At 71.2% G+C, this 57,671-nt stretch carries 47 protein-coding genes (2 of these 47 running past the window's edge); 23 read left to right on the forward strand and 24 right to left on the reverse strand.

What is annotated here, in order from left to right; genetic code table 11:
- Positions 1-54, reverse strand: partial view of an MtrAB system response regulator MtrA gene (gene mtrA, locus ROT00_RS09075; protein WP_404774175.1) — the start only. The gene continues 627 nt to the left of window position 1, outside the view; the window shows 54 of its 681 coding nt (coding positions 1-54); it begins with the start codon at positions 52-54; the stop codon falls past the left edge of the window.
- Positions 55-228: 174 nt separating this feature from the next.
- On the opposite strand from mtrA, the gene ROT00_RS09080 reads away from it, so the two are divergent.
- The 6 genes from ROT00_RS09080 to ROT00_RS09105 all read left to right on the forward strand — a co-directional run bounded on the left by ROT00_RS09080 (position 229) and on the right by ROT00_RS09105 (position 6,761).
- Entirely contained in the window at positions 229-1,542 is a 1,314-nt protein-coding gene (locus ROT00_RS09080; protein ID WP_404774176.1) for a DUF7847 domain-containing protein, read from the forward strand.
- 4 nt (positions 1,543-1,546) lie between these two features.
- On the forward strand, positions 1,547-2,191 hold the full coding sequence (locus ROT00_RS09085) for a DUF4129 domain-containing protein (RefSeq protein WP_404774178.1): 645 nt from the start codon (positions 1,547-1,549) through the stop codon (positions 2,189-2,191).
- Positions 2,188-3,480: a DUF4350 domain-containing protein gene (locus ROT00_RS09090; protein ID WP_404774180.1), complete on the forward strand. Its 1,293-nt coding sequence runs from the start codon at positions 2,188-2,190 to the stop codon at positions 3,478-3,480. The genes ROT00_RS09085 and ROT00_RS09090 overlap by 4 nt, the downstream gene beginning before the upstream one ends.
- The gene (locus ROT00_RS09095) at positions 3,477-4,448 is read left to right on the forward strand and encodes an AAA family ATPase (RefSeq protein WP_404774181.1); all 972 of its coding nucleotides are present in this window, start codon (positions 3,477-3,479) and stop codon (positions 4,446-4,448) included. The genes ROT00_RS09090 and ROT00_RS09095 overlap by 4 nt, the downstream gene beginning before the upstream one ends.
- Before the next feature lies 1 nt (position 4,449).
- Positions 4,450-5,835, forward strand: a complete 1,386-nt coding sequence (locus ROT00_RS09100) for a DUF58 domain-containing protein (protein ID WP_404774183.1) — start codon at positions 4,450-4,452, stop codon at positions 5,833-5,835.
- A gap of 200 nt (positions 5,836-6,035) precedes the next feature.
- Positions 6,036-6,761, forward strand: coding sequence for an aquaporin (locus ROT00_RS09105; RefSeq protein ID WP_404774185.1), 726 nt, complete (start codon positions 6,036-6,038; stop codon positions 6,759-6,761).
- 132 nt (positions 6,762-6,893) lie between these two features.
- Here the strand turns inward: ROT00_RS09105 and ROT00_RS09110 are convergent, their stop codons facing one another.
- Positions 6,894-7,889, reverse strand: a complete 996-nt coding sequence (locus ROT00_RS09110; protein ID WP_404774187.1) for a stage II sporulation protein M — start codon at positions 7,887-7,889, stop codon at positions 6,894-6,896.
- A gap of 17 nt (positions 7,890-7,906) precedes the next feature.
- Here ROT00_RS09110 and ROT00_RS09115 point away from each other — a divergent pair, with 17 nt between their 5' ends.
- Positions 7,907-8,743: an RDD family protein gene (locus ROT00_RS09115; RefSeq protein WP_404774189.1), complete on the forward strand. Its 837-nt coding sequence runs from the start codon at positions 7,907-7,909 to the stop codon at positions 8,741-8,743.
- 76 nt (positions 8,744-8,819) lie between these two features.
- On the opposite strand, the gene ahcY is transcribed toward ROT00_RS09115, so the two are convergent.
- The 3 genes from ahcY to ROT00_RS09130 all read right to left on the reverse strand — a co-directional run bounded on the left by ahcY (position 8,820) and on the right by ROT00_RS09130 (position 12,025).
- Positions 8,820-10,295, reverse strand: a complete 1,476-nt coding sequence (gene ahcY, locus ROT00_RS09120; RefSeq protein ID WP_404774191.1) for an adenosylhomocysteinase — start codon at positions 10,293-10,295, stop codon at positions 8,820-8,822.
- Between the two features lie 78 nt (positions 10,296-10,373).
- Entirely contained in the window at positions 10,374-11,810 is a 1,437-nt protein-coding gene (locus ROT00_RS09125; protein ID WP_404774518.1) for a phosphomannomutase/phosphoglucomutase, read from the reverse strand.
- Positions 11,810-12,025, reverse strand: coding sequence for a DUF3499 family protein (locus ROT00_RS09130; RefSeq protein ID WP_472974909.1), 216 nt, complete (start codon positions 12,023-12,025; stop codon positions 11,810-11,812). The genes ROT00_RS09125 and ROT00_RS09130 overlap by 1 nt, the downstream gene beginning before the upstream one ends.
- Positions 12,026-12,070: 45 nt before the next feature.
- Here ROT00_RS09130 and ROT00_RS09135 point away from each other — a divergent pair, with 45 nt between their 5' ends.
- Positions 12,071-12,514 (forward strand): hypothetical protein, encoded by a 444-nt coding sequence (locus ROT00_RS09135; RefSeq protein ID WP_404774192.1) that lies wholly within the window; start codon positions 12,071-12,073, stop codon positions 12,512-12,514.
- Between the two features lie 67 nt (positions 12,515-12,581).
- On the opposite strand, the gene ROT00_RS09140 is transcribed toward ROT00_RS09135, so the two are convergent.
- From ROT00_RS09140 to ROT00_RS09160, 5 genes are all read right to left on the reverse strand, one after another.
- Positions 12,582-14,000 carry a DUF5719 family protein gene (locus tag ROT00_RS09140; protein WP_404774194.1) on the reverse strand — a complete coding sequence of 473 codons (1,419 nt, stop codon included), beginning with the start codon at positions 13,998-14,000 and terminating at the stop codon, positions 12,582-12,584.
- Positions 13,990-17,145: a glycosyltransferase gene (locus tag ROT00_RS09145; RefSeq protein WP_404774195.1), complete on the reverse strand. Its 3,156-nt coding sequence runs from the start codon at positions 17,143-17,145 to the stop codon at positions 13,990-13,992. Before ROT00_RS09145 ends, ROT00_RS09140 begins: the two co-directional genes overlap by 11 nt.
- Positions 17,146-17,284: 139 nt before the next feature.
- Positions 17,285-17,605 carry a WhiB family transcriptional regulator gene (locus ROT00_RS09150; protein ID WP_404774197.1) on the reverse strand — a complete coding sequence of 107 codons (321 nt, stop codon included), beginning with the start codon at positions 17,603-17,605 and terminating at the stop codon, positions 17,285-17,287.
- Positions 17,606-17,809: 204 nt separating this feature from the next.
- Positions 17,810-18,772, reverse strand: a complete 963-nt coding sequence (gene galE, locus ROT00_RS09155; protein WP_404774199.1) for a UDP-glucose 4-epimerase GalE — start codon at positions 18,770-18,772, stop codon at positions 17,810-17,812.
- Positions 18,773-18,829: 57 nt separating this feature from the next.
- Entirely contained in the window at positions 18,830-18,985 is a 156-nt protein-coding gene (locus ROT00_RS09160) for a hypothetical protein (RefSeq protein ID WP_404774201.1), read from the reverse strand.
- Between the two features lie 84 nt (positions 18,986-19,069).
- On the opposite strand from ROT00_RS09160, the gene ROT00_RS09165 reads away from it, so the two are divergent.
- Entirely contained in the window at positions 19,070-20,038 is a 969-nt protein-coding gene (locus ROT00_RS09165) for a GlxA family transcriptional regulator (protein WP_404774202.1), read from the forward strand.
- A 79-nt stretch (positions 20,039-20,117) separates the two neighbouring features.
- On the opposite strand, the gene manA is transcribed toward ROT00_RS09165, so the two are convergent.
- Complete coding sequence (gene manA, locus ROT00_RS09170) at positions 20,118-21,422, reverse strand: mannose-6-phosphate isomerase, class I (RefSeq protein WP_404774204.1); 1,305 nt, start codon at positions 21,420-21,422, stop codon at positions 20,118-20,120.
- A gap of 104 nt (positions 21,423-21,526) precedes the next feature.
- On the opposite strand from manA, the gene ROT00_RS09175 reads away from it, so the two are divergent.
- On the forward strand, positions 21,527-22,708 hold the full coding sequence (locus ROT00_RS09175) for an acyl-CoA dehydrogenase family protein (protein ID WP_404774206.1): 1,182 nt from the start codon (positions 21,527-21,529) through the stop codon (positions 22,706-22,708).
- A 19-nt stretch (positions 22,709-22,727) separates the two neighbouring features.
- Here ROT00_RS09175 and ROT00_RS09180 read toward each other — a convergent pair whose 3' ends face one another.
- Together ROT00_RS09180 and ROT00_RS09185 are read right to left on the reverse strand one after the other, a co-directional pair.
- Positions 22,728-24,263, reverse strand: a complete 1,536-nt coding sequence (locus ROT00_RS09180) for a polysaccharide pyruvyl transferase family protein (RefSeq protein ID WP_404774208.1) — start codon at positions 24,261-24,263, stop codon at positions 22,728-22,730.
- Between the two features lie 52 nt (positions 24,264-24,315).
- Entirely contained in the window at positions 24,316-26,745 is a 2,430-nt protein-coding gene (locus tag ROT00_RS09185; RefSeq protein WP_404774210.1) for an O-fucosyltransferase family protein, read from the reverse strand.
- 180 nt (positions 26,746-26,925) lie between these two features.
- On the opposite strand from ROT00_RS09185, the gene gmd reads away from it, so the two are divergent.
- The 10 genes from gmd to ROT00_RS09235 all read left to right on the forward strand — a co-directional run bounded on the left by gmd (position 26,926) and on the right by ROT00_RS09235 (position 41,811).
- Positions 26,926-27,963 carry a GDP-mannose 4,6-dehydratase gene (gene gmd, locus ROT00_RS09190; RefSeq protein WP_404774212.1) on the forward strand — a complete coding sequence of 346 codons (1,038 nt, stop codon included), beginning with the start codon at positions 26,926-26,928 and terminating at the stop codon, positions 27,961-27,963.
- The gene (locus ROT00_RS09195; protein ID WP_404774213.1) at positions 27,960-28,910 is read left to right on the forward strand and encodes a GDP-L-fucose synthase family protein; all 951 of its coding nucleotides are present in this window, start codon (positions 27,960-27,962) and stop codon (positions 28,908-28,910) included. The genes gmd and ROT00_RS09195 overlap by 4 nt, the downstream gene beginning before the upstream one ends.
- Positions 28,907-30,091, forward strand: a complete 1,185-nt coding sequence (locus ROT00_RS09200; protein ID WP_404774215.1) for a DegT/DnrJ/EryC1/StrS family aminotransferase — start codon at positions 28,907-28,909, stop codon at positions 30,089-30,091. Before ROT00_RS09195 ends, ROT00_RS09200 begins: the two co-directional genes overlap by 4 nt.
- Before the next feature lie 94 nt (positions 30,092-30,185).
- On the forward strand, positions 30,186-33,851 hold the full coding sequence (locus tag ROT00_RS09205; protein ID WP_404774217.1) for a bifunctional glycosyltransferase/CDP-glycerol:glycerophosphate glycerophosphotransferase: 3,666 nt from the start codon (positions 30,186-30,188) through the stop codon (positions 33,849-33,851).
- Complete coding sequence (locus tag ROT00_RS09210; RefSeq protein ID WP_404774219.1) at positions 33,848-36,013, forward strand: acyltransferase family protein; 2,166 nt, start codon at positions 33,848-33,850, stop codon at positions 36,011-36,013. The genes ROT00_RS09205 and ROT00_RS09210 overlap by 4 nt, the downstream gene beginning before the upstream one ends.
- 115 nt (positions 36,014-36,128) lie before the next feature.
- Positions 36,129-37,508, forward strand: a complete 1,380-nt coding sequence (locus ROT00_RS09215; RefSeq protein WP_404774221.1) for an SDR family NAD(P)-dependent oxidoreductase — start codon at positions 36,129-36,131, stop codon at positions 37,506-37,508.
- Between the two features lie 23 nt (positions 37,509-37,531).
- Positions 37,532-38,893, forward strand: a complete 1,362-nt coding sequence (locus ROT00_RS09220) for an O-antigen ligase family protein (protein ID WP_404774222.1) — start codon at positions 37,532-37,534, stop codon at positions 38,891-38,893.
- A 16-nt stretch (positions 38,894-38,909) separates the two neighbouring features.
- Entirely contained in the window at positions 38,910-40,184 is a 1,275-nt protein-coding gene (locus ROT00_RS09225; protein WP_404774224.1) for an O-antigen ligase family protein, read from the forward strand.
- A 24-nt stretch (positions 40,185-40,208) separates the two neighbouring features.
- Positions 40,209-41,081, forward strand: coding sequence for an ABC transporter permease (locus tag ROT00_RS09230; RefSeq protein ID WP_404774226.1), 873 nt, complete (start codon positions 40,209-40,211; stop codon positions 41,079-41,081).
- Positions 41,065-41,811, forward strand: coding sequence for an ABC transporter ATP-binding protein (locus ROT00_RS09235; protein WP_404774228.1), 747 nt, complete (start codon positions 41,065-41,067; stop codon positions 41,809-41,811). Before ROT00_RS09230 ends, ROT00_RS09235 begins: the two co-directional genes overlap by 17 nt.
- A gap of 40 nt (positions 41,812-41,851) precedes the next feature.
- On the opposite strand, the gene ROT00_RS09240 is transcribed toward ROT00_RS09235, so the two are convergent.
- Both ROT00_RS09240 and ROT00_RS09245 read right to left on the reverse strand, forming a co-directional pair.
- A complete protein-coding gene (locus tag ROT00_RS09240; protein ID WP_404774230.1) occupies positions 41,852-42,058 on the reverse strand; it encodes a hypothetical protein in 207 nt (68 codons plus the stop codon).
- A gap of 28 nt (positions 42,059-42,086) precedes the next feature.
- Positions 42,087-43,601 (reverse strand): hypothetical protein, encoded by a 1,515-nt coding sequence (locus tag ROT00_RS09245; RefSeq protein ID WP_404774232.1) that lies wholly within the window; start codon positions 43,599-43,601, stop codon positions 42,087-42,089.
- Between the two features lie 180 nt (positions 43,602-43,781).
- Here ROT00_RS09245 and ROT00_RS09250 point away from each other — a divergent pair, with 180 nt between their 5' ends.
- The gene (locus ROT00_RS09250) at positions 43,782-45,002 is read left to right on the forward strand and encodes a polysaccharide biosynthesis protein (RefSeq protein WP_404774234.1); all 1,221 of its coding nucleotides are present in this window, start codon (positions 43,782-43,784) and stop codon (positions 45,000-45,002) included.
- 56 nt (positions 45,003-45,058) lie between these two features.
- Complete coding sequence (locus tag ROT00_RS09255; protein ID WP_404774236.1) at positions 45,059-46,975, forward strand: glycosyltransferase; 1,917 nt, start codon at positions 45,059-45,061, stop codon at positions 46,973-46,975.
- A 64-nt stretch (positions 46,976-47,039) separates the two neighbouring features.
- Here ROT00_RS09255 and glf read toward each other — a convergent pair whose 3' ends face one another.
- From glf to ROT00_RS09275, 4 genes are all read right to left on the reverse strand, one after another.
- Positions 47,040-48,197: a UDP-galactopyranose mutase gene (glf, locus tag ROT00_RS09260; protein ID WP_404774238.1), complete on the reverse strand. Its 1,158-nt coding sequence runs from the start codon at positions 48,195-48,197 to the stop codon at positions 47,040-47,042.
- Positions 48,194-49,495: a nucleotide sugar dehydrogenase gene (locus ROT00_RS09265; RefSeq protein WP_404774240.1), complete on the reverse strand. Its 1,302-nt coding sequence runs from the start codon at positions 49,493-49,495 to the stop codon at positions 48,194-48,196. Before ROT00_RS09265 ends, glf begins: the two co-directional genes overlap by 4 nt.
- A gap of 87 nt (positions 49,496-49,582) precedes the next feature.
- Positions 49,583-50,647 (reverse strand): glycosyltransferase family 2 protein, encoded by a 1,065-nt coding sequence (locus ROT00_RS09270; protein WP_404774241.1) that lies wholly within the window; start codon positions 50,645-50,647, stop codon positions 49,583-49,585.
- Entirely contained in the window at positions 50,634-51,725 is a 1,092-nt protein-coding gene (locus tag ROT00_RS09275) for a glycosyltransferase family 4 protein (protein ID WP_404774243.1), read from the reverse strand. The genes ROT00_RS09270 and ROT00_RS09275 overlap by 14 nt, the downstream gene beginning before the upstream one ends.
- A gap of 58 nt (positions 51,726-51,783) precedes the next feature.
- Between ROT00_RS09275 and wecB the strand changes: the two genes are divergently transcribed.
- Complete coding sequence (gene wecB / locus ROT00_RS09280; protein WP_404774245.1) at positions 51,784-52,854, forward strand: non-hydrolyzing UDP-N-acetylglucosamine 2-epimerase; 1,071 nt, start codon at positions 51,784-51,786, stop codon at positions 52,852-52,854.
- Between the two features lie 12 nt (positions 52,855-52,866).
- On the opposite strand, the gene ROT00_RS09285 is transcribed toward wecB, so the two are convergent.
- The 5 genes in view from ROT00_RS09285 to ROT00_RS09305 are tightly spaced (each overlapping or abutting the next) and all read right to left on the reverse strand, a layout consistent with a single transcriptional unit that may run on beyond the window.
- A complete protein-coding gene (locus ROT00_RS09285; RefSeq protein ID WP_404774247.1) occupies positions 52,867-54,096 on the reverse strand; it encodes a glycosyltransferase in 1,230 nt (409 codons plus the stop codon).
- Positions 54,093-55,223, reverse strand: a complete 1,131-nt coding sequence (locus tag ROT00_RS09290; RefSeq protein ID WP_404774248.1) for a glycosyltransferase family protein — start codon at positions 55,221-55,223, stop codon at positions 54,093-54,095. The genes ROT00_RS09285 and ROT00_RS09290 overlap by 4 nt, the downstream gene beginning before the upstream one ends.
- Complete coding sequence (locus ROT00_RS09295; RefSeq protein ID WP_404774250.1) at positions 55,220-56,359, reverse strand: glycosyltransferase family protein; 1,140 nt, start codon at positions 56,357-56,359, stop codon at positions 55,220-55,222. Before ROT00_RS09295 ends, ROT00_RS09290 begins: the two co-directional genes overlap by 4 nt.
- Positions 56,356-57,456 (reverse strand): glycosyltransferase family 2 protein, encoded by a 1,101-nt coding sequence (locus ROT00_RS09300; RefSeq protein ID WP_404774252.1) that lies wholly within the window; start codon positions 57,454-57,456, stop codon positions 56,356-56,358. Before ROT00_RS09300 ends, ROT00_RS09295 begins: the two co-directional genes overlap by 4 nt.
- On the reverse strand, positions 57,453-57,671 hold the end of the coding sequence (locus ROT00_RS09305) for an ABC transporter ATP-binding protein (protein ID WP_404774254.1). It continues 1,566 nt past the right edge of the window; only the last 219 of its 1,785 coding nucleotides appear in the window; its start codon lies beyond the right edge, outside the window; it ends in the stop codon at positions 57,453-57,455. The genes ROT00_RS09300 and ROT00_RS09305 overlap by 4 nt, the downstream gene beginning before the upstream one ends.

Raw genomic sequence — 57,671 nt, forward strand, 5'->3', positions numbered from 1 at the left:
GATCATCTCGGCGAGGGCCGTGTCGTCGTCGACGACCAGGATGCGTTGGGACATCGATTCACATTTCCGCTCGGGCCGGGGCTTCTGCGACATGGCCGGTCGTCCAAGCGTAGCCGTTCGAGCGCGGTCGGACCGGATGCCGGCCACCGCGAGCCCTGCTGTGGACGGCGTCGTTCGTTCCTGCGTCGGATGTGAAAGCATGGGGAGACCGCCGGAAGGAGCCCGTTCGTGACCGATCCGCAGTGGCAAGCGCCCGGACAGGGCGCGTGGCCGCCGCCGGCGAACGGCGCCCCGCCTCCCGGCGGGTGGGCCCCGCCGGCAGCCGGCTCGGGAGACGGCTCGTCGCAGCCCGGGTACGGTGCGCCCCAGCCGGGGTCTGGCGCGCCCCAGTACGGCGCCCCGCAATACGGCGCCCCGCAATACGGCGCGCCCCAGTACGGCGCCCCGCAGTACGCGCCCCAGTACGGCGGACCGCAACCCGGGTGGACGCCTCCGCCGAAGCCGGGGCTGCTGCCGCTCCGCCCGCTCGGCTTCGGCACGCTGATGTGGGCGCCGTTCCGCACGCTGCGCAGGAACCCGGGGCCCGTCCTCGGCAGCGGCCTCATCGTCCAGCTCGCCATCGCACTCGCCACGGTCGGCGCGTTCGTCCCGTTCTTCTTCGCGATGGCCGGCCGCGTGGATTCCGCGAGCGCCGCCGACCAGGACGTGATCATGGCCGGGGCGATGGGCGGCTTCCTCCTCCTCATGCTCATCCCGCTCGCGCTCTCCGTCGTCGGCACCGCGTTCCTCCAGGGCATCATGGTCGTCGAGGTCGCGAGCAGCACCCTCGGCGAACGCCTGCGCTTCGGCGAGCTGTGGCGGCGCACCGCCCGGCGGATCTGGCCGCTCATCGGCTGGACGCTCCTCGTGGGGGTCGCCGCGATCATCGCGATCCTCGCCGTCGTCCTGCTCGGCGTCCTGGTCGGCGTGAGCTTCGCGGCGGCGACGTCCGGCGCGGTCGGCGGCATCGTCGCGACGGTGATCATCATCGGGTTCGTGGTGCTCGCGGTCGCTGCCCTGTTCGTGTGGCTGGCGGTGAAGCTGTCGCTCGTCCCGAGCGTCATCGTCATGGAGGGCGCCGGCGTCGGTCGCGCGATCGGGCGGTCGTGGCGGCTGACCAACGGCTTCTTCTGGCGCACCTTCGGCGTCGAGGCCCTCGTCGCCGTCATCCTGAATCTCGCCGCTCAGGTCGTGACCACCCCCGTCTCCCTCATCGGCGGCATCGTCATCGGGCTCGTCGACCCGACGGGCTCTGGGAGCGGGGTGGGCGCCATCATCGCGCTCTACGCGGTCTCGTTGGTACTCTCGCTCGTCATCGGGGCGATCACCGCCGTGGTGCAGTCGGCGGTCGTGGCGGTCGTCTACCTCGACCTCCGCATGCGCAAGGAGGGCCTCGACCTGCTCCTCCAGCGGCACGTCGAGCTCCGGGACGCCGGCCAGCCGGTCGGCGACCCGTTCGCACCGTCCGCGGCGCCCGCGGCCCCCGCTCCGGCCTGGACCTGACCGCGTGCGAATCGAGATCCCCGTCGACCCGGACGCCGAGGAGGCGCGCCGCTGGCTCGTCGACGAGCTCTCGAAGCCCGAGTACCGGGCGGCCGAACCGAGCTGGTTCGACCGGCTGATGCAGGCGATCGGCGACGCCGTCTCCGACCTCTTCTCCGGCGCCGGCGGCGTGCCGCAACCGCTCATCATCGGCATCGTGGTGGTCGCCGTCGTCGCCCTCGTCGTGATCGGACTCCTCGTCTTCGGCCTGCCGAGGCTCCGACGGCGGCGTGCCGGGTCCGTCCCCCTGTTCGACGACGCCGACGTGCGCGGGCTGGACGAGCTCCGCCGTGCCGCCGTGCTCGCGGCGCAGCAGGGCGACTGGCCGCTCGCGATCGAGGAGCGCTACCGAGCCCTCGTCCGAGGGCTCGCCGAACGGGAACTCGTCCGCATCCACCCGGGCACGACCGCGCACGCGATCGCGGTCGCGGCAGCGAGTCCCTTCCCCGGGCACGCGGCCGCGCTCCTGGAGGCGTCGCGCGCGTTCGACGACGTGCGGTACCTCGGCCATGGCGGCGGCGCCGCCGCGTACGAGCGGCTCACCGCCCTCGAAGCGGAACTCGCCGGCACGACGCCCGCGACCGCCGTCCGAGTGGGAGTCCCGACGTGAGCGCGCCGATCACCGGGCCCGACACGGCGGCGCCGACCCTGCCGGACGCCGCGCCGCCGGAGGCCGCCCCGCAGGCGACCGCGCTCACTCCGACCCTCCGCGGAGGACTGCGCCGCGCGCGCACCTGGATCGCGATCGCCGTCATCGCGATCCTCGGCGCCCTCGCGCTCCTCGTCATCCAGGGCGGGATGCGCACCGCGGGCCCGCCGCTCGGCGCCGCCAACCCGGCCCCCGCCGGTGCGAAGGCGGTCGTGGAGGTGCTGCGCGCCCAGGGCGTCGAGGTCCGCGAGGTGTCCTCCTTCGACGACGCAGACGCCGCGGCCCGCGCCGGCGCCGCCGTGCTCGTCGCCGATGCCGCGGGATTCCTCGATCCGGAACGCCTCGCCGAGCTGGCGGGCACGACCGAGCAGCTCGTCGTCGTCGATCCCGGGTTCGCGACGCTGTCCGAGCTCGCCGACGGCGTCCGCCTCGCCGGGGTCGCGAGCGGACCGCTCGACCATGCGGGCTGCGCGCTCCCCGCGGCCGAACGCGCGGAGCGCCTCTCCGACGGACAGCGCCTCTTCCGCCTCGACGACGCCGCGCGCGACGACGGCTGGGAAGGCTGTTTCGCCGACGGCGACTTCGGCTTCGCGCTCGTCGACGGGCCGAGCGACGGCGGCCGGCTCACGATCGTCGGCAGCTCGACCGTGTTCGCGAACGGCACCGTCGACGAGGCGGGCAACGCAGCCCTCGCCCTCGGCCTGCTCGGCGAGGCCGAGGAACTCGCCTGGTACGTCCCGGGCATCGAAGACGTCGACGCCGCCACCGCGCCGACCCTCGGCGAGCTCACCCCGGGGTGGGTGACCCCGGTGGCCGTGCTCGCGATGCTGCTCACCGTCGTCGCGGCCATCTGGCGGGGCCGCCGATTCGGTCCCCTCGTCGCGGAGGACCTCGTCGTCGACGTGCCGATCGCGGAGACCCGGGAGGGCCGCGCCCGGCTCTACGCGCGGAGCGCGGTGCGCACCCACGCGCTCGATCAGCTCCGCATCGGCGCGCTCGGCCGCCTCATCCGCCTGTTGAAGCTGCCCCGTTCCGCCGACGCCCGCGAGATCGCCATCGCCGCCGCGACCGCGACCGGACGCGAGCCGCACGCCACCGAGCGCCTGCTCATCGACGAGGAGCCGCTCGACGACCGCCGTCTCGTGGAGCTCGCGGCGGCGATCCACGAGCTCGAGGCCGAGGTCCGGCGAACGCTCCAGCCGGACACCGACCCCACGCAGACCACCGAACGACCAGGAAGGCCATCATGACCGACCCCATCCAGACGGATGCCGAGCTGCGCGATGCCCTGAACCGCGTGCGCACCGAAGTGGGCAAGGCCGTCGTCGGCCAGGACGGCGCCGTGACCGGCCTGATCATCGCGCTCCTCGCAGACGGGCATGTGCTCCTCGAAGGCGTGCCCGGCGTCGCGAAGACCCTCCTCGTCCGCACGCTGAGCCGCACGCTCCGGCTCGAGACGCGCCGGCTCCAGTTCACCCCGGATCTGATGCCGGGCGATGTCACGGGCTCGCTGGCGTACGATCCCCGTTCCGGCGAGTTCGCGTTCCGCGAGGGCCCGATCTTCACGAACCTCCTGCTCGCCGACGAGATCAACCGCACCCCGCCGAAGACCCAGTCCGCGCTGCTCGAGGCGATGGAGGAGCGCCAGGTCTCGGCCGACGGCGTCACCCGCCCGCTCCCCGACCCCTTCCTCGTCGCCGCGACGCAGAACCCGATCGAGTACGAGGGCACGTACTCGCTGCCGGAGGCGCAGCTCGACCGCTTCCTGATGAAGCTCGTGCTCGAGGTCCCCGAGCGGGATGCGGAGTTCGCGATGCTCCGTCGCCACGCCGACGGCTTCTCCCCGCACGACCTGGAGGCCGCGGGCGTGCAGCCCGTGCTCTCCGCCGGCGAACTCGCGGCGGCGAGGGCGGCCGCGCGACGCGTCGGCGCCTCGGACGACGTGCTCGCCTACCTCGTCGACCTCGCGCGGGCGACCCGGCGCGCGCCCTCGCTGCGGCTCGGCGTCAGCCCCCGCGCCGCGACCGGCCTGCTCGCCGCGGCCAAGGCCTGGGCCTGGCTCACGGGATACGAGCGACTGACGCCGGACCACCTGCAGGCCATGCTGCTCCCCGTGTGGCGCCACCGCGTCCAGCTGCGGCCGGAGGCCGAGCTCGAGGGCGTCGCAGTCGACCAGGTGCTGCGCGGGATCGTGCAGCAGGTCCGGGTGCCGCTCTGAGATGACGATCTCCGGGAGGTTCGTGCTGCTCCTCGCGCTCGGCATCGTGCCGACCGTCGCGCTGAGTATTCTGGCGAGCGTCGCCTCGGGCGCGCCGACGCCGGCCGCCGCCGCGGCCGCCGGCGGCCAGGCCGCGTGGCTGACGCTGCTCGCCTGGCTGGCGCTCTCGGTCGGGCTCGGGGCGATCGACCTCTCCCTGGCGGCGTCGCCGCGTCGCGTCGCACTGCACCGCGAGCTCCCGGGGCGGGTCCGGCTCGGCGAGCCGGCGCGCTCGGAGCTGCTGATCCAGAACCTCGGCAGCCGCGCGATGCGCGCGGTCGTGCGCGACGGCTGGCAGCCGTCCGCGGGAGTGGCCGGCCCGAACCGCACGCGGCTGCGCATCCCCGCCGGTGAGCGCCGGCGCGTCACCCTCACCCTGATCCCCGTGCGCCGCGGCGACCGCAGGGTCGAGCAGGTCACCATCCGCAGCGCCGGTCCGCTCGGCCTCTGGTCGCGGCAGGCGACCATCGCCGGCCCGGGCCGACTCCGCGTGCTGCCGCCGTTCGCGTCGCGGGTGCACCTCCCGTCGCGGCTCACCCGGCTCCGGGAGATCGACGGCCGCACCCCGCTCCTGATCCGCGGGCAGGGCACCGAGTTCGATTCGATCCGCGAGTACGTGCGCGGCGACGACGTCCGTTCCATCGATTGGCGGGCCACCGCCCGCCGCACCGATCCCGAGTCGCCCGGCGGGACCCGGCTCATGGTCCGCACCTGGCGGCCCGAGCGCGACCGCCGGATCGTCATCGTCACGGACACCTCGCGCACCGCCGCCGCGCGCATCGCCGACGAACCGCGGCTCGACACCGCCTTCGAGGCGTCGCTCCTCCTCTCCGCGCTCGCCTCCCATGCGGGCGACCGGGTCGACTGGCTCGCCTGGGACCGCCGCGTCCGCGGCCGCGTGCACGGCGCCAACGGCCCGGAGCTGCTCGCGCAACTCGTCGACGTCATGGCGACGATCGAGCCCGAGCTCATCGAGGCGGACTGGGCCGCGGTCCCGGCCCAGGTGCGGCGGCTCACGAGCCGTCGGGCGCTCGTCGTGCTGCTCACCGGCGTGGACTCCCCCGCGAACGCCGCCGGCCTGCTCGCCATGCTCCCGCAGCTCACCGCGCGCCACCTCGTCATCGTGGCCACCGTCGCCGATCCGGACGCCGTGGACGCCAGCCGGCGCACCGACGAGCTCGACGAGGTCTACCGCGCCGCCGCGGCCGAACGCGGGCTGCTCGACGGCTCGCGCGTCGCGGCCGCCATCCGCCGGCTCGGCGCCGAGACCGTGACCGCACCGCCGCACGAGCTCCCGCCGGCCCTCGCCGACCACTATCTCGCGCTGAAGGCCGCCGGCCGGCTCTGAGCCCGCGGGCGCCGCAGCGCCGCGGCACGCGCCCGGCGCTCCGTCGCCCGGCGTCATGCGACGTCGTGGCGCGACACACCGGCGCGCCTCGCCCCGCCGGCGATCGTCCTTCTCGATAGGCTCATGCCCGGCGCGGAGGGGTCCCGCGCCGTCGTCGCCTCCGCGGGAGGCGGCTCGCCTCCCTAGGAAAGGACACCAGCATGGCCGAAACGGCCGCACCCTCGACCGGGCAGAAGCTCACCGCCGAACTCCTCGGCACCTTCATCCTCGTCTTCGGCGTCATCGGCGCCGCGATCTTCTCCTCGGCGAACGCCACCCTGCTCGGTGTCGCCTTCGCGCTCGGCCTCAGCGTGCTCGTCGCCGCCTACGCCTTCGGCCCGATCTCGGGCGGGCACTTCAACCCGGCCGTGACGCTCGGCCTCGCCGTCGCCGGGCGCTTCGCGTGGAAGGACGTCGCCGGATACCTCGTCGCGCAGATCGTCGGCGGCATCCTCGGCGCCGTCGTGCTGCTCGGCATCGTCGCGAGCGCACCCGGTGCCGACGTGGTCGCCACCTTCCGCTCCGCCTCGACCGGCTACGACGAGCTCTCCCCCGCCGGCTTCGGGATCGGCGCGTTCTTCATCGCCGAGATCGTCGCGACGGCCGTGTTCCTGTTCGTCATCCTCGGCGTGACCTCGGCCGGGCGCTCCGCCGCGAACTTCGCCCCGCTCGCGATCGGCCTCACGTTGACCGTGCTCGTGCTCGTCGCCGGCCCGATCACGAACGGCTCGTTCAACCCCGCCCGCTCGATCGCGACGGCGATCTTCGGCGGCGGCGACGCGCTCGTCCAGCTCTGGGCGTCGATCGTCGCCCCGATCGTCGGCGGTGTCATCGCCGGTGTGATCTACAAGACGGTCTTCGACCGCGCGGTGAAGCTCTCCGCGTAGCACGGCACGTCGATGGCGGATGTCCCGGACGGGGCATCCGCCATCGCCGTCTCCAGCGGGGCACGACCCGAGCTGCTGCGAGGCGACGACCGCCAGGCGGATGCCTGGAGCGACCGGGCGACCCGCTGCGACTCAGCCCGCGACGATGCGGCGTTCGCCCGATTCGAAGGGGCTGAGATCGCCGGTCTCCCCGGCGCGAGCCGCGCGCCGGCCGAGCACGAGCATCGTGAACAGCAGCGCGGCGAGCGCGAGCGCGCCGATGCCGATCTTCACCGCCCAGGGCCAGGGCTGCGGGGTGACGAAACCCTCGATCAGCCCCGAGACGAAGAGCCAGAAGACGAGCCCGATCGCGATCGTGAACAGCGCACGCGCCTCGGCGGCGAGGGAGGAGCTCCGGCTGCGGGCCCCGGGGGCGATCCACGCCCAGAAGATGCGCAGGCCCGCCCCGGCGGCGACGAAGACGCAGGTGAGCTCGAGCAGCCCGTGGGGCGCGATGTAGAGGAAGAACGTGTCGGCCTCGTCGAAGTGGAACATGATGCCCGCCATGATGCCGAGGTTCTGCGCGTTCTGCAGGATCACGTAGGGCACCCAGACGCCCGTGATGCCGAAGGCGACGCACTGCGCCGCGATCCATGCGTTGTTCGTCCACACGGACCCGGCGAACGACGCCGCAGGATGCTCGGAGTAGTAGGCCGCGAAGCCCTCGTCGGCGATCTGCTTGAGCTCCGCCTCGCTGCCGAGGTTCGCGATGACGCGCGGGTCGGAGAGCACCCACGAGGCGAACAACCAGGCGACGATCACCGTGGCCACCGCGACCGCGAGCGTCAGCCAGCGCACCCGGTAGAGGGCGGCGGGCAGGGACACGAGCCAGAAGCGGGTGAGTTGGCGGAGCGGATTCTCCGGCACGCCGGTGAAGCGCAGGCGCGCTCGGGCGAGCAGGATCGAGAGCCGATCACCGAGCGCGGTCGAGCCGGCAGTGGTCTTCACGGTCGACAGGTCGGAGGCGGCCGACTGGTACCGCTCGATCAGCTCGTCGGTCTCGCGCCCGTCGAGCCGGCCCCGCCGGGTGAGCGCGTCGAGTCGCTGCCAGTCATCGGCACGGGCGGCTGCGAGAGCGTCGAGATCCATCTGCTTGAATACTACCCATGACCGTCGCAGCGCCGGATCGCCGCTCCACAGCCCCGGACGAGGGGCTCATCACCGGTGAGGCGGTCCAGCTCGACGTGCGTCCGGCCGGCGCCGTGCTCCGTGCGGCGGGCGCGGCGATCGACGTGCTCGCGACGCTCCTCGTCGGCGGCGGACTCCTGTGGCTCGCATCGAGTCTCAGCCTCGACGAGGCGGCGTTCCGCGCCGTCGGCATCACCGTGCTCGTCGTCTGCCTCGTCGTCGTCCCGACGACGGTCGAGACGGCCTCCCGCGGCCGCTCCCTCGGCAAGCTCGCGCTCGGGCTGCGGGTCGTGCGCGACGACGGCGGGGCGATCGGCTTCCGGCACGCGTTCATCCGCGCCCTCACCGGTGTGCTCGAGATCTACTTCACGCTCGGCGGGCTCGCGGTGCTCGTCGGCTTCCTGAACCCGTCCTCGAAGCGGCTCGGCGACCTCCTCGCCGGCACCCACGCGCAGATGGAGCGGGTGCCGAAGCTCGAGATCGACCCGTTCGGCGTCCCCGTGCCGCTCACGCACTGGGCCGCGACCGCCGACGTCGGCCGGCTCCCCGCGCCGCTCGAGCGGCGGATCGCCGCGTTCTTCCGCAACGCCTCGCACCTCGTCCCGGAGCGGCGCGCCGGCTTCGCGGCGGCGCTCGCCGCCGAGGCCTCGCCCTACGTCTCGCCGATCCCGGATGCCCCGGCCGAGCTCTTCCTCGCGGGCCTCATCGCGCTCCGGCGCGAGCGCGACACGGCGGCCCTCGAGCTCGAGGCGGCGCGGATGCGCTCGCTCGCCCCGGTGCTCACCGCGCGCCCGAACGGCTTCCCCGAGCGCTGAGCCGGGCGCTGAGCCGCCTGCTGGGCCGGGAGCTCACGACGCCGCGGCGACGCGGGTGCGCCGCCGCGGCATCCCGTCAGTAGCGGTAGTGGTCGACCTTGTACGGACCCTCGACCGGGACGCCGATGTACGCCGCCTGCTCGGGGGTGAGCTCGGTGAGCTCGACGCCGAGGGCGTCGAGGTGCAGGCGCGCGACCTTCTCGTCGAGGTGCTTCGGCAGCACGTACACCGCGGTGGGGTACGCCTCGGGGCGGGTGAAGAGCTCGATCTGGGCGAGCACCTGGTTCGTGAACGAGTTGCTCATCACAAACGACGGGTGCCCGGTCGCGTTGCCGAGGTTCATCAGACGGCCTTCGCTCAGCACGAGCACGCTGCGCCCGGTGGGCAGTCGCCACTCGTGCACCTGGGGCTTGATCTCGACGCGCTCGGCGCCCTCGAGCGCCTCGAGCGCGGCCATGTCGATCTCGTTGTCGAAGTGGCCGACGTTCGCGACGATCGCGAGGTGCTTCAGCCCGAGGAGGTGCTCGAGGCGGACGACGTCCTTGTTGCCGGTCCCGGTGATGAGGATGTCGATGTCGCCGATCACCGACTCGAGGCGGGCGACCTGGAACCCGTCCATGGCCGCCTGCAGCGCGTTGATCGGGTCGACCTCCGAGACGATGACGCGGGCGCCCTGGCCGCGGAGCGCCTCCGCCGCACCCTTGCCGACGTCGCCCGCGACGAAGGCGACCTTGCCGCCCATGAGGACGTCGGTGGCCCGGTTCAGCCCGTCGGGGAGCGAGTGCCGGATGCCGTACTTGTTGTCGAACTTCGACTTCGTCACGGAGTCGTTGACGTTGATCGCCGGGAAGCGCAGCTCGCCGCGCGCGTGCAGCTCGTAGAGGCGGTGCACGCCGGTGGTGGTCTCCTCGGTCACGCCGCGGAGCTCCTCGGCGATGCGCGTCCAGCGGTCGCTCGAGAGCTCGAGCGAGCGGCGCAGGGTCTCCAGCACGACGCGGAACTCGGCGCTGTCGGCGGCGCCCGCCTCGGGGACGGCGCCGGCGAGCTCGAACTCGCGGCCCTGGTGCACGAGGAGCGTGGCGTCGCCGCCGTCGTCGAGGATCATGTTCGGCCCGATCCAGTCGGCGCCCGCTGCAGCGGCCTCGGCCGACCAGTCGAAGATCCGGTCGGTGCACCACCAGTACTCGTCGAGCGTCTCGCCCTTCCAGGCGAACACGGGCACGCCGGCGGGCTCCTGGGCGGTGCCGTTCGGGCCGACGACGATCGCGGCGGCGGCCTCGTCCTGCGTGGAGAAGATGTTGCAGCTCGCCCAGCGCACCTGCGCGCCGAGCGCGACGAGGGTCTCGATGAGCACCGCCGTCTGCACGGTCATGTGCAGGCTGCCGGCGATGCGGGCGCCGGCGAGCGGCTGGGACGCGCCGAACTCGGCGCGGAGCGCCATGAGCCCCGGCATCTCGTTCTCGGCGAGCCGCAGCTGATGGCGGCCGGCCTCGGCGAGCGAGAGGTCGGCGACCTTGAACGGCAGGGCGGTGGTGAGGGGCTGGGAGCTCATGCCATCCATTCTCCGGCCTCCGCCGGGGAATCGGGAACTCGGGGCCCTTCTGTGACGCCCGGCCCGCTCCGCTCCGCGTCAGGCGCGGATGAGCGCGAGCACCTCGTCGCGGATGCGGACCATGGTCGCCTCGTCGGCGCCCTCGACGTTGAGCCGCAGCAGCGGCTCGGTGTTCGAGGGGCGCACGTTGAACCACCAGAACGGCTCGTCGATCGCGGTGACGCCGTCGACGGTGAGGCCGTCGAGCTCGTCGAACTCGGCGCGGCCGGTGAACGCCTCGAAGATGCGGGCGTAGGCGGCGGGCACGTCGTCGACCGTCGAGTTGACCTCGCCGGAGAGCGCATAGGGGGTGAACCGGGCGGCGAGCTCCGACAGCGGCCCGGCCTGGCGCCCGAACTCCGCGAGCAGGTGCATCGCCGCGAGCATGCCGTTGTCGGCGCCCCAGAAGTCGCGGAAGTAGTAGTGCGCGGAGTGCTCGCCGCCGAACACCGCGCCGGTCTCGCGCATGCGGTCCTTGATGAGCGAGTGGCCCACCCGGGTGCGCACCGGGACGGCGCCGGCGCGCTCGATGGTCTCGGGCACCACCCGCGAGGTGATCAGGTTGTGGATGACGGCGATCTCGCCGGTCTCCCCCGCGGCGCGCACCCGCTCGATCTCGCGGAGCGCCACGATGGCGGCGACCGCGGACGGGGTGACGGCCGTGCCGCGCTCGTCGACGACGAAGCAGCGGTCGGCGTCGCCGTCGAACGCGAGCCCGAGGTCGGCGCCGTGCTCGACGACGGCGCGCTGCAGGTCGACGAGGTTCGCCGGCTCGAGCGGGTTCGCCTCGTGGTTCGGGAACGTGCCGTCGAGCTCGAAGTAGAGCGGGACGATCTCGAGCGGGAGCCCGGGGAGGCCGGCCGCCTCGCCGAGCACGGCGGGAACGGTGAGCCCGGCCATGCCGTTGCCGGCGTCGACGACGATCTTCAGCGGCCGGATGCCGGACAGGTCGACGAGTCCGCGCAGGTACGCCGCGTACTCGGCGAGCACGTCGCGGTTCGTGATCGTGCCGGGTTCGGCGACCGGGACGAGGCCGTCCTGCAGGTACGCCGCCGCACGATCGCGGATCGCGGCGAGCCCGGTGTCGAGCGAGATGCCCTGCGCTCCGGCCCGGGAGAGCTTGATGCCGTTGTAGGCGGCGGGATTGTGGCTCGCGGTGAACATCGCGGCGGGCGCGGCGAAGGCGCCGGACGCGTAGTAGCTCTCGTCGGTCGAGCACAGGCCGATCTGGGTGACGGATGCCCCGCGCGCCGCCGCACCGCGCGCGAAGGCGGCCGCGAAGCCCGGGGAGGAGTCGCGCATGTCGTGCCCGACGACCACGGTGCCGCCGCTCGCGTCGACCTCGTCGACGAACCCGGCGGCGAGGGCCTCGACGAGCGGTTCGGTGAGCTCGTCGCCGACGAGGCCTCGGATGTCGTAGGCCTTCACGACGGCGGAGAGGCGGGCGGTGGGCTCGGACGGGTCGACGGAGGCGATCACGCCTTGAAACCTACCTCACCCATGGGCGTGTGCCGCACGACCTGCCAGCCCCGCGGGGCGCTCGTGCGCTCCGAATGCCGGGCGCACAGATCGTAGCCGTGCGGTTCACGGACCGGCGACAACGGGCCGACGACGATCATCGAGTCGGCGTAGTCGTAGCTCAGGGTCGCCACCGCCTCGGCGGTGCATGCGGTGCGCGAACAACGTCTCATGGCTCGACCAGCGTAGCGAGCGCCGCGGACATTACGATGGAGGGCATGCCCCGTCCCCGTCGTGTCGCACGAGTGCCGAGCTCGCCGCGGCGACTCGCGAGGGACCGCCACGGCCGCGGGCTCCGCTCGCCGGTCACCGGCCCGCATCTGCCGCTCCTCACGACGCGCATCGACGAGTTCGAGATGACGATCGCGGCGACCGCCTCGTACCTCCGCGGGCTCTGGCCGGAGCTCGACGGCGTCGTCTTCGAGGTCGCCCAGGCACCGGCGGAGGCCATCCACGACGACCACGTCGATCGCTGGCGGGTCTCCCACGACCAGCGGCGCATCGTGTTCTTCCGTCTGCCCATCGTCCGCTTCCTGCGCCTGCAGGAGGGTGAGGACAAGGACGAGAAGCTCCTCATCGAGAGCTGCGTCTTCCGTGCGGTCGGCGAGCTCATCGGCCGCGACCCCTGGGAGCTCGCGCCCGGCCGCTACCGCCACTTCTGACGCGCACGCCCAGCGCCCGCGACCGAAGGAGCGCTCGGACGCGGGTGCGCGTGCCCGGCGCCGCGGCTCAGCGCGGGTAGACGAGGATCGGCGAGTCGAGCGGCCCCGGCGGCTGCACGGCGAAGCCGGCGAGCTGCCGGTCGCCGGCGAAGCTCACGGATGCCTGCAGCCCCGCTCCCCCGGCGATGAGCCCCTGCCCGCCCGCGGGCATCGAGACGGAGACGGCTCCGCCGGCCGGGACCGTGACCTGCCGCTCGCCGTCGTCGCCCGTCACGCTCGCCTCGATGTCGGCGTCGGTGGTGTTCGCGAGGTGCAGCTTCGGACCGGGACCGCGCGGGACGGCGACGAGCGTCTCGTCGAGGAGCGGCAGGGCCGCCGGGAACCAGGCGAAGTCGCTCGGCAGTTCCTCGCGGCCGGCCCGCGTCGCGGTCCGCGCCGCCGCGACGAGCTCGCCGTCGGCGTCGATCCGTACCGTGTACGCACCCGCCGCGAGCTCGCCGAGCGGGATGTCGCTCACCTGACCGGGCTGGAGCACGACGTCGAACACGGAGCCCTCTCCGCCGGTCTCGGGCACCACCGACACGGCGGCGTCGACTGGCTCGGTGCCGGGAGCGAGCAGCCGGAGGCTCGGGTGGGCGTCGCCTTCCGCGTGGTCCTCGTCGACGGCGATTCCGCCCGCCTGCGGCACGATGAGCCCGGTGATCGTCTGGCGCTTCGCGGGCGCGGCCGTCGTGCCGATGAGATCGGCGCCGGTCGGCGTCAGCACGTCGATCGACGTCTGCTCGAGGCTCGCGGCGACCGTGCCGCCCGTGCTCGTCACGTGCACGACGGGCGACGCGGCGCCCGGGGCGAGCCCGGCGATCGAGACCACGCGCTGCGCGCCCGGCTGCACGACGAGGCCGAGGCCGGCCGGCGCGTCGACCGGACCCGTCTCGGAGTGCACCCGGACGTCGACCGTCGCGGCCACCTCTCCCGGGTTCGCGAGCAGGAGCAGGGTCTGTCGGCCGAGTTCGGTGCTGCCGCCCGCGAGCCAGGCGTCGGCCACCGGCTCGGCGCACGCGGCGGCGATGAAGCCGGCCGTGGTCTCGCTCGTCAGCCGCTGGGACTGCGCCCCGGCGAGCAGGCCGGGCTCGACCGCACCGGGCTCCGTGACGAGCGCGACGGCGATGTCGTCCTCCGAGCCGCGCGGCGGGCTGAGCGGCACGCGTTCCGCGCCGGCGTCCGCCGGCTGCGTCGCCACCTGGATGCGCGCGCTCCCGAGCGTCGACACGCTCTCCGCGTCGTCCCCGAGCTCGAGCATCGGCCCCGGGCAGACCCGGAGCGTCCGGCTCTCGGCGGGCTGGATCGATCGGGCGAGGGGCTCGACCCGGTGCTCGGGCCAGGGCACGAGGGCCGCCGCCCCGAACGCCGCCACGGTGAGCGCCGCGGCGCCGACGACGGCGATGCCGCGGCCTCCGGCGCGGAGCAGTCTGCGGCTATCGGGCATCGTGCTCCTCCGCTCGCTCGTCGACGTTCGATCCGCTCGTCCCGGGGTCGCCGTCCGCGGGCTCCGCGGCGGGCTCCGGCGGGTCCGGCGGGCCTTCGCCGCCCGGGCCATCCGACAGCTCCGCGGTCGCTGCCGGGACGGCCGCCTCCATGGAATCGGCAGGAGCGGGCTCCGACCGTTCGGACGACTCCGGCGACTCCGGCGACTCCGGCGACTCCGACGTCTCCGGCGACTCCGCGGCATCCGTCGCAGCCGCAGCCTCCGTCGAGCCATCCGTCTCGCCATCGGCGCCGTCCGGCGCCGCCGTCGTGCGGCGCCGCTTCACGCGCTCCGGCCGGGGACGGCGCGGTCGGCGCGCGGGCTCCTCGCGGCCGACGCCGGCCGGGATGGAGAGGAGCAGCACGGCGCCGAAGACGATCAGCTGGAGCGTCGCGATCCAGCCGCTGAGCGGTGCTCCCGCGTGCGGCGGGAGCTGAGCGGCCGGCGCGTCGGGCACGGCGTCGGCGAAGCGCCAGAGCGTGCCGAAGTCGGTCTCGCCGACCGGGACGAGGGCCGCGTTCGCATCGAGCGCGGCGCGCGAACGGTCGGCGGTCGCCGTCTCCGCGCGGGGTGCGTCCTCCCCGGCCTCCGCGAGCAGCACGTAGGAGATGCCGAACTCGTCGATCGCCTGCGCGGCATCGAATCCGCCGCGGGACGCGAGGTTCCCGGCGACCTCCGCGAGCGCGAGCTCGCCGGCGTCCATGGTGGTGCGCGTCTGCGCGAGCGTCGACTGCTCGTCGAGCGTCGCGCCGGCGCCGTGCTCGAGCGTCGCGCGAAGCCCGCCGTCGGCCTCCGGCACCAGCCGGAGCGTCGTCACCCGGGGATCGTTCTCGGCCTCGGCCGTCACGAACGCGGGGAGGGAGCGCTGCGCGGCGGGCCCGAGCGTGGACTGGCCGGTCGCGAGACTCACCGCGAGGGGCACGACGGCACCGGCCGTCGCGACCGTGAGGAGGGCCGCGAGCCAGGCGGAGGCGCGGCGGAGCCCGTCGAGCGCGATCACGGCGGCGAGCACGAGGCCGAGCCACATCATGCTCTGGCCGGGTGCCGAGGCGACGGGCACGGCGACCGATCCGGCGACCGCGACCGACAGCTGGGCGGCGGCGACGGCCGTCGCGAATCCGAGCGCCGCGCCGGCGAGGGCGAACGCCGCCGCGCGGATCCGCCCCGTCGCGAAGGCCGCGAGTGCGGCGAGCGCGAGCGGGAGGAGCAGCGCACCGACGACCCAGCGCGGGTCGATCGTCGCCTGGAGCCCCGCGAGGACCTCCTGCCATCCGCCGAGGGAGGGGTCCGTGAAGCCGAGCGCCAGCACCCCGCTCCCGGGCACCGCGGCCGGAACCGGGAGCCCGGGGTCGGCGAGGAGCGCGAGCGGATTGCCCGCGACGAGCTGGGTCCAGACGAGCGGGGCTGCGAGGACCGCAGCCGGGATGGGCAGGAGGGCGAGGCGCGCCGCCCCGCGGCCGGAGACCGCCATACCGACGATCCAGGCGACGAGCAGCGCCGGAGCAAGGCTCGGTGCCGACGCGACGACGGCGGCGAAGAGGAGCGAGGCGGTCGCAGCCGTCGCCCAGCTCGTGCCGGCGCCGAGCGCCGCGTAGAGGAGCCACGCGAGCAGCACGTGGGCGAGCACCGCACCCGGCCGCCCGTCGGCGAGCGCGGACAGGAGCGGCGGCGCCAGCATCCAGAGCACCGCGGCCAGCGCTCGGAGCGCGCCGCGATCGGTGAGCCGGGCCGCCGCGAACCACGCGCCGAGCGCGGAGACCGGGATGGCGAGGAGCCACACCGCGACGAGGGCCCACGACGGCGCCCAGAAGGAGAGCGAGCCGAGCACGGCCAGGACGGCCTGGAACGGGTCCGCGGCCCCGACGAAGCCCGTGCTGATGTCGCGCCAGCCGTACCCGGCGTTCCGCCACAGCTCGTCGACCGCGGGCGAGAGCGGCAGCAGGCCACCGCCCGAGACCCCGGAGGCGCCCAGCAGCGGGAACAGCACGGCGATGGCGACGACCACCGACACGAGCAGCACCCAGCCGCCGCCCGTCGCGAGGAACTCGACGCCGTCGACCCGGCCTCTGGCCCTGGCGCGACGCTCCTCGGCTTCGAGCCGGCGGCGACGGCGCATCTCGTCGGGTTGGAGCCGGAGGGGCGCGATCGCGGACCAGCCGACCGAGCGGGCGCTGCGGAGCACGCGACGCGAGCGCGAGATCTGGCCGAAGGAGAACATGGTGCGGAACGCCGCGCCGAACTCGCCGACGATCCGCCCAGGGGCCTTCGTCACGAGCAGCACGATCGATCGCAGCACGGCGAGCGGGAGCAGGCTCAGCCAGTGCACGGCCAGGGCGGGAGCCGGGGCGTAGCTCATCCGCCGGTGCAGCGCGGCCCGACGCGTCGCCGCCGCGCGCCGGCGGACGGTGCCCGCACGGTGTCCGGCGGCGGGGCCGATGAGCCCGCCCGCCTCGAACCTGAGCTTCGCGGTGGGCACGACCGCGACACGGTGCCCGCCGAGACGTGCCCGGACCGCGAGGTCGAGCCCGTCGTCGACGCTCACGAGCGCCGGGTCGAAGCCCTCGAGCGCACGCCAGACGCTGCGCCGGACGAGCGCGCCGGCGGGGTCGACGCCCAGCACGTCGCTCAGCCCGTCGTGCTGGCCCTGGTCGAGCTCTCCCGTGACGAGCGGCACTGCCGCGCCGAAGCGGGTCATCGAACGGCCGAGTCCGACGATGCGATCGGGCGCGTGCGCGTCGAGGAGCTTCGGGCCCGCGATCGCCACGGACCGCGCGGTCTCGAGGGTCGTCTCGAGTGCGGCGAGGGCACGCGTCTCGGGCTCGGTGTCCTCCGAGAGGAGCCAGACGGCGTCCTCGTCGTCCTGCGGAGGCGGGAGCGTCTGCTCCGCGCGGCGCACGGCCTCGCCGAAGGCGATGCGCTCCTCGATCTGCACGACGCCGTCGGGCGCTGCGGCGGCCACGGCATCCCGCGTCTCGACGCTCGCCTGCACGAGCGCGACGATCAGGCGCTCCGGTCGTCGCGACTGCGCGCGGATGGCGTCGAGCGCACGGGTCAGGCGTTCGCCGCCGCGGTGCACGACGAGGATTGCGGTCACTCTGGGGGACATCGGGGCCAGCCTAAGCATCGGCCGGCCGGGAGCCGTCGCCATCGGCGGGCGTGCCGTCGATCCGCGCGGACGGGGCGGGGAGGGCGCACGACGACGGCCCGTGCATCGCACGGGCCGTCACTCGTCTTGCCGGATCCTGCTACCCCGCTCGCTTGCGGAGCTTGCGTCGTTCTCGCTCGGAGAGCCCGCCCCAGATCCCGAACCGTTCGTCGTTCGACAGCGCGTACTCGAGGCACTGCGCGCGAACCTCGCAGCCGGTGCAGATCTTCTTCGCGTCCCGGGTCGATCCGCCCTTCTCAGGGAAGAACGCCTCCGGATCGGTCTGCGCGCACAGCGCGTCGCTCTGCCATGCCAAGGGGTTGTCGTCGTCCACCGTTGGACGAACCCCCGGGACCCCCAGCCGCACCGGATCGATGAACCAGTCGTCAGGTACTCCAGAACGATATTCAGGAATTGCCATATCGTCTCCCACCCAGTTGTACCGCCCGCCGCCACCGAGGATCCGGGAGCCGCGTCACGACCAATTACAGCGGTGTAATTCGAGTGAGTCAAGTCGCAGATCGTAAACCCTCAAGCCTGGCTCGAGGCTTCCGCCTCGCCGCGACACGCCGGAGTCGTTCCGGAGTTGTGATCACGACCCCCGCTCTGGGGACACGGCGACCCGTCAGGCGGCGGCGCGGCGCGCCTCCCAGGCGCTCCGGACCATGTCCTCGAGGGAGTGGCGCATCCGCCAGTCGAGATCCCGCGCCGCGAGCTCGCCGGACGCCACGATCCGCGCAGGATCCCCGGGGCGGCGCGGCGCCGTCTCCGGCGTGAACTCGATCCCCGTCACGGCCGCGACCGCCGACATGATCTCGGCGACGGAGACGCCGTCGCCCGATCCGAGGTTGTAGACGGGGGCGACGGGCTCGCCGGCCTCGAGCCGCTGCGCCGCCACGACGTGCGCCTCGGCGAGGTCGGCCACGTGGATGTAGTCGCGCACGCACGTGCCGTCGGGCGTCGGGTAGTCGGTGCCGTAGATCTTCGGCGTGCGGTCGTCGAGGAGCGCGTCGAAGACGAGCGGGAAGAGGTTGTGCGGGCTCGGGTCGAAGATCTCGGGCGTGCCGGACCCGACCACGTTGAAGTAGCGGAGGCTCGTGTGCGCGAGGCCGGTCGCCTTCGCCTGATCGGCGAGGAGCCATTCGCCGATGAGCTTCGACTCGCCGTAGGGCGACTGGGGGTGCTTCGCGGTCTCCTCGGTGACGAGCTCGACGTCGGGGGTGCCGTAGACGGCCGCGCTCGACGAGAACACGATGCGCGCGACCTTCGCGGCCTCCATCGCGGCGAGCAGCGTCGCGGTGCCGGTGACGTTCTGCTGGTACGTGTGGAGCGGGCGCTGCACGGAGACGCCCGCGTACTTGAACCCGGCGAGGTGCACGACGCCGCGGACGTCGTGGCGGGTGAACACGTTCTCCAGGAGCGCTCCGTCGAGGATCGAGCCGTGCACGAAGTCCACGCCGTCGGTGACGAAGCCGCGCCGCCCCGAGGACAGGTCGTCGAGCACGACGACGTCGATGCCCTTCGACTGGAAGGCGCGCACGACGTGCGCTCCGATGTAGCCCGCTCCCCCGGTGACCATCCAGCTCATCCGTCGTTCCTCCATCGCGCCGAGGCGACGGCCCGAACGGCCGGCGCCTCGTCGATGCTAGCGCGAGCGACCGGGCAGGACCTCCTGCTCCACATGGCGGATGCGGTCGCGGATCTCCGGACGGCCGTAGCCGTCGGAGTCGAGACGGACGAGCGTCGCGACGACGCCCCAGAGGGCGAGTCCGGCGAGGACGAGGAACAGGATGGCGGTCATGGCAGGAAATCTATTTCTTGCCACATCCTGCCGGAAGTGGCAGCATTGCCATCGTCCCGACATTTCCTGCCAAGCGAGGTGCTCATGCTCCGGTCCATCGCCTGCATCGCCGTGCCGCACATGGCCCCCTTCGAGTTCGGCGTCATCTGCGAGGTCTTCGGCATCGACCGCTCCGAGCACGGCGGCCCCGAATTCGACTTCCACGTCGTCGCAGCCGATCCCGGGCCGATCCCGACGAAGCTCGGCTTCGACGTCGTGGTGCACGAGGGCCTCGACGCGGCACGCACCGCCGACCTCGTCGCGGTTCCGGCCGCCCTCATCGACCAGGATGCCGACGAGCGCGTGCTGCAGGTCATCCGCGAGGCGGTGGAGCGCGGCGCCTGGGTCCTCTCCGTCTGCTCGGGCGCCTTCATCCTCGGCCAGGCGGGCGTCCTCGACGGCCGCCGCTCGACCACCCACTGGATGTACACCGACCGGCTCGCCGGCGCGTTCCCCGAGACGGAGGTCGACCCCGACGTGCTGTTCGTGCAGGACGGCTTCGTCGTCACGGGCGCCGGCACGGCCGCGGGCATCGACGCCGCGCTGCACATCGTCCGCACCGAGCTCGGCGCGAGCGCCGCGAACATCGTCGCCCGGCGGATGGTCGTGCCGCCGCAGCGCGACGGCGGCCAGTCGCAGTTCATCCAGACGCCCGTCGTCGAGTGCAAGAGCGACTCGTTCGCGATCGTCACGGCGTGGATGCTCGAGCATCTCGACGAGGAGCTCACCGTCGACCGGCTCGCCCGCAAGGCGCTGATGTCGCCGCGCACCTTCGCCCGGCGCTTCCGCGCCGAGACCGGGACGACGCCGAACGCCTGGCTCAACCGCCAGCGGCTCCTCCGCGCGCAGCAGTTGCTGGAGGAGACCGGCATGAGCCTCGAGGAGATCGCCCGCGAGTGCGGCTTCGGCGCGGCGGCGGTCATGCGGCATCACTTCGTGAAGGTGCTGCAGACGACGCCGACCGCGTACCGGCGGCTCTTCGGGCAGCGCGAGCCCGCCGAGCTCGCCGGCTGAGCGCCGCGCTCCGGGCTCCGCGCGCCGCGCGGCCGCCAGTGCTGCTCCGGCTCCGGTGTGCGCGCCGGGGGCCGGGCGCTCAGTCCCCGGTAGTCGCGACCCAGGCGACGCCCGGCCCGTCGAGCCGCACTCCGCCCTCGTCGGGCGTGACGAACGCCGCCTCGCCGCGATCCAGCGCGATCGAACCGAGCCTGCCTGCGAGGCGGACGGGTCCGCCTTCGGCCAGCACGATCGCCGGGCCGGCGAGCGCGACCGACGGCGCGGCATCCGTCCCCGCCCCGTCCGCTCCCGCCGAGTCGAGCCGGTGCAGCACGAAGTCCGGGACCGGCGGGCGGAAGCTCGCGACGCCGGGCGCAGGATGCTCCGGCTCCAGTCGCGGCGGCGGCATCGGGGTGAAATCGAGCACCTCGACCAGCTCGGCGACATCGATGTGCTTCGGGGTGAGCCCGCCGCGGAGCACGTTGTCGCTCGCGGCCATGAGCTCGATGCCGAGGCCGCCGAGGTAGGCGTGGATGTTGCCGGCCGCGAGGAACAGCGACTCGCCCCGCCGGAGGCGGACCCGGTTGAGCAGCAGTGAGATCACGATGCCCGGGTCGCCCGGATACGCCTCGGCGAGCGCCGAGACCGTCGCGAACGAGTCGGCGTAGGGCGAGCCGAGCGCCGGCTCGCTCGCCGCGAGCGCGACGACGCGCTCGATCAGCCAGGCGGCCTCGCCCGTGTCGCCGCCACGACCGTCGGTGAGCAGCCACTCGACGGCGCCCTCCAGTCCCCCGGCGCCCGGCTCGCCGCCTGCCGCCTCCCCGCCGGCGCCACCGGCCAATCGCGCGGCGAGCAGCTCGATCGCGCCGGGCTGCGGGTCGGTCGATGCGGCGTCGGCCGCGCGCAGCACCTCGACGACGCCCGCGACCTCCGCGAGCGGCCGGAACCCGGAGAGCGCGTCGAACGTCTCGCTGAGCGCGACGACGAGCTCCGGCTTGTGGAAGCGGTCGCGGTAGTTGCGGTCGTAGGCGTCGACCGGCACGCCGTCGGCCTCCTCCCTCGCGAAGCCGGCACGTGCCTGCTCGCTCGTCGGGTGCGCCTGCAGCGACAGCGGTCCGCCGGCGGCGAGGAGTTTCAGGAGGAACGGCAGGCGAGGCATCCCCTCGTCGGCGAAACGTGCGGCGACGGAGGCGCCGAGCGTGCGCTCCGGCTCCGCCGCGATCCACGCCTCGAGGTCCGCCTGGTCCGCTCCGTCGCCGACGAGGCGCGACGGGGAGCCCGGATGCGCGCCGAGCCAGAGCTCCGCCTCCGGCCGCCCGCTCGCGGGCCGCGCCCGGTAGTCGGCGATGAGGCCGCGGTCGCCCCAGGCGTAGTCCCTGGGCTCGTTGTCGATCCTGACGAACATCTCGGCGCAGTTCCTTTCGCGGCTTGGCTCCAAACTACCAACGGCTTCGGATGCCCCGTCCCGGCGTCCTAGGCTCGGGGCATCCGACCCGCATTGGAGCAGTCATGACCTTCGCGCCCCTCTCGAGCGACTTCTACGGCTACGCCGAGACCCTTCTCAGCGAACGCGAGCAGGAGGCCCTCATGGCCATCAGGGCGTGGGGCGAGCGCGAGGTGAAGCCCATCATCGGCGGGTACTGGGAGCGTGCGGAGTTCCCGCGCGAGATCGTGCAGCCGCTCGCCGACCTCGGCGTCCTGTCGTTCGCCTGGGACGAGACGAAGCCCTTCGAGAACTCGGCCGTGTTCCGCGGCTTCGTGGCCCTCGAGCTGGCGCGCATCGACGCCTCCGTCGGCACCTTCGTCGGTGTGCAGAACGGGCTCGCCGCCGGGTCCATCGCCGTCGCCGGCTCCGCCGAGCAGCGCGCGGAGTGGATCCCGAAGCTCGCCTCCGCCGAGGTCATCGGCGCGTTCGGGCTCACCGAGCCGCTCTCCGGCTCCGACTCGGCGCGGGGCCTGCGCACGACTGCGCGGCGCGAGGGCGACGAGTGGGTGCTGAACGGGCAGAAGCGCTGGATCGGCAACGCCACCTTCTCCGACATCACGATCATCTGGGCGAAGGACGAGGCCGACGGCCAGGTCAAGGGCTTCATCGTGCCGACCTCGACGCCCGGCTACACCGCGACGAAGATCGAGGGCAAGATCAGCCTGCGTCCGGTGCAGAACGCCGACATCGAGCTCCGCGAGGTGCGCGTGCCCGAGTCGCTCCGCCTGCAGAACGCGAACTCGTTCAAGGACACCGCCGCCGTGCTCCGCCAGACCCGCGCCGAGGTCGCCTGGGCGGCCGTCGGCACCGCCATCGGGGCGTACGAGGCCGCCGTCGCCTACGCGAAGGAGCGCGAGCAGTTCGGCAAGCCGATCGCGGCGCACCAGCTCATCCAGGAGCACCTCGTGAACTGCCTCGGCAACATCACCGCCTCGCTCGGCATGGTCGTGCGCGTCTCGCAGATGCTCGACGCCGGCACCCAGCGCGACGAGCACTCCGCCCTCGCGAAGGCGTACGCCACCGCCCGCATGCGCGAGACCGTCGGCTGGGCCCGCGAGACGCTCGGCGGCAACGGCATCGTGCTCGAGTACGACGTCGCGCGCTACTTCGCCGACGCGGAGGCGCTCTACTCCTACGAGGGCACCCGCGAGATGAACACGCTCATCGTCGGGCGCACCGTGACCGGGGAAGCGGCGTTCGTGTAGCCCGGCGCTGCGCCAGCGGTCAGCCGCGCCGACGAATTCTGCGGGCGACGTCACCGACCGCGTCCGCCAGGCGCACCGCCCGACGGCCCCGCGCGGTATCAAGCTCGGCTTCGAGCTTCGCACGTGCCGAGGCGAGCGCCTCGATCCTCCGTTCGAGCGACGAGCGGAGCGCGAGCTGCTCGTCCGCTCGCTCCTCGGCCCGCCGGAGCGCGGTGGCCGCGTCGTCCATCCGCCATCCCGCGAGCACACGTTCCCGCATGAGCTGCTCGAAGAGCGGGGTCACCGTCTCGACCTCGGTGCTCCAGGCCCCCTCCGGAACGAACTCCGGCGGTGTCGCCGGCATGAATGAACGGCCAGATCGCCAGGTGCCCGTTTGCGCAGCGGCGACAAGGGCGTCCCACCACGCCGATTGCGCGCGCCGTGCGGCAGCGGCGTGCTCGAGCAGCGCGGCATCGCCCGCGACCGCTTCGCGGCATGCGTGCGCGACGAGATCCCACTTCTCGGCAGGGACGACGAACCGATTCAGACCGAGCGCGCCGAGCGCACCTCGCATCCGCACCGAGGAGTAGTACGACATCGAGATTCCGACCGTGGGGATGCCGAGCTGCGGCGCGAAGACCGTCGGGTGGTACCTGGTCGACACGGACAGCATCGCGCGCTCGAGGAGCGCCAGATACTCGCGCGCGGTGATGGTCGGCAGGGCTCGAACCGCGTCAGAGGCCGCGGCCGCGATCTCGAGGCCGATCGCGTGGTCCTTGCGCACATTGGCCGGGTCGAAGGAGCCGGTGTGCGGAGCGAGCACCACCTGGGCGTCGAACTCGACGGCCAGCTCGTCGAGGAGCACCGCGACGCGCTCGATGTAGTCGGCGCGCGACCAAGCAGTGGTGCCGCGGTCCGCCGCGAACGAGGCGACGACGATCCGGTCGCCCAGTTCGAGGTCCGCGAGATCGTCCCGAGACGCCTCGTCGCTCTCGAGCAGGATGCCGTCGTCGAAGGTGCGCAGCACGCGCTCCTCATCGGCGGCCAGTCCGCGCACGAGCTCGAAGGAGGCGGCTTCGCGCGCTCCGAACACCACCGCGTCATCCACGATCTCGCGCACCAGCTCCCGATCGCGCTCTCGCAGCATCGGTCCGACCGTCTGGCTCGTGACGAGGAGTGGTGTGCCGACGAACCGGGCGATCCGGGCGAACGCAACTCGCTCGAACACGTGCGAGGGATACTCGCTCGTCAGGTTGCCGCCGCCGGCGATGAGCACGAAGTCGGCCGAGCGTACGGCCTCGACGAGCGCCCCGGCCGCCGTGCCTGCCTCGAGCTCCGCGGTCAGGCGGGCCAGTCCCGCTTCCAGCCGCTCGCGCGGCCAGTCCCAGGCGAAGCCGGTCTGCGACACGGCAGGCACGCCGTAGAACGACCGGGCCGTCTCCGGCTCGACGGCGGCGAGGGTCAGCTGGTCGACGCCGCGGGCGGTGAGCTGGGCGATCGCGGCCTCGGTCATCGCCTCGTCTCCGAGGTGGTAGTTCTGCGCACGTCCGATGTCGCCGAGCACTACTGCGCGCACTCGAGCTCCTCTCTCTGGTGGCTGCACTCGCGAGCGAGCGGTCCTTGGCCGCTCACGCCTGCAGTTCGAGCGGCAGCGACTCGCGCTGCCACATGTCGCCGCCCGGCGTGAGCGAGTAGCCCGAGCCGAAGATGTACTCGACGCGGCGGCTCACCATGGCTGCCGCAGCACTGAATCCGCTCCTCCCGCACACGATCGCCCGACCGAGCGCCATGAGATGGAAGTCATCGATGGACGCGTAGTGGTGGTTCCCCTCGACGAAGGTGATTCGTTCCCCTGCGACATCCAGCCCGAGTTCGACGCGATGCGTTCTGCAGTAGTCGAGGTCGTCGGAGAACACGAACCAGTGCTTGTCTTCGAGGTGGTCGAGTTGAGCGGTGCGGTGGACGAAGTCCCGATAGTAGGCATCTCCGTCGGCCATGCCGAGTGCGACCCGATCGCCACGGCGGATGTGGACGACGATCGCGTCCGAGGCGAGCATCTGGGCTTCGATCTCGCGCGCAGTCTCGGAGCCCAGCGGCGCGAGCTCGATCGCGGACTCCCAGTCGGCTTTGTGCTCGAGGAGCCGGTACCCGAGCAGCGTCGGCTTCGCGAGCACATCGAGAAAGAGGACGCCTGGAGGCGACGCGACGAGGCGGTCGTAGCCGGCGAGATCGATCACCTGGACCGTCAGCGCAGACGGGTACTGCCGCCGGTCGTAGCAGGCACGGAGGTGCACGCGATCGACTGCGAGCACCATCTCGTGCAGCCCCATCCGCTGATACTCGCTCCGGTTGTCGCGCCGTTCCTGGAGGCCCCGGACCCGAGCGGTGCGAAGCCGCCTCGAGAAGAGCTCCGAGAAGACCCCGCTCGATGCGGTGAACGGGAGGACGTCCGGACGGATGTGCGGGGTGCGGGCGATGAGCTCGTCGTTGTCGTAGAGCAGGTCGTCGAGGAAGAGCCGCAGCCCGTGCCGTTCAGCCGCCTGCCGAGCCTGCACGTAGTAGTAGAGCTGGTCACCGAACCCGCTCCGCAGGCAGCACACTCGTGTGTCCGGTTCGAACAGGAAGCCCGCGTCCACACGCGGCCGCCAATCGAGGTCCGTCGGCAGACGCCCCGCCACCGTGACGCACAGGCGTTCGTCGGCGAGCACGTCCGGGTAGTCGACCGTGAGCAGCGAATCGGCGAACGCGGCGAGATCCGGATGGTCGAGCACGAACGGCGCGTCATCTCCGCGCCGCGCACGTTCGAGGTAGAGCGGCCAGCTTCCGAGTACGTCCTCGATCTCGTCCACGCTGAACACGTAGCCTCGTTCGATGGTTCGCCGGTGGTCCCACGGTGACGTCCTCGGATGCCGCAACTCCACCGCCTGCGCTCCGGCCGGATCGAACCTCAGCACGATCCCTCCGGGAAGGAAGACGACGCCTCGCGGTTCGGGCGAGAGGTCCTCGAGTCCTTCGACGAAGCAATACCGGTAGCCGGAGAGCGCATCGACGTTCCGCTCGAACATGGTGCGGGCTCGTCGCGCCGGCGCTGAATCCGGATGTCGACACAGCCGGTCCACGACGGCGGGCCAGGCGGCGTCCTCCGGGAGGGCTGCGACGAGTGCGGCGAGCGCGATCGCGTCGCCGTCGGAGATCGCGGAGAGCGCTGCGAGCCGTCGATCGACGAGCTGGCCCGTGTACGGCAGCCCCCGGGTGAGTGTCCGGTGCGCCCACTCGGTGAAGCGGCTCGTCCCGGCGGATGGGACTCGCGCGAGGTCCGTGGAAGGCGTCGGCGCAGCCGATCGGCACACCGCGACGACGGCACGCTCGAGCGCGTCGGCGAAGTCCGGCCCCAACCGAAGATCGGTCGGGCCGGGGTCGCCGCACGGCAGGAAGCTCCGGGAGATGACGATGCTTCGACAACCGGTGATCTGCTCGAATCTGCGCTCGAGTCCGGCGAGCAGCGCGGCGGCGGCGCGGGCCTCCTGGATTCGCCCGCGCGGCACCAGACGGGCTCCGTCCCAACAGAACTCCGCGACATGCGCCGTCACGAGGACGACCCGCTCCGGCCCGTACACATCGTGGACGACCCGGGCGAAGGCGTCGAACTGACCGAGCAGCTCCTTGGACGGGGCGACGAGGTGCGGCTCGATCGCGCGCGATGCGGCGGTCTCGGCCGCCACGAGGTCGGCGAGCCAGGACGTCTCCTCAGGGGCCGCCGTGTACCAGCCCACCCCGATCGCCGCGACCGGCCGGAGGGCGCCGGTGAGGTCGACGACCAGGACGTCGGCGTGCGCGCTCCGCAGCGTCGTGAGGAGATCCTTGTTCAGATCGAGACCGGCGCGCGGGGTGAGGGGCGCGTCGTCATCCGCGGCCTCGAGTCCGACATCCCGCGGGGCACCGAGCGTGAACGGCGAGACACCGGAGACCCTCGAAACGACGGAGAAGTCGCGTTCGAGTCTGAGCCCCAGGTCAGCGACGTAGTGGTCGCCCAGCACTTGCACCGTCGTTCCGCGCATCCCCGGTCCTTTTCCCCCCTGCTCGTGGACGTCCGCGTCCCGAGCGCTCGCTCAACCCCGCGTTCGCTGAGCGAGCGGCACCGCAGCCAGGCTACCGGCATCTCCGACCGAATCGGCGATGCCGCTACGCTGGCTAGGGCGCGCGACCGGCGCGCGGCGAACCACAGGCGAGGAAACGGGTTGACGAAGCGGGCATTGATCACCGGGATCACCGGACAGGACGGTTCCTACCTCGCCGAGCTCCTGCTCGCCAAGGGCTACGAAGTGCACGGGCTCATCCGCCGAGCGTCGACCTTCAACACCGGCCGGATCGACCACCTCTTCGTGGATCCCCATGAGGCGAACGCCAGGCTCTTCCTGCATTACGGCGATCTGAGCGACGGCGCCCGGCTGGTCACGCTCATGGCGCAGATCGATCCGGACGAGGTCTACAACCTCGCCGCCCAGTCGCACGTCCGGGTGTCCTTCGACGAGCCGGAGCACACCGCGGACACCACCGGCACCGGAACCGTCCGGCTGCTCGAAGCCGTGCGGCTCTCGGGGGTGCGCACACGGTACTACCAGGCGTCCTCCTCCGAGCTGTACGGTTCCACACCCCCGCCGCAGAGCGAGACGACGCCGTTCCACCCCCGCTCCCCCTACGCTGCGGCGAAGCTGTACAGCTACTGGATCACCAAGAACTATCGAGAGGCCTACGGCCTGTTCGCGGTGAACGGCATCCTCTTCAACCACGAATCCCCTCGCCGCGGCGAGACGTTCGTCACCCGGAAGATCACGCGCGCCGTCGCCAGGATCAAGGCCGGGATCCAGTCGGAGCTGTACCTCGGCAATCTCGACGCCGTGCGCGACTGGGGGTACGCCCCGGAGTACGTGCTCGGCATGTGGCAGATGCTGCAGGCGGACGAGCCCGACGACTACGTCCTCGCGACAGGTACTGGCTACACGATCCGCGATTTCCTGGACGTCTCCTTCGGGCATGTCGGCCTCGATTGGAACGAGTTCGTTCGCTTCGACGAGCGTTACCTCCGCCCCTCCGAGGTCGACGCACTGATCGGCGATCCGTCGAAGGCGCGCGAGCGCCTCGGCTGGGAGCCGACGGTCGACGGTGCAGCGCTCGCCCGGATCATGGTGGACGCGGATGTCTCGGCGCTCGAGGCGGGCACCGCCCACTGGGTCGACTCCCCGCAGTCCGCGCCGTGGGCGGAGGCGCTCCGATGAGGGTCGCCGTCACCGGCGGTCGAGGCATGCTCGGCAGCGCGCTGGTGCGTGCGTGGCAGCGCGCGCACCCGGGCGACGAAGTGCACGCGATCACGAGGGACGACGCCGATCTCAGGGACCGCGGAGCGACGCGTCGTCTCTTCGAACGACTCTCTCCCGACCTCGTCCTGCACGCTGCGGCGAAGGTCGGCGGAATCAGCGCGAACGTCGCCTCGCCGACCGAGTTCCTGGCGGACAACCTCGCCCTCGACACCAGTGTGCTCGAATCAGCCCGGGAGCTCGGCGTCCGAGACCTGATCTACTTCGGCAGCTCCTGCATGTACCCCCGCGATTACCGTCAACCCCTCGTGGAGTCCGATGTGCTGCAGGCTCCGCTCGAGCCGACGAACGAGGGATACGCCCTCGCGAAGATCACCGGCGCGAAGTACTGCGAGTACGCCTCCCGCCAGTACGGCCTGAACTACCGCGTCGTGATCCCCTCGAATCTCTACGGACCCAACGACCATTACGGAAGCGAGGCGAGCCATCTCGTTGCCGCGACGATCTGGAAGGCGCACGTCGCTCGCGAGACCGGCGCCGATCACCTCGACGTCTGGGGTGACGGCACCGCGCGCCGCGAGTTCACCTACGTCGAGGATGTAGCGGACTGGGTGGCCTCCGCCGCTCACGGACTCGCGGACTGGCCGCCGCTACTGAACGTCGGCCTCGGCCGTGATCACTCGATCCGCGAGTACTATGAGCTCGCGCTGGACGTGGTGGGCTACCAGTGCGAGCTCGAGTTCGACCCCTCGAAGCCGGCCGGGATGCATCAGAAGCTCATGGACTCTTCGCTCGCCGCATCGTTCGGGTGGGCGCCGCCCACCGACATCCGCTCAGGCATGGCCGCCGCCTACGCGGCGTTCCTGAGCGCGGAGGCGAATCTCGGCCGGACGGAGGACCCCCAGTGACGAACGAGCAGCCCTGGTACCCGCTGGCCACGACGACGTGGGATGACGCCGAGTACGCAGCCATGCGGGAGGTGATCGAGGCAGGCCGGTTCACGATGGGCCCGAGGGTCCGACGATTCGAAGAGGACTTCGCGCGTTTCACCGGCAGCCGATACGCCGTGATGGTGAACTCAGGAAGCAGCGCGAACCTTCTCGGCATCGCCGCCGCTGCCTACAGCCCGCACCTCGGTCTGCGACGAGGCGACGAGATCATCGTGCCGGCGGTCTCCTGGGCGACCACCTACTACCCGATCAGTCAGCTCGGTTTCGTGCCGGTCCTCGTGGACGTGGACCCGGACACCCTCAACATCGATCCGGAGCGGGTGCGAGCCGCGGTCACGCCCCGGACGCGCGCGGTCTTCGCGGTCAACCTGCTCGGGAATCCCGCCGAGCTCGTGGCCCTCCACGAGATCTGCGCCGAGCACGACCTGCTCCTGTTCGAGGACAACTGCGAATCGCTCGGCGCCACCCTCCGCGAGCGCCAGACCGGGACCTTCGGGGTGTTCGGCACCTACAGCTCCTTCTTCTCCCACCACATCTCGACGATGGAGGGCGGCCTCGTCGTCACGGACGACGAGTACCTCTACCAGGCCATGCTCTCGATGCGCGCCCACGGATGGACGCGCGAGCTGCCTGCGGAGAACCTCATTCATCCGAAGTCCGGAGACCCGTTCGACGATCTCTTCCGGTTCGTGCTCCCCGGGTACAACCTGCGCCCGCTCGAACTCTCGGGTGCGCTCGGCATCGAGCAGTTGGCGAAGCTCCCGACGTTGCTCGATGGGCGGCGCGAGAACGCGCGGAGGTTCGTCGAGGCGCTCGACGGGTTCCCCGACGCGCGCATCCAACGGGTTGCCGCGGACGCCGACTCGAGCTGGTTCGGCTTCTCCTTCGTGCTCACTGGACGGTTGAAGGGGCGGCGCGCGGAGCTCGTCGCTGCGCTCACCCGAGCAGGCATCGAGTCCCGGCCGATCGTCGCAGGGAACTTCGCTCGGAATCCGGTGATGCGCCACTTGGACGCACGCGTCGACGGGTCGCTGCACGGGGCGGACGAGATCCACTCGGACGGGCTCTTCATCGGCAACCACCACTATCCGATCCCCGAGCAGATCATCGCGGTTCGCGAGCTCCTCGACACCGTGTAGTCCGCCTAGGCCGACCAAGCCGGATGCTTGGGATACCTCGGGACTGCGTCGAACCAGTATCCTGTCCCGGACCCTTCTCCCCGAAAGAGCATCCGTGAACTTGAAGTCCTCCCTCTATCGCGCCCTCGGAGCGCCGCGCCTGCTGCCGGCCCGGGAACGGGCTCGCGATCTCCTCGGCCGGAGCTACGGAGTGCGCCATCGCGCTCTCTCGCTCGTCGCGCCGAAGCGTGCGGCCGCGGGAGTGCTGAGCGTCGTCGTACCGGTGTACAACGTGGAGGGGTACCTGGAGACGATGCTGCGCTCGCTGCTCCGCCAGCGCTATCGCGCGCTCGAGGTCATCATCGTCGATGACGGCAGTACCGACCAGAGCAACCGGATCGCCCGCAGGTTCCGACGCGCGGACCCGAGAGTCCGCATCATCAGGCAGCCCAACGCGGGGCTCGGGGCCGCTCGCAATACCGGAGCGCGGGCAGCGACCGGCGAGTTCCTCGCATTCGTCGACAGCGACGACACAGTGGACCGCCATGCCTACCGCTACACGATCGCGACACTGCGCCGGACCGGCTCGGACTTCGCAGTGATGCCGTATCGACGCCTCGTCCGCGATGCGGAGCATCCCGCCGGGTCCTGGATCTACGAGGCCCACGCGGAGGAGCGGCTCGGTGCACGGCTGGCGGACGATCCCTCGATTCAGGTGAACGCCGTTGCCTGGAGCAAGGTGTACCGGACCAGCTTCTGGCGGGAGCACGGCTTGAGTTTCCCGGAGGGGATTCTCTACGAGGACCAGCCGGTGTCCACACGTGCGTACGCACTCGCCGACGGCTTCGACGTCCTCACGCACCCCGCCATCAACTGGCGCGTCCGCGATGACGGCTCTTCGATCTCCCAGGCCATCCTCCGCGTTAGGAACACCCGGGACCACCTCGCCGTCGCGCTCGACTCGCTGGAGTTCCTGGCGACGGCCGGGCTGACCGCGGAGCGGGCGACGCGGCTGACTCAACTCCTCACGAACGACTACTCGCACATGATCCCCATGCTGCCGGATGCGAGCGACGAGGAGTGGGACGAATTCGTCGTCGCACTCCGTCGCCTCGTGAAGGAGGCACAGGACGACCCGGCGATCTGGGACGGCGTTCCCGCCCGCAACAAGGTCGCCTTCTCGCTCATCGTCGAGGATCGACGTGCGGATCTCACGGCCTTCCTGCTGGGCGGGGGCTGGCGCGGGGACCTCTTCGAGACGCGAGCGCGCGACGGAGCGATCGAGGTCGACTTCGGCGCGCTGAACGAAGCTCTCGGCGGCGTGGCCCCCGAGGCACGCCGGCTCAGCGAATCCCAGTCGAGCCTTCGCAGTCAGACGCAGCAGATCCGGTGGCTCGAAGACGGGCGACTCGAGATCCGGGGACACGCGGTCATCGACGGCCTCGACCCGGCGACCCACGACATCGCGATCGCCGGTGATCTCGTGCTCGGCGACCAGACCACGCCGCTCGACATCGCGTGGGCCGTGGATCCGCTGCGCACGGCGTCGTTCGCCACGCCGACCACCGACGCGACCAAAGCGTTCTTCAGCCTGATCCTCGATCCGGATGCCACTATCACTGAGCCGGGCGACTGGCGGATCGAATTGACGTTGAGCGCGGCCGGCGTCTCCCGTCGACGCCGTCTGCACGATCGCCGGCCGAGCGGCGACGCCGAGGCGCGGGTGTTGAAGGACGGGACCGTGCTCGACGCCATCCCCGACCACCGCGGATACTTGACGCTCCGCGCGACTCGTCCCGTTGTCACGGTGACCGGCCTGCGGACGCATGGCGATTCGATCGTCATCAGCGGGGTCGCTGCCGCGGAGGTCACGGCACTCGCCCTGGTCCGGGCGGACGACCGGTTCGCGATTCCGAGCTCGATCGCGAAGATCCGGTCTGGCGAGCACGGATTCGAGGTCACGATGCCGAAGCCGACGGCGGCGACGGCCCATGGGCGCTCCGCGCTCAGTCAGCACGTCTGGCGGGTGGAGGCGCGCAGCGCTGACGGCCGGTGGACGGCCGCGATCGCTGCTCCCGCGATTCCGTTGCGAGGCGAGCCCAGCGACGCCGCCCTCCGCCTGCAGCGGCGTCCGAACGGCAGTTTCCTGCGACGGCGGCTCGAGCCGGCCGATCCGGCCCGGACCTACTTCCCCGGCCACGCCGCGCTCCTCATCGAGCGCGCATACGGCGCCGATCTCCAATCCGTCGAGATCGTCGATGGCGCTCTGGTCGCGCGATTCACCGCAGCCGGAGTGCCCGCCGAGGGCGCATCGGCGGTCCTGCGTTCGAAGAAGTACGCGCTCGTGAGCGATGCGCTGACTCCGGTCGACGGCGGCTACCTCGCCCGGTTCCCGCTCTACGTCCCGATGTGGGGCCGCGCCCCGCACATCATTCCGACCGGGAACTATCGGCTCCGCGTCGAATGGTCGGGCGGGAGCACGCTCCCGATCTGTTCGGGCAGCTTCGCCGCCCAGCTCCCGGCCGCCGTCGAACTCCCCGACGCGCGGCTGTGGATGCAGCGGGACACCGCAGGAGGGCTCAGCCTCGACGTCGCGCCGCCGCTGACTCAGCAAGAGCGGAGCAGATACTGGCAGCGCCGGATGCGCGAGGTGAGCGCTGCGACGGTCACCGAGCGCGCCACCCGTCCCGCCGTCTTCTTCCGCTGTCTCTACGGCGAGGTGACCGGAGACTCGGCCGCGGCCATCCACCATGAGCTCCGCCGTCGCAACAGTCCGCTCGAACTGATCTGGTCCACCCGTGACCATCGGGTGCCGATCCCCGAGGGCGGCACACGGGTGCTGGAGAACTCGGAGGAGTTCTACCGCGCAATCAATACGTCGAAGTACGTCATCGTGAATGTGCACCAACCGGACTGGTTCGCACGCGGGACCGAACAGGTCGTCATCCAGACCATGCACGGCTATCCGTTCAAGCTCGCCGGCCGCCGGCACTGGGAGGCCACCGGCCTGCCTCCGGCCCGGGTGGCCTCCTTCGAGGCCCGCGCGGCCGAGTGGGACTACTTCCTCTCCCCCGCCCGCTACGCGACCCCGCTCCTGGAGGAGTTCCTTCCGAAGGCGGGCTGGCCGGGCCAGATGCTCGAGCTCGGGTATCCGCGCAACGACGTGCTCCTCGCCCCGGACGCCGGACGAGTCCGGTCACGCGCGCGCGCGGCGCTCGGGATCGCGCCCGACCAGACCGCGGTTCTCTACGCGCCGACGTATCGCGACTACCTCTCGCTCGACGAGTTCCGGGCTCGACCGCTCGCCTCGCTCGATCTTCGTGCGCTCGCGGAACGCTTCGCCGGCACGCACGTCCTGCTCGTCCGCGGCCATGTCATGAACTCCCGAGTCGGCTACGCAGTGACCGGACGGAACGTCATCGATGTCACCGATCACCCGTCCATCAGCGATCTGACGCTGGCCTCCGACGCTGCGATCCTCGACTACTCCTCCCTGCGCTTCGACTACGCCCTCACCGGGAAGCCGATGATCTTCTACAATCCCGACCGCGACCGCTACTTCGAGGGACGGCCCCCGATGGTTCCGTACGCACCGACGGCTCCCGGACCCTGGGTCGAGACATTCGACGAGGTGGCGAAGCGATTGGCCGATCTCGAAGGCGTCCGGCGGGAGTACGCCGATGCCGTCCGGACGTTCCGCGAGGACTACCTCGAACTCGAGGATGGGAAGGCGGCGGCCCGGCTCGTCGACGCCGTCTTCGTGCCTCGAGGCGACGCGTGAGCACCAGCCTCGCGGACCGACGCTCCGGCACGATGGTGCCGCGCGGCGTGCTCCGGTCGCAGCGCGAGCTCCGTCCCGACATCCAGGCGCTCCGCGCGCTCGCAGTTCTCAGCGTCCTCTTGTTCCATCTCTGGCCGAATCGACTGACCGGTGGCTTCGTCGGCGTCGACGTGTTCTTCGTGATCTCAGGATTCCTGATCACCCTGCACCTCTGGCGGTCCGCGCAGCGCGGGACGCTCTCCCTCCTCGGTTTCTACGCACGGCGGGTGCGCCGCTTGGCCCCGGCCTCACTCCTCGTGCTCTCGGCTTCGCTCCTCGGCGTCTGGATGCTCGTCCCGTTCGCCAGGTGGCAGCAGTTCGGCGGCGAGATCGTCGCGAGCACGTTCCTGTCGGAGAACTGGTACCTCGCCTCATCGGCGGTGGACTATCTGGCCGCCGACAATCCCGCCTCCCCGGTGCAGCACTTCTGGACGCTGTCGGTCGAGGAGCAGTTCTACCTCGTGTGGCCGCTGGTGATCCTGCTGGCGATCTGGATGTCCAGGCGGCGGACCTCTCCGGCAGGGCGGGGGCCGGCGCCGCTCGTGGTCACCGTCCTCGCCGTCCTCGCGGTCGCGAGTTTCACCTACGGGATGTGGGCGCTCGGCGCGCGGCCGGGTCCGGCCTACTTCGACACCTTCGGGCGGGTCTGGCAGTTCGCGGCCGGCGCCGTGATCGCGATCCTGTCGACACGCCCCGCGAGCAGGCCGCGGTGGACGCCGCCCAGGACGGTCGCTTGGCTCGGGCTCGCGGTGCTCGCGGGGACCATGCTGCTGCTCGATGCCGATGTCGTCCCGTACCCGGGCGCCGCTGCGCTCCTGCCCGTCGTCGGCACCGTACTCGTGATCGCGGCGCCCGCTGTCGGACCCGGCTCGGTCGGACGCGTGCTTTCCTGGCGGCCGGTGCAGTGGATCGGCGCCATCTCGTTCGGGATCTACCTCTGGCACTGGCCGTTGATCGTGCTCCTCCCGTTCGCGACCGGGCATCCGCTGACGACCGTCGAGAAGATCGGGATCGCGGCGGCGTCGATCGTGCTCGCCGCCTGCTCGACCCGGTTCGTGGAGGACCCCATCCGATTCCATCGGGGCGTGCACGGGTTCCCTCGGCGGACACTGGCACTCGCCCTCATCGCCGCGATCGCTCTGGGCGTGTCGGCGACAGCGCTCGCACGTCAGGGCGGCGTCGAGGTCGAAACAGCACGGAACGCCGCTCTCGATCGCCTGCTCGGCGGCGAGCCGTGCGTCGGGGCGGCCAGCTTGCAGGATCCCGTCGACTGCATCCCGGTCGAGGGCACTCTCACCGCCGACGCCGTCGTCGCGGCCGCCGCTGACAAGTCGATGCCGTTCCTCACCGATTGCATCGATCCGCTCGGCCCGACCCGCGGCACGATGTGCGAGAGCGGTGACCCCGATGCGGCGACGACCGTGCTCGTCTGGGGCGATTCCCATGCGGCGTCATGGGAGCCGGCGTTCTCCGTCGCAGGCGAGGCAGGAGGTTTCCACGTCACGAGCGCGGTCCGGCAGGGCTGCCCCGCCGGGCTCGAACCGCCGGACGCCACCGTCGGGCGAGAGATCCCGACCGATGAGCAGCAGGCGTGCGACCGCCGCAACGACCAGGTGCTCGACTTCGCGCTGGAGAACGATGCGGTCACCGTCGTCGTCCTCGCAGCGTACTCGCGCAACTACCGATTTGACGACGTCGATGCGGTGCAGAACGTCGCCGATCCGATCGAGCAGCTGCTCGCGGCAGGGAAGCGGGTCATCGTCATGCGCGATGTCCCGATGACCGGTGCCGACGCTGCGAATCGGGTGAACATCCCGGACTGCCTGTCTGCGAACCTCACCACCCCGGACGTCTGCAACAACGGCCGAGCCCGAGCGGCCGATACGCCAGATGTCTCCGACTCGCTCGACGACCGACCCGAACTCGCCGCAGTGGAGTTTCTCGATCCGGCGGAACGCATGTGCGACGAGTCGAGCTGTTACGCAGCGCTCGGCGGCATCCCGACGTTCGCCGACGCGAGCCATTTGGCGGCGACGTTCACGCGCACGCTCGGACCGTGGGTCAGCGAGCATCTCACTGCGGACGTGATGCAGAGTAGTATCCCGGCCGAGAACGGAGATTAGGGTCCGTCCGAGTTGGCGAGTAGCATCGGAACGCCCCGGCTGTTCGACCCACGTACACGCGCCGTTCGCGCGACATCTTGAGGAGTGATTCCCGCTGAAGACGACCGCCGTCGTATTGGCCGGAGGGGTCGGCACCCGTGTCGGCCTCGGCATGCCGAAGCAGCTCATCCGCATCGCTGGCAAGGCGATCGTCGAGCACACCCTCGAGCGGCTCGACGCCAATCCGGCCATCGACGAGGTGCTCGTCGTCATGAACGCCGGAGCCATTCATGAGCTCGATCATCTGCGTGACGACCCTCGGTTCACGAAGCTCCTCGACATCATCCCCGGCGGCGACACCCGGAACGACAGCACGAAGGCGGCACTCGCCGCGCTGCCCGAAGACGGCAAGGTACTCTTCCATGACGCGGTTCGACCGTTCGTCGACGACCGCATCATCGACGACTGCATCGCAGCGCTCGACCAGTTCGACGCGGTGGACACCGCGATCGCGTCGGCGGACACGATCATCGAGGTCGACGAGGAGTCGGTCATCACTGGCATCCCGAAGCGTTCAACGCTCCGGCGCGGCCAGACCCCGCAGGCGTTCCGGCTCCCCGTCATCCGCCGCGCATACGAGCTCGCTGCGGGCGATCCGGCGTTTGCAGCGACCGACGACTGCGGCGTCGTGTTCACCTACCTCCCCGAGGTCCGCATCAAGGTGATCGAAGGCACGGCGGAGAACATGAAGGTGACCGAGCCGCTCGACCTGCACATCGCCGACAAGATCTTCCAGCTCCAGTCGGCCTCGTTCGCCGCGCAAGCGAGCGATGCCGAGTTGCCGGACCTCACCGGGCGCTCGGTCGTCGTCTTCGGCGGCAGCTACGGCATCGGTGCGGCCATCGCCGAGCAGGCGGTCACCACCGGTGCGACCGTCCACGTATTCAGTCGAAGCACCACGGGCACCGACATCGGCTCCCGCAAGGCCGTCCGGCGGGCGCTCGCCCAGGCGGCCGAGTCCGGTCCCATCGACTACGTCGTCGTCACCGCGGGCGTCCTCACGATGTCGGAGCTCACCCGCACCTCGAAGAAGCGCCTGCGGCGCACCGTCGACGTCAACCTCGTCGGCCCGGCCAAGGTCGCCCAGGAGGCCTACCCGTACCTCGAGGCATCCGGCGGCCAGCTGCTGCTCTTCACCTCGAGCTCCTACACGCGGGGCCGCGCCGGCTACAGCATGTACTCGGCGACCAAGGCCGGCGTCGTCAATCTCACTCAGGCGCTCGCCGACGAATGGGCGGACGCCGGAGTCTCGGTCAACTGCATCAATCCGCAGCGCACCCGCACCCCGATGCGCGTCCAGGCGTTCGGCGAGGAGCCCCCGGCCACCCTGCTCGACCCGGATGAGGTGGCGCGCGTCTCACTCGCAGTGCTCGATTCGGGTCTCACCGGCCAGGTCGTCGACGTCCGCGTCCAGCAGGCGTCCGCCGCGCCCGTGCGCCGCGCCACGAGCAGCTGAGGGGGCGCGCTACCCTTGACCCCATGACCCCGGCCCGCCGTGACGCCTTCGTGGGCGCCTACGCGACCTTCGCCCTGTTCACGCTGTTCGCGGGGCAGTTCTGGCGGAACCTGCTCGGCTGGTGGGGCTTCGGGGCGATCGCGGTGCTCGTCATCGCGGGTGCGGTCTGGCTCGTCCTCGTCGAGCGGCCGGAGTGGAGCTGGCGCCGCGTCCCCAAATCGACGCTCGCGTTCGCGCTCATCGCCACGGTCTCGATCGCCTGGTCGGCGTATCCGGCCTCCTCCGCCCTCGGCGTCGCACTCACCCTCGTCACGATCTTCGTCGGCGTCGCGCTCGCCAGCTCCCTCAGCTGGAATCGCCTCGCACGCGCCCTCGGCGGTGCGCTGAAGTGGATCCTCGCGCTCTCGCTCCTCTTCGAACTCTGGGTCGCCGTCGTCGTCCGGGGTCCGCTGCTGCCGAACTTCCCCGACTTCGAGGTCACCGGCGAGAAGCTGCCGATGGCGTTCTACTGGTCCCGCGGCCTGCTGCTCGGCGGCGGCCCGATCGAGGGCATCGTCGCCAGCCGCAACCTGCTCGCGATGGTGGCGCTGCTCGCCGTCATCCTTTTCGCGACGATGCTGGCCGCCGGCAGCGTGCGGCGCGGCCCGGGGATCGCGTGGCTCGTCATCGCGCTCCTGACGCTCGCACTCACCCGCTCGGCGACCGTGATCCTCGCGGGCGTGCTGGTCGCGGTGGCGCTCGGCTTCGCGGTGTGGGCGCGCCGGGTCGGCCCCGAACGCCGGCGCCGCGTCTACGCGACGGCGCTCGCCGCGCTCGTCGCCGGGGTGACCGCCCTCATCGTCGGCTGGGACCTCCTGCTCCGCGTGTTCGGCAAGGGCGAAGACCTCACCGGCCGCCTCGACATCTGGAACTCCGTCATCGGGATGGCCCTCGAGCGGCCGTGGTTCGGCTGGGGCTGGATCGGCTACTGGATGCCGTGGGTGCCCCAGTTCGAAGACCTCGCCGTGCGGAAGGGCGTGACCTACCTGCAGGCGCACGACGCCTGGCTCGACGTCTGGATGCAGCTCGGAGTCCTCGGGCTCATCGCCTTCGCCTCGGTCGTGATCGGGGCGCTCTGGCGCAGCTGGTTCCTCGCCGTCGACCCGCCGATGGACGCGATCGGGCGCCGTCTGCGGCACACCGCGGCCTCGCTCGGCCCGCTGCTCCTCCTCGTCGCGCTCATCGGCCAGAGCTTCGCCGAGAGCCGTCTGCTCGTCGAAGGCGGCCTCGCCCTCCTCATCATCATCGCGTGGTCCACGAAGCGCGGGCAGTGGCAGCCGGAGCCGATGCCGGCCGAGGCCCCGCCGGTGCCCGCCCATCGGCTGCCGCCCCCGGCGGGCGCATGAGCCGGGCCGGACGCCGATGACCGAGCGGACGACGCTCGCGGCACTGCGCGAGTTCGCGGGCTCGGCCCGTTTCGCGCAGGCGCTCACCCTGATCGCGGTCGGACTCGCGTTCTCGACCCACGCCATCCGGAGCCTCGTCGGCTGGCCAGGCCTGCTTGCGGCGCTCACCGCGCTCATCGCGCTCTGCGGCGTCTCCCTCGTGGCCAGATGGCGCGCGGTGGAGTGGTACGGCATCCTCCCGCTCACCATCCTCGTCTTCGTCGGCTGGTGCGCGGCGTCCGTCATCTGGAGCGCGACCCCGGCCCGGAGCGTCGCCGGGGTCGCCTACCTCGTCGCGTTCACCGTGCTCGGCGTCTACGTCGCGCTGATGCGCGACACGATCCAGATCGTGCGCGCCTTCGGCGACGTGCTGCGGCTCCTCCTGTCGGTCTCGCTCGCACTCGAGGTGCTCTCCGGGCTCCTCCTCGACCTGCCGATCGTCTTCCTCGGCATCAAGGGCGACCTCGCTTCGCTCGGACCCATCCAGGGCCTCTTCGGCTCGCGCAACCTCCTCGGGTTCGTCGCCCTCATCGCGCTGCTCACCTTCGTCATCGAGTGGCGCACGAAGAGCGTCCTGCGCGGGCGCGCGATCGCCTCCCTCGTGCTCGCGGCGGCCTGCCTCGTGCTCTCCGGGTCGCCGACGACGTGGGTCGCGCTCGGCGCCGCGCTCGTGGCCACTCTGGCGCTCTACGGCCTGCGGCGCGCCAAGCCGGCGACCAGGCGCAACTGGCAGCTCGCGCTCATCAGCACCGGCGTGCTCGCGGTCGTGCTGGGCTGGGCGTTCCGCGTGCAGATCATCGAGACGCTCGACGCGCGCGGCGAGCTCGACGTGCGGATCGACGTCTGGCGCGAGCTCTCCCGGTACCTCAACACCAACCCGCTGCAGGGCTGGGGCTTCGTCGGCCCCTGGCCCGATCGCATCCCGTACACCTGGATCGAGGTCGCGACGGGCCGGCCCCACGAATCCGCACTGAACGCCTACATGGACGCGTACTTCCAGGTCGGCGTCATCGGGGCCCTGCTCCTCGTCGCGCTCGTCGGCGTCGCGCTCGTGCGGGCGTGGCTCCTCGCCTCGAATCGGCGCAGCGTGGTCTACGCCTGGCCCGCGATGATGCTCGTCGTCATCGCCGTGACGAGCTTCGCCGAGAGCTTCGCCCTCCTCGAGGGCGGGTGGATGCTGCTCGTCGTCTGCGCGGTGAAGGCCGCACGCGACATGAGCTGGCGCGACGCACTCGCGGTGAGCGCACGTTGAGTGCGGCGGACTAGAATCATCGGGATGTCCGCACCGCAGTCCCCCGCCGACCTGTCGGGATTCGTCGTACCGGGCACCAGTCGCGGCATCGTCGATGTCGTCCGCCGTCGGTACCTGTTGCGCCTGCTCGTCCGGAAGGGCGTGCTCACCAGATACCACGGATCGGTCCTCGGCTGGGCCTGGTCGTATGTCAAGCCGACGGCGCAATTCCTCATCTACTTCGTCGTGATGGGCGTGTTCCTCAATCTCAATCGAGGCATCGAGGGCTTCCCCGTCTATCTGTTCTCGGGCATCGTCGTCGTGAACCTCTTCAACGAGGCGTTCGGAAACGCGACGAAGTCGATTGTGAACAACAAGGCGCTCGTCAAGAAGATCTATCTGCCTCGGGAGCTCTTCCCGATCGCCGATGTCTTCATCGCCTTCGTACATTTCCTCCCTCAGCTCAGCATCCTGCTCGTCGTCTGCATCCTGCTCGGCTGGGTGCCGACGGTGGTGCAACTCGCCGGAGCCCTCCTCGCGATCGCGATCGTGCTCCTGCTGGCGACCGGGCTCGGGATGATCTTCGGAGCGGTGAACGTCTCCTACCGCGACGCCCAGAACCTCGTCGAACTGATTCTGCTCTTCGCCACCTGGACCTCGCCGGTGCTCTACTCGTTCACGATGGTGCGGGACAAGGCTCCCGCCTGGTTGTTCGACCTCTACATGGCGAATCCGCTGACGTCAGCGGTCGAGCTGTTCCATTCCGCGTTCTGGTTCCCGACCACCTCGGAAACCGCGGAGCGCCCCGAGCACCTCTGGCTGTTCGCCGGAACGTCGGTCATCATCGCCCTGGTACTCCTGCTCATCGGCCAACTCGTCTTCAGGAAGCTGGAGGGACGTTTTGCCCAGGACCTCTGACTCGCGACCGCGCATCATCATCGAGGGCGTGCGCAAGACGTACCGCCTCCAGCACACGCACTCCTTCAAGGAGACCTTCGTCGCCTGGTTGCAGCGCAAGCGCATCTCCACGAGCTTCGAGGCGCTCGACGGGATCGACATCACCGTCGGCGAGGGCGAGTCCATCGCGCTGCTCGGCTACAACGGCTCGGGGAAATCGACCCTGCTGAAGCTCGTCTCCGGCGTGCTGCGGCCCGACGCGGGGCGTATTCTGACCCGCGGTCGAGTCGCGGGCCTGATCGAGGTCGGCGCCGGCTTCCATCCCGATCTCAGCGGCCGGGAGAACGTCTACTTGAATGCCGCGATCCTCGGCATGACGAAGTCGGAGATCGACGCGAGGTTCGACGATATCGTCGAGTTCTCCGAGATCGGCGAGTTCATCGACACCGAGGTGAAGCACTACTCGTCGGGGATGTTCGTGCGGCTCGCGTTCTCGGTGGCGATCCACACCTCGCTCGACATTCTGCTCGTCGACGAAGTGCTCGCCGTCGGCGATGCGCCCTTCCGGGAGAAGTGCAAGGCCAAGATCCGTGAACTCGTCGCCGCGGAAAAGACGCTGTTCATCGTGAGCCACGACCTCGGCATGGTCTCTGAGATCTGCGACCGGGGCATCGTGCTCCGACGCGGGTCGATGGTCTTCGACGGTGACGTCGACGAGGCGATCGCGACGCTCAAGGCCTCCAAGCGATGACGGCCTGGCGCCCGCCCACGGCGATGCCGCTCCCGCGAGCTCAGCGCGCGGCGTCCTCCCGGCGCAGGCCTTCGAACACGAGGTCGTAGAGCTCGGCCGCGCGTCGCGCCTCGGAGCGGAGCTCGTCGAGCTCCCGCCGGAGCTCGGCGATCTCGCCCTCGAGGCGCGCGATCTCCGGAGACGAGGCCGGACGCTGCGGCTTCCTCCGCCCCGCCAGCTTGGACATCGCCCGACGGATCCTGCTCATTCGTTCCTCCCCGGGGCGCTCGGCGCGCTCATGCGCCCTGCCCGCGTTCGATGACCACCGTCGCGAATCGGCGGAGTCCGGCGCTCGTCCGACGATACCCGGTGCCGCGGACCTCGAAGCGGAGACCGGACGATGCGATCTCATCGCGGAGCCACGCGAGCGGCAGATGCCAGGTGTCGGGACGGGCGTGCTCGTAGTGCAGCGAGGGGTTGACCGGGAACGAGGCGACCGCGCGGCCCTCGGTGCCGAGCACGAGGTCCAGGAACCGGAAGACGTTCGCCCGGATGTCGCGCGTGAGATACGCGAGCACGTCGCTCAGCAGGACGTTCGGCTGCCCGCCCGCCTCGAGCTCCGCAGCCCCGAGGCCCAGCAGATCGCGGCGATCCGCCGCGTTCACCCGCTGCACTTCGAAGCGCCCGCCCGAGAGCTGCTCGGCCGCCGTCACGGCTCCGAGCGCGTAGTCGGCAGCCAGCACGCGATGCCCGCGCTCCGCGAGGAGTCGCGCGTTCTCGCCGATCCCGCTGCCGAGATCGATGACGCGGGAATCGCGCGGGAGCAGCCGGTCGAGCTCGTCCGCGTCGCCGTGCCAGCTCGAGGCGGCCCGGCCGATCCAGTCCTCCCAGAAGTGGCGGTTGAGGTCGTAGACGCCGAACCAGTTCTCGAATCGACGCCGGGTCGAGCTCGGTGTGCGGAAGCGGAACGACGGGTCCGGAGTCCGCCATCCGGCGCCGTAGCAGAGGGCGAGCCAGCGCTCCGGATCGGCGACGGCGGGGAACTCGCGGCCGGCGAGCCGAGCGGTGCCGAGCGGCAGGATCGCCTCGACCGGCAGCTCCCCGCGGACCGCGATCGGCTGATGGTAGCTGCCCTCGTGGTGGAAGCCCAGGAAGACATCGACGTGGGCTCGTCCCCGCTCCCCCGCCATGATGACCTGCAGATGCGCGTCACTGTGCCGCACGACCGTGCGTCCAGACGCTTCGAGGACGCGCTGGATGCCGTAGGAGGCGAGCGACACGTCGGCCGGACCGACCTCGCCGAGGTAGACGAAGACGTCGGCGTCATCGTCGCGCTCGATGATGTCGCCCGAACGGATCGCGCCGAGCAGGGTCCCGCCGGTGATGCTCACCGCGTAGTCGGCGGCCTGCAGCGCCGCAACGACCTCGTCGAGCCCGTGCAGGAGCACCGAGTGCAGGTCCTCACTCGGCGCCGCGGCGAGCTTCCCCCACTTGTCGACGACGAGCCCGGCCTGCCCGAGCGAGCGGAGATCGCGCCCGAGACGCGGTTCGCCGAAGGAGTACCTTCCCGTCGCGAGCACCTCGCCGTCGGCCGCGCGCACGACGACGACCCCGCCACCGCTCAGGTACGGGAGCAGCGCGCGGGGCCAGGGCATCCGATGCGTGCGCGGACCCGGCCGCTCTGTCCGTCCCGACCAGAGCCGGAGGCCGCCGATCTCGACGTCGACCTGCAGCTCGCCTTCTCCGGGCAGCGCCGGCCACTCGAGCCATCGACGGCGGGCGACGACGACGCGCGGCAGTGCGCGCGGCATCGACTGAGTAGACATCGCACCTCCATGCCCCCGTCGGCCGTTCGAGCCGTCACCCGCACCCACAGTCTATGCACTCGGGCTCCGCGCGCCGCCTCACGGGTTCTCGACCTGCGGTAGGGCAGAATGGACCGACCGCCCGTCCCCTCAGGGCGAACCCCCTGCCCGAGGAGCGCCCGCCGGATGAAGAAGAGCACCGCAGCGCGGTTCGCCGGCGGCTACGGACTGTCCGTGATCCTCAGCGGCATCGTGAGCCTCGCGGTGATCCCGACCGTCATCATCGGAGCCGGCGACCGGGCCTGGGCCGCGATCGCGGTGGCGCAGGCCGTCGCCGGATTCGCCGCGGTGTTCGCGGTGTACGGCTGGGGCGTCGTCGGGCCGACCCGGGTCGCCGAGCTCGCGCCCGACGCCCGGGGCGCCTACTTCGCCGACTCGCTCCTCAGCCGGGCCTGGCTCGCCGTCGTCATCGTCCCGATCGCGGTCGTCATCGCGGTCGTCCTCGTGCCCGACTTCCCACTGCTGGCGGCGCTCACGGTCGCGGCCGGCACGCTCGTCGGGCTCGGTGCCGGCTGGTTCTTCGTGGGCGAGGCGAGCCCCGTGCGCTTCCTCTTGCTCGACACGATGCCGCGTCTCGTCGGCACGATTGCCGGCGCGATCGTGCTGGGTCTCAGCGGTGACGCGATCTGGTTCGCCGGCCTCCAACTGTTCGGGGTCGTTGTCGCCGCGGTCGCGAGCAGCTGGAACATCCTGCGCCGCTACCCGGCGAGCGGATTCACCCTCTCCCCGGTGCGCGCCGTCAGGAATCTCGCCGGGCAGGCTGCCCCGGTCACGATGTCGGCGACCTCCTCCGTGTATCTGAACGTGCCGATCGTGCTGGTCGAGCTCTTCATCCCCCAGGCGACCGCCGTCTACGCCCTCGCCGAGCGCATCGTGCGACTCGCCCTCTACGCGACCCGGCCGATCGTCCAGGTCGCGCAGGGCTGGGTGCCGACCGGCGACACGCTCCGCACTGCCCAGCGGGCGCGCACGGTGACCCTCGTCGCACTCGGGCTCGGCGCACTCGGCGGGCTCTGCTACGGCATCGCCGGCCCGTGGATCGGCGACGTCCTTTCCGGCGGCACGCTCGAGATCACGAGCGCGCTCGCCATCCCGATGGCGATCAACCTCGCGGCGATCCTCGCCTCCCAGCTCACCGGGTTCGCCTGCCTGACGGCGCTCGGCCTGGAGCGCGTGCTCGCCTCGAGCACCATCGCCGGGGCGATCGTCGGCACCCTCTGCATGATCCCGCTCATGCTCCTCCTCGGTGTGCCGGGTGTCGCGTGGGGCCTCGCAGCCGCCGAGCTCTGCGTGCTCGGCCTCCAGCTGCTCCGGCTCGCTCCGCGGCTTCGCAGCTCCGCAGGTTAGGCTCGTAGGCGCCCCGGCCCACCCCGGGGCGCATCGACCACTCGGAGAGAACCACCGTGGCAAGTGAATGGACCGAACTCCAGCGCGTCGTCTTCCCCCAGGACGGCGATCCCGACGTGCTGCCGCTCTACGTCGACACCGACGTCTGGGCGCGCTTCGGCGGCCGTGAGGTGCGCGTCAGCGACCGAGCGCACATCGACGATGTCCTCGGCCGGCGCTCCTTCCGCGTCGCGGCCGGTGAGCGGGCCTCCTTCGCGGCCTACTTCAATGCGTTCCCGGCGTCCTACTGGCAGCACTGGACCGTCGTCGATCGCATCCGTCTCCGGGTGTCCGCCACCGGCAGCGGCACCCTGCTCGTCTACCGTTCAACAGCCCAGGGCGTGCAGCAGCGCGTGACGACCGAGCCGCTCGAGACGGGAGCGGAGACCACCGTCGAGCTGCCCGTCACGACCTTCGGCGACGGCGGCTGGTACTGGTTCGACGTCGTCGCCGGCCGTGAAGACGTCGTCGTGTCCGACGCCGTGTGGGAGACCGATCGCGCCCCGGTGACGGACGGCACGGCGGCAATCGGCATCACGACGATGAACAAGCCCGACTACTGCGCGCGCACCCTCGCGGCCATCGCCGACGATGCGGACCTCGACCGGCTCGTCAGCCGCGTCTACGTGATCGATCAGGGCACGAGCCTCGTCGCCGACGAGCCGGAGTACCCCGAGGTCTCAGCGAGGCTCGGCGAGCGCCTGCAGCTCATCCAGCAGGCGAATCTCGGTGGATCCGGCGGGTTCGCTCGCTCCATGTACGAGACGCTCGAAGCGGGCGACGCCGAGTACCTCATCCTGCTCGACGACGACGTCACCATCGAGCCGGAGAGCATCGCGCGGAGCATCCGATTCTCCCGCTTCGCGAAGAAGCCGGTCCTCGTGGGCGGCCACATGTTCGATCTGCTGAACCGTCCCGTGATGCACGCCTTCGCGGAGACCGTCGACTTCTCGCCCTTCATGTGGCACGCGCAGCCGCACGACGAGGTGCCGCACGACTTCCGCTTCGGCAATCTGCGACAGACGAAGTGGATGCACGCCAGGATGGACGCCGACTACAACGGCTGGTGGTTCTGCCTGATCCCGGTCGCCGCCATCCGCGAGGTCGGGCTCTCGCTCCCCGCCTTCATCAAGTGGGACGACGCGGAGTACTGCCTGCGGGCCGGCGCGAACGGCTTCCCCACGGTCACTCTGCCCGGGGCGGCGCTCTGGCACGTCTCCTGGCTCGACAAGGACGACTCCATCGACTGGCAGGCGTACTTCCACGCCCGCAACCGCTTCGTCGCGGCGCTGCTGCACTCCCCCTTTCCCGATGGCGGGCGCATCACCGACGACAGCTTCCGCTGGGACGTCCGGCACCTCCTCGCGATGCAGTACTACCCGATCACGCTCCGGCACCGAGCGCTCCGCGACATCCTCCGCGGACCGGCGCACATGCAGCGCGAGCTGCCGACCATCCTCGGCTCGCTTCGCGCCACGGCGAAGGAGTTCCCGGAGAAGACCGTCCTGCACGACGGCGACATCCCGGCGACCGTCGAGGGCAAGAAGGTGTACCCGCTGCCCCTCGACGGCAAACCCGCGAAGGGCCCCCGGGGCATCCCGCTCGCGATCTTCACGGCGCGGATGTCGCTCCGCCAGGCCCTTACGAAGCCGGCGGCGCGGAACGTCGAGGCGCCGCAGGTCGAGCTCGCCAAGCGCGACGGCTCGTGGTTCCGTCTGCCCTACTACGACAGCGCGCTCGTCTCGACGGCCGACGGCACCGGCAAAGTGCGGTACACGCGGGATCCCGCGCGCTTCCGCCGGATGATCCGGGAAAGCCGCCGCCTGCACCGCGAACTCCGTCGCCGCTGGCCGGAGCTGTCCAAGCAGTACCGGGACGCGCTCCCCGAGATCACCTCGCCGGAGGCGTGGCGGAGGACCTTCGACGGTCAGTAGCTCCGACGCCGAACGGCCCGGCTCCTCGGGGAGTCGGGCCGTTCGCCGTCGGATGCTGCGCTGGTCAGTCGCCGGCGCCGAACCGCTCGCGGAGCCGGTTCTGGAACATGCTGAGCGCCGAGCCGATCGCCATGTGCATGTCGAGGTACTGGTAGGTGCCGAGCCGTCCGCCGAAGTAGACATCGGGCTCGCCGTCCTGCAGCTCGCGGTAGGCGAGCAGCGCCGCCCGGTCCTCCGGGGTGTTCACGGGGTAGTAGGGCTCGTCGCCGCGCTCGGCGAAGCGGGAGAACTCGCGCATGATGATCGTACGGTCGCCCGGATACTCGCGCTCCGGGTGGAAGTGGCGGAACTCGTGGATGCGCGTGTACGGCACGGAGGCGTCGGCGTAGTTCATGACCGAGGTGCCCTGGAAGTCGCCGACCGGGAGCACCTCCCGCTCGAAGTCGAGGGTGCGCCAGGAGAGGTGCCCGGCCGAGGAGTCGAAGTACCGGTCGACCGGGCCCGTGTAGACCACCGGCACGCTGCCGACGACGGCGGCCTTGTTGATCGGCTGACCGGCGTCGAAGAAGTCGGTCGAGAGCTTCACGTCGATGTTCGGGTGGTCGGCCATCCGCTCGATCCACGCCGTGTACCCGTCGACGGGGAGCCCCTCGTGGGTGTCGTTGAAGTAGCGGTTGTCGTACGTGTACCGCACGGGCAGCCGGCTGATGACCTCAGCGGGGAGCTCCGTCGGGGCGGTCTGCCACTGCTTCGCGGTGTAGTCGCGGATGAACGCCTCGTAGAGCGGGCGTCCGATGAGGGAGATCGCCTTCTCCTCGAGGTTCGCGGCCGATTTGGTGTCGAACTCCTCCGCCTGCGAGGCGATGAGCGCGCGGGCCTCGTCGGGCGAGTAGGCGGCGCCGAAGAACTGGTTGATCGTGCCGAGGTTCACCGGCAGCGGGTACACGACGCCGTTGTGGTTCGTGTAGACCTTGTGCACGTAGCTCGTGAAGGCCGTGAACCGGTTGACGTACTCCCAGACCTTCTCGTTCGAGGTGTGGAAGAGATGCGCGCCGTAGCGGTGCACCTCGATGCCGGTGGCGGGGTCGGCCTCGCTGTAGGCGTTCCCGCCGATATGGTCGCGGCGGTCGATGACCTGCACGCGGAGCCCGAGCTCGGTGGCGGCCCGCTCGGCGATCGTGAGGCCGAAGAAGCCGGACCCGACGACGACGAGGTCGGTCATCGCGCACCCCCCGCTCCGATGACGAGCCGCGGTGTGCCGACCCAGTGTTCGGCGGTCGTGACATTGCGTCCGTCGACGATGAGCCGGACTCCCGGCACGTCCGCGGCGCCGATCGCACGGTAGTCGGCGTGGTCGGCCTGGACGACGACGAGGTCGGCCGGCTCGCCGAGGTGGTACGGCGTCCAACCGAAGCGGGCCAGCTCGTCGTCGCTGTAGAGCGGATCCTGCACCCGGACCTCGGCCCCCCGCGCGCGGAGCGCCTCGACGGTCGCGAAGACCCCGGAGAACGCGGTCTCCTTGACCCCGCCGCGGTAGGCGGCGCCGAGCACGACGGCGGTGAGGCCCGAGAGGTCGCCGAGCACACCCGCTGCCTGATCGACGAGCCGCTCCGGCATCGAGGCGTTCAGGAGTCGCGCGGTGCGCACGATCTCCGCGTCGCGGTCGGTCGAGAGGTACAGGCGCGGGTAGACAGGGATGCAGTGTCCGCCGACCGCGATGCCGGGCCGGTGGATGTGGCTGAAGGGCTGCGAGTTGCACGCCTCGATCATCTGGTAGACGTCGACGCCGATCTCGTCGGCGTACAACGCGAATTGGTTGGCGAGGCCGATGTTCACGTCACGGTAGGTCGTCTCGGCGAGCTTCGCCATCTCGGACGCCTCGGGCGAGCCCATGTCCCACACGCCGTTGGGCCGGGCGAGATCGGGACGCTCGTCGAAGGTGAGCACAGCCTCGTAGAACTCGACCGCGCGGCGGCCTCCCTCGGCGCTCATCGCGCCGACGAGCTTGGGGTACTTCTTGAGATCGGCGAAGACCCGGCCGGTCAGCACCCGTTCGGGCGAGAAGACGAGGTGGAAATCGGTGCCCTCGGTGAGGCCGGAGACCTCTTCGATCATCGGCTTCCAGCGGCCCCTCGTCGTGCCGACGGGCAGCGTGGTCTCGTAGGAGACGAGCGTGCCGGGTGTGAGGTGCTCGGCGAGCGAGCGGGTTGCCGCATCCATCCAGCCGAAGTCCGGCTCCCATGTCTCGTCGTTCACGAAGAGCGGGACCACGAGCACGACGGCGTCGGCACCCGGGATCGCCTCGGCGTAGTCGGTGGTGGCACGCAGCCGACCGGCCGGCACGAGCTCGGAGAGCTTCTCCTGCAGTTGCGCCTCACCCGGGAAGGGCTCGGTGCCGGCGTTGACGAGGTCGACCACCGCCTGATTCACGTCGACGCCGACGACCTCGTGGCCTTGGTCGGCGAACTGCACAGCGAGAGGGAGGCCGATCTTTCCGAGGGCCACGACGGCGATACGCATGGGGTCGAGTTTATCGCGGCGATCCTGGACGACGGACCGGTGTGCCCTGAGCCGCGCACCGGGCCGCCCGACGGCGCGGAGCCCGGCTCAGTCGCGACCGGCGAGCCAGGTGGCCGCCGCGAAGCGGAGTGGCGCCTCGCGGGCGGCGATCGCGCTCAGACGGTTCGGGAGCAGCGCTCGCGGTGAGACGAAGCGCCGTCTGGCCCGTGACCGCGCGTCGAGTTCAGCGTCCGTCGCAGCAAGGTCCAGGATGGCGCGGACGAGCGCTTCGTCGGCTCGGGAGAGCACTCCGCGCGCGCGGGGCGCGAATGCGTCGAGCATGGCGCAGATGTCGCGGAGCGCCCGGCGATCCGCGACGCTCCACGCCCCCGCGCGGGTGTGGACTGCGCCGAACACGGGGAGACGCCACAGCTTCACGGCGAGCGACTGCCGCTGTCGTTCGCCGAGACCGAGCGCCCACCGATCTCGCAGGAGCAGGGCGACCGCTGCGAGGTCGTCGGCGACGGTGCGCTTGGCGAAGGTGACCCGCTCAGCGTCGTCGTGGATCAGGTACTCGGCGCCTCGGCGCACTCGGGCGATCTTCGCCCCCGAGAACCAGAGCTCGGTCGAGAATCGCAGGTCCTCCCCCGTCGCGAGCCCCGCCGTGAACCGGAGGCTGCCGAAGCGTCCCGTCGACATGATGCCCAGCGGGGCGGTCCGGTACGCGAGCCGGTCGCGCACGGGATCCAGGCGGGCGGCGCGGCCCGGTCGCGTCGGCGGGGTCGGCACCCGCCGACCACCGGCGTAGCGCAGTACCGGCAGCACGACCTCCGCGCCCGTGCGCTCGCCGATCTCGATCCAGCGGTCGACGGCCCCTGGCGCGAGTTCGTCGTCGGAGCCCATGATCGCGAAGTAGTCGGCGCGGACCCCTTCGAGTCCCCGATTGAACGGCCCGGCGGGGCTCGGGATGCCGTCGTCGAGGTGTTCCAGATGCACGCGTCGATCGTCGGCGAGCGCGCCGAGCCGTTCGGCGATCCCGGAGGCGGGCGTGTTGTGACACACCACGATGACCCGTGCGACTCGTGCCGAGCTCAATGCGGACGAGACGGCACGCCCGAGCTGCCGACGAGGATCGTGGGCGGCGATGACGAGATCGACCTCAGCTGCGGGCACGTCGAGCCTCCCCTGCGCCCGCGTAGACGTCCGCGTACGCCGACCGCCGTGCGGACTCGGTGAAGCGAGCGCGAGCCGCCGAGGCGATCTGTTCAGCCGATCGGTCGATGTTCGCCGCGAGCACCGCCTCGACACCGTCGGCGTAGACGTCAGGGGTGCGCTCGGCGACGAGCACTCCGTCCGGCGGCGCGACGAATCCCGCTTGCTCGCCGTTCGAGCCGACCACGACCGGCCGACCGGCCGCGAGCGCCTCGGCGATCGCGACGCCGAACGTCTCGCTCTGCGTCGGGAGGATGAACACGTCGCTCTCGGCGAGGGCGGCACCGACGTGGTCCGGCTCCACCCGTCCGTGCAGGACGACGCGGTCTGCGACCCCGAGCTCGATGGAGCGGTGCTCGAGTTCGGACCGCATCGGGCCCTCCCCCAGCCAGTCCAGGCGGACGTCGTGACCGCGCGCCAGGAGTTCGGCGACCGCCCCCACGGCGAGCTCCGGGCCCTTCGCGGCGAGCAAGCCGCCCACTCCGAGCAATCGGATGCCCGGCCCCACGCGCCTGGCAGGTGCCGTGTCCGCCATCGTGACGGCGTTCGGTATCACCATGGTCGGGCGACGGCGGACGCGCTGCACTCGGTCGGCAAGACGTGCGCCGACCGTGACGACGGCGTCCGGGCGCGCGAGCAGTCGGTCGATCGCGGGGATGACGATGCGCGCGGCGAGGGGCACGGTGCGCGGCGCCACGAGGCCCGACCAGTGCTCGGTGTGCACCCAGGGGATCGGCACCTCGAGCCCGCGGAACGGCAGGAGGGCCGAGGCGGCCATGCTGTGCACCAGCTGAGTGTCGCGGAGCCGAGTGCGGAGCTCGCGCCTCGCCGCGGCGACGCTCCCCGGATTCGTCGGAGACATCCGGATCGTGGTGATGCTCCGTGGCCCCGCGAAGGAGAGCGTGCCGCCCGTGGCCGACAGATGGACGACGTCGACGTCGTGGTCGAGCGCGAGCAGTTCGATGTCGCGCTTGACGAAGATGCCGCTCTCCGGGGCCGACTCGGTCGGCAGCCACGTCGTGACCACGAGCACTCTCACCCTTCGACGCTAGCAGCAGCGCGCGGTGAAGCTGTCGCGTCGCCTAGACTCGTGCCCCGTGAAGGTCATCAGCGTCGTGGGCGCCCGCCCGCAGTTCGTCAAGCTCGCCCCCATCGCCAGAGCCGCGGCCGCCGCCGGCGTGGAGCACGTGATCGTGCACACCGGGCAGCACTACGATCCGATGCTCTCCGACGTGTTCTTCGAGGATCTCGGCATCCCCGCTCCCGACGTGCATCTCGGCGTCGGTTCCGGAAGCCACGGCGTGCAGACCGGCGCGATGCTCGGCGCGCTCGACGCGGTGTTCGACGAGCACGATCCCGATTGGGTCCTCGTGTACGGCGATACCAATTCGACCCTCGCCGCGGCGGTGAGCGCCGTGAAGCTCCACTACCCGCTCGCCCACCTCGAGGCCGGTCTGCGCTCATTCAATCGGCGAATGCCGGAGGAGCACAACCGAGTGCTGACCGATCACGCCGCCGATCTGTGCCTGGCCCCGACCGAGGTCGCGATGGGGCACCTCGCGAACGAGGGCCTCTCCAACCGTTCGACGCTCGTCGGCGATGTGATGACCGACGTACTGTTCCAGGTGCGCGATGCCGTTGCCGGCTCCGCCTCGGTGCTCGTCGACGAGCTCGGCCTCACCCCGGGCCAGTTCCACGTCGCCACCATCCACCGTGCGGAGAACACCGACGACCCGGAACGACTGGCCGAGATCGCGCGCGCGCTCGGCTCGCTCGACCATCCCGTCGTCCTCCTCGCCCATCCGCGAGTCGTCGCGAAGGCCGCCGCGCACGGCATCGAGCTCACGCAGGGATCGCTCGTCGCGCACGCTCCACTCGCCTACCCGGACCTCATCGCCGCGGTGCTCGCGAGCCGCGGGGTCGTGACGGACTCCGGCGGGTTGCAGAAGGAGGCGTTCCTGCTCCGCGTTCCGTGCACGACCGTCCGCCCCGAGACGGAGTGGGTGGAGACGGTCGAGCTCGGCTGGAACGTGCTCGCGAACACCTCGGAGGAGATCGCTGCCGCCGTGCGCCGTCCGGCCCCCCCGGCGACGGACGCGTCGCCGTACGGCGACGGCCGCGCCGCCGAGCGAGTCATCGCGGAACTCGCGAAATCGATGCGCCGCTGACGCGGCGGCGGCTCAGTCGAGGAGCGAGCGGACGAGCTCAGCCGCGCGTGCCCCGGTGATCCTCGCGTCGTAGTCGCGGCGCCACCGCTCGCGGGGCGAGTACCGATCCGTCGGCGCGCCGATGACGGACTCGATCGTCTCGGCGATGCGCGCCGGCGAGGCATCCGCGTCGACCAGCTCCCCCGTGCCGAGCGCATTCCCCACGATCTCGGGAGTCCCGCCGACCGCCGTCGCGACCACCGGGATGTCAAAGGCGATGGCCTCCATGATGCTCACCGGGATGCCCTCGCTCGAGCTGACGTTCACGAAGGCGTCGACGCGGTTCGCCCGGTAGAAGGCGAGAAGCTCCTCATTGGCCGTCTGCCCGCGCAGTTCGACAGCGAGCCCTGCTGGAAGCTCGGCGGCAGCGGCACGAAGCTCATCCATGAGCGGCCCGTCGCCGAAGTGCACCCAGCGCACCGGCGCCTGCTCGGAGACGCCGGGCAGCGCCCGCATGGCCTCGAGGAGGAGCCCCACTCGCTTCACCTGGGTGACCGAGGAGCAGGAGACGATGAGCCGCTCGCCGCCGGCAGGCGCCCGTTCGACCTGTTCGGGGCCGAAGACACCGAGGCGGCTGACCACGATCTTCGCATCCAGCGCCCGGCTGCGATAGCGGCGCTCGAGATAGTCGTGCGCGTCGTCCGAGATCGCGAGCACCCGATCCGCGCGACGGAAGAGCCACGGGCGGAACGGCAGGTAGCCGCTCGGCGCGAGTTCCTCGTACAGGTCATAGCGATGCAGCCGCACCGCGCGAGCGCGCACGCCGTGCAGCCAGGCGAGGCCGAGTCCGCCGCCCATCCCCCAGAACGCGTACGCGACGGTGTCCGGATCGCCTGCGACGGCGTCGCGCACAGCACGACGGTTCGCCTGGGTGATCCCCACCCGGGACCCCATGAGGAAGAGCCGCAGATGACGGAGCAGACGCCCGCCGATGAGCTCGAGCCATGCGGCGGAGGCGAGGGAGGCGAGGTTCGCGGGCCGGAGCACCGCGCGCGGACTGTCCTCGGGCGCAGCGTCGAAGAGATTCGCACCGAACCGAACGTTCCGCGGGAGTTCGACGAGCCCGGCGCTGGTATCGCGCGCGTGGCAGAAGACCACGACATCGTCGAACGCCTCGGCCAGCGCGTCGATCTCCTTACCGACGAACACCGAGTCCCCGCCTCGATACGGGAAGTCGTTCGTGAACAGGAGGAGGCGGGTCATCGGCCCCGCTCCAACAGTGCGGCGATGGCCTCGGCCCAGACCTCCACCTGCGCCTCGCTCGACAGGGTTCGGGCCGAGGCGTCGGCGGCTCGTTTCCACTCGGCCACCGTCGCCGGCTCCAGCCGGTCGAGTGCTTCGGTGAGGTCCGCGGCGGAGAACCCGGCGGTGACCGCTCCGAAGCCGTGCTCACCGAGGACTCGGGCCATCTCGGGAGAGGGACCGATGATCACTCCCAGACGCGCCTGCACGTAGTCGAAGAACTTGTTCGGCAGGGCCCAGCGGTTGTTGAAGTTCACCGGGGGCAGGATGTGGATGCCGACATCGTAGGCGTTGAGCCTACCGGAGAGCTCGTCGTACGGCACCGGGTCGTGCAGCGTGATCCGCTCACTGCGCTCCGCCCGCGAACGTAGCTCTGAGAGGAATCCCGGATCGTTCGGCGTGAGGTAGAGCGCGAGCTCCACCGCTGCACTCGTCGACTCGACGGCGTCGAGGATCGCCGTGATGTTCCGGTCGCGCAGCGCAGCCCCCGAGTGCACGAGACGGATCGGTCGGTGCACGTCCCCGGGGGCAAGCGGCGAGTACGGCGCGGCGTTCGTGACGACCTGGGCCGCGATTCCGTACTTCGCCGCGTACTCCTCCGCGATGCCCTGCCCGACCGTCGTCACCGAGGCCGCCCGAGTGACGAAGCGACGGCACATCCAGCTGACGAACGGCGCGACGAAGCGCCGCCAGCGAGCGACATCCTCCTTCTGACGGGGAGCGTACTCGTGGAGGTCGGCGTGGACCCCCGCGCGTGCGTCGAGCGAGAGCGCAAGTCCGACCGCGTCGACGTCGTTCGCGAGCACTGCATCCCATCGGCTCCCCCGGAGGGCCTCGACGGCGAAGGCGACCGCCCGATTGCTCCAGTACGCCCGCTCGTAGCGTCGCAGGACCACCGCCAATCGGTCGTACTGCCAGATCGCGAACTCATCCGGCACCCGGATGTGCCCGGCCACGCCGTCGGGTTTCGGGCCGTAGCCGACGGTGTGCACCTCGTAGTCGGGCGAGAGCCGACGGAGCTGCTTCAGGACGCGGGCGTCCGCGACGATCGTCGAGAACGAGACGATCAGCAGCCGCGGGACGGTCACCGGCGCTTCCTCGACATCTGCCGTTCGACGAGCCGCGCCCACACATCGACCTGCCGGTCGGCGCCGAGCTCTTCGGCGTGCGCGTGGGAGTTCGCCTTGAACGCCGTCACCGAGGCGACCGAGAGCCGCTCGATCGCTTCCCGCGTGGCCTCGAGCGTGAAGTCGTCGGCGACCTCGCCGACGCCGTAGTGCTCCGCGTAGTACGCCATCTCGGGCGACGGGCCGATCACGACGCCGAGGCGCGCCTGCACGTAGTCGAACAACTTGTTCGGGAGTGCGAGCTTGTTGTTGAAGTTGATCGGGGGCAGAACGTGGATGCCGACGTCGTAGCCGTTCAGGGTGTCCGCGAGTTGCGCGTACGGCACCGGGTCGTGGACGGTGACACGCGTCGAGCTCGCAGCGAACTCCTTGAGCTCTTCGAGGTAGGGCGGGTCGTTCGCGGTCAGGTAGAAATCGAGCGTCACGTCGTTCGCCGCCTGCTCGACCGCTTCGGCCATCACATGCAGGTTCCGGTTCCGCAGGCACGCGCCGCTGTGCACCAGTCGGATCGGCTCTGCGACCGGTGTGGGTGCCGCGTCCGGCTGGTACGGCGCAGCGTTGGTGACAAGCTCCGCACGGAAGCCGAAGTTCCGTTCGTACTCGTCGACGATGCCACGACTGACCGTCGACCACGACCACGCCCGCGTGACGTACTTGCGAACCACCCACTCGAACCAGGGCGTGATCCGCTGGAACCAGAGCTCGTGATCGTCGTGGAGACGCGGGCTGTACTCGTGCAGATCGGCGAGCACACCGTGCCTCGGCTTCAGCTTCACGGCGACCGGCACCGCCTCCACGTCGTTCGCGATCGCGACATCGAACCTCCGGCCTCGGAGATGCTCCCGCGACCACCGGACCGCGGAAAGTCGCCAGTAGGCCTTGCGGTAGTGCTTGAGCGTGATCAGCTTGCCGTCGAGATCGTTGTACCGCTGGTCATCGGGGATGGAGATGTGCTCGACGACGCCGTCGGGAGCCGGCCCGTAGCCGCAGCTCGTGACGTCGAAGTCCTGGGTGAAGCGGGCCAGTTGCTTCAGCAGACGCGCGTCCCGCGCGATCGGCGAGTACGACAGGATGAGCATGGTCGGGCGCGCGGTCATGTGGTCGGGGCCTTTCGTTCGCGCTTGAGATAGTAGAGCAGATACCGCCGGAGCGTGGTCTCGCGGCCGAGGCTCAGCAACGGATTCTTGGTGAGCCAGCGTTCACGCCGACCTGCTCCGGTGGATGCCGCGACATCGGCGGTCGCACGGGCCGTGGTCGGCTCGGACAGTAGACCGTCGAGGATCCGCCGGTCGCGGCGGTCGAAGGGCGAGAGCACGCCCGGGGCGAGCCCGATGAGCCGGCGCAGCACGTCGGCGAGGTACCGCACGTCCGCGTCGCCCTCGAGCCAGTCCGCAGGTGTGCGCCGGGTCTGCGCGCCGCCGAGCACGCTGATACGGACGAGCTTGATCGCCAGCGAGCGCCGATGCGCCGGAGTGAGCTCAGCGGGCAGTCCGCGCTCGAGGAGCCCCGTCACTGGGGCCAGCCACTCCCGGAGCGACATCGCGCCATAGGTGGTTCGCTCGACGGCGTCCGTACCGATGACGTAACAGGGCGAGGAGCCGAGGAAATCGACGCGTCGGCCGAGCGACCACAGCCGGATACCGAACTCGAAGTCCTCGCCGACGCGGAGCCCCTCGGTCATCCGCAGTCCCAGCCGCTGCATCTCCGCCGTTTCGACGAGGCCGAGCGGAGCGGTGCGGTAGAACAAGCGGTCCTTCGCGGCGTCGAGCCGCTCGCGGCGGCCGAGCCGGACCAGCGGGTTCGGCATGATCGCCTGCCCCTGCAGCCGGATCCTCGCGATCGCGGCCGCGGGGCGAGCGGTGCGGACATGGGCGAGCCAGGAGCGCATCGCCCCCGGCTCGAGGAAGTCGTCCGAACCCATCACCCCGCAGTAGTCGGCCTCGACCTGCCCGAGGCCGTGGTTGTACGGTCCAGCTGCGCTGCGGACTCCGTCGGCGAACGGCAGGACGCGCCAGTCGCCGGCGACGCCGGCGAGCCGCTCGGAGAGGAGTGCGGGGTCGACACCGTGCGCCACGACGGTGACACGCACCAGGTCGCGAACGTCCCCGTCCTGGAACACGGACGCCACCGCACGTTCGATCGGCCGACGTGCGTCGTGGCAGGCGATGACCAGCTCGACGAACGGTCGACTCATGCGAGTCCCGACAGCTGCGCCTGCTCGGCGAAGTTCGGCACGGTAGCAACGAGCTCGTCGAAGGTGCCGCGAGCGGCGATCGTGCCGTCCTGCATGAAGCAGATCACATCGCTGTCGCGGATCGTGGACAGGCGGTGGGCGACCGAGACGATCGTCACTTCTCCCTTGAGTCCGCGGATCGCCGCGGTGACGAGCGACTCCGTCTTCGTGTCGAG

The organism is Agromyces mediolanus (genome assembly GCF_044917495.1).
Taxonomy (GTDB): Bacteria; Actinomycetota; Actinomycetes; order Actinomycetales; family Microbacteriaceae; genus Agromyces; species Agromyces mediolanus_B.

What these genes read in the sequence shown, in the direction of transcription:
- ROT00_RS09160 (WP_404774201.1), bottom strand. Translation starts at nt 18,985, where the DNA reads ATGACCGCCATCCTGTTCCTCGTCCTCGCCGGACTCGCCCTCTGGGGC.
- ROT00_RS09110 (WP_404774187.1), bottom strand. Translation starts at nt 7,889, where the DNA reads ATGGATCTCGACGCTCTCGCAGCCGCCCGTGCCGATGACTGGCAGCGA.
- ROT00_RS09195 (WP_404774213.1), top strand. Translation starts at nt 27,960, where the DNA reads ATGAGGGTCGCCGTCACCGGCGGTCGAGGCATGCTCGGCAGCGCGCTG.
- ROT00_RS09105 (WP_404774185.1), top strand. Translation starts at nt 6,036, where the DNA reads ATGGCCGAAACGGCCGCACCCTCGACCGGGCAGAAGCTCACCGCCGAA.
- glf (WP_404774238.1), bottom strand. Translation starts at nt 48,197, where the DNA reads ATGACCGACCTCGTCGTCGTCGGGTCCGGCTTCTTCGGCCTCACGATC.
- galE (WP_404774199.1), bottom strand. Translation starts at nt 18,772, where the DNA reads ATGAGCTGGATGGTCACCGGGGGAGCGGGCTACATCGGAGCGCACGTC.
- ROT00_RS09230 (WP_404774226.1), top strand. Translation starts at nt 40,209, where the DNA reads ATGTCCGCACCGCAGTCCCCCGCCGACCTGTCGGGATTCGTCGTACCG.
- ROT00_RS09295 (WP_404774250.1), bottom strand. Translation starts at nt 56,359, where the DNA reads ATGACCGCGCGCCCGACCATGCTCATCCTGTCGTACTCGCCGATCGCG.
- ROT00_RS09250 (WP_404774234.1), top strand. Translation starts at nt 43,782, where the DNA reads ATGAAGAAGAGCACCGCAGCGCGGTTCGCCGGCGGCTACGGACTGTCC.
- ROT00_RS09115 (WP_404774189.1), top strand. Translation starts at nt 7,907, where the DNA reads ATGACCGTCGCAGCGCCGGATCGCCGCTCCACAGCCCCGGACGAGGGG.
- ROT00_RS09150 (WP_404774197.1), bottom strand. Translation starts at nt 17,605, where the DNA reads ATGGCAATTCCTGAATATCGTTCTGGAGTACCTGACGACTGGTTCATC.
- ROT00_RS09225 (WP_404774224.1), top strand. Translation starts at nt 38,910, where the DNA reads ATGACCGAGCGGACGACGCTCGCGGCACTGCGCGAGTTCGCGGGCTCG.
- ROT00_RS09145 (WP_404774195.1), bottom strand. Translation starts at nt 17,145, where the DNA reads ATGTCCCCCAGAGTGACCGCAATCCTCGTCGTGCACCGCGGCGGCGAA.
- ROT00_RS09175 (WP_404774206.1), top strand. Translation starts at nt 21,527, where the DNA reads ATGACCTTCGCGCCCCTCTCGAGCGACTTCTACGGCTACGCCGAGACC.
- ROT00_RS09130 (WP_472974909.1), bottom strand. Translation starts at nt 12,025, where the DNA reads ATGAGACGTTGTTCGCGCACCGCATGCACCGCCGAGGCGGTGGCGACC.
- ROT00_RS09300 (WP_404774252.1), bottom strand. Translation starts at nt 57,456, where the DNA reads ATGAGTCGACCGTTCGTCGAGCTGGTCATCGCCTGCCACGACGCACGT.
- ROT00_RS09220 (WP_404774222.1), top strand. Translation starts at nt 37,532, where the DNA reads ATGACCCCGGCCCGCCGTGACGCCTTCGTGGGCGCCTACGCGACCTTC.
- ROT00_RS09100 (WP_404774183.1), top strand. Translation starts at nt 4,450, where the DNA reads ATGACGATCTCCGGGAGGTTCGTGCTGCTCCTCGCGCTCGGCATCGTG.
- ROT00_RS09135 (WP_404774192.1), top strand. Translation starts at nt 12,071, where the DNA reads ATGCCCCGTCCCCGTCGTGTCGCACGAGTGCCGAGCTCGCCGCGGCGA.
- ROT00_RS09140 (WP_404774194.1), bottom strand. Translation starts at nt 14,000, where the DNA reads ATGCCCGATAGCCGCAGACTGCTCCGCGCCGGAGGCCGCGGCATCGCC.
- ROT00_RS09285 (WP_404774247.1), bottom strand. Translation starts at nt 54,096, where the DNA reads ATGACCCGCCTCCTCCTGTTCACGAACGACTTCCCGTATCGAGGCGGG.
- ROT00_RS09095 (WP_404774181.1), top strand. Translation starts at nt 3,477, where the DNA reads ATGACCGACCCCATCCAGACGGATGCCGAGCTGCGCGATGCCCTGAAC.
- manA (WP_404774204.1), bottom strand. Translation starts at nt 21,422, where the DNA reads ATGTTCGTCAGGATCGACAACGAGCCCAGGGACTACGCCTGGGGCGAC.
- ROT00_RS09240 (WP_404774230.1), bottom strand. Translation starts at nt 42,058, where the DNA reads ATGAGCAGGATCCGTCGGGCGATGTCCAAGCTGGCGGGGCGGAGGAAG.
- ROT00_RS09185 (WP_404774210.1), bottom strand. Translation starts at nt 26,745, where the DNA reads ATGCGCGGAACGACGGTGCAAGTGCTGGGCGACCACTACGTCGCTGAC.
- ROT00_RS09245 (WP_404774232.1), bottom strand. Translation starts at nt 43,601, where the DNA reads ATGCCGCGCGCACTGCCGCGCGTCGTCGTCGCCCGCCGTCGATGGCTC.
- ahcY (WP_404774191.1), bottom strand. Translation starts at nt 10,295, where the DNA reads ATGAGCTCCCAGCCCCTCACCACCGCCCTGCCGTTCAAGGTCGCCGAC.
- ROT00_RS09165 (WP_404774202.1), top strand. Translation starts at nt 19,070, where the DNA reads ATGCTCCGGTCCATCGCCTGCATCGCCGTGCCGCACATGGCCCCCTTC.
- ROT00_RS09265 (WP_404774240.1), bottom strand. Translation starts at nt 49,495, where the DNA reads ATGCGTATCGCCGTCGTGGCCCTCGGAAAGATCGGCCTCCCTCTCGCT.